The sequence below is a fragment of the Pseudomonas sp. rhizo25 genome, assembly GCF_031931935.1.
GTDB classification, from domain to species: Bacteria; Pseudomonadota; Gammaproteobacteria; order Pseudomonadales; family Pseudomonadaceae; genus Aquipseudomonas; species Aquipseudomonas synxantha.
This window is the reverse complement of sequence record NZ_JAUJXA010000001.1, coordinates 225,971-281,741: the sequence shown is the minus strand read 5'-3', so window position 1 is coordinate 281,741 and position 55,771 is coordinate 225,971. Positions and strand designations below refer to the sequence as shown.

Below are 55,771 nucleotides of genomic sequence, written 5' to 3'. Positions count from 1 at the left end.
AGGCTGGCAGTGCGCCCCGGATCGACTTCGATGCCCAAGGGGTGGGCGCCCACTCTATCTTCTATCCGCAAGCCGATGCTGCCTGTGAGTTCGGCCACCCCAGGGATGTCCTTGAAGGTATTGGTATGGGTATCGCCCACCAGCGCGACCCATTTACCTGGTTGGCGCTTGGAGGTCTGGATCCACTGGATCACCTCGGTGGCGTAATAGTTCATCATTCGCTGGCGCAGGGTTCCCGCGCTGTCGCGCATATCGCGTAGTACGTAGCTCACGGTACAGTCGATCGGCTGGATCTTGATCCCGGCGTCTCGGGCTTTGGTCACGACGTTTCTGAATGAGTAATAGTGGTTTCGGGGCAGTGGGTAGATCCCGTTCAGAAAGTTCGTCAGCTCCTCGGCCATGGGGGCGCTCTTGGACCGGTAAAATGCCTTCAACATTGGAATATGCACATCTGTCAGCAGGTGTTCGAAGTAAATGCGTTTGACACCTTGGCTGGCGAGTAGCTGCATGTTGTCGATCAGAAAGGCTTTGCTCGATTCGGCGCTGTGGCTTTCGCCGACCACTAGGCCGTCACTGGCACGTAGCAATTTTTCGATAATGCTTTGCTGTGATTCGTTCAAGCTCAAGCGGGGGAGTACCGGCTGCAGGGGAGAATAGGGCAGGTGGCTAAAGAAGATCGCCGAATCCTGGTTTAGTTGGCTCCTTTTCTCAAAGAACAGTTTGCGGACGTTACTGATCGATTGTGCATCTATGCCGAAGGGTTCGAAGTCTTCTGAAAATGAACTGGTGTCGGTGAGCATCTGCACCAGGGTCTCGCGCAGGGGCGCTGGCATTTGATAGGCGATGAAGAAACTCGACTGCTCGGAGCCGCCGAACAGTTTGTAAACCCGTTGCCAGGCGTTGCGAAATGCGCCGCCTCCGGTCAACCCGGCACGCCGCCACTGCTGGTCGGCGCTTTGAATAGCGTAGAGACCCGTAGATTGGATCTGCTCGGGGGCTTCTGGGTTATTCACGAAGAGTTCAAAAAAGCCCCAGTCATTCGGCTTTTTGTAGCTCAGGAAAGTCTGGCCCTGTAACTTGATGGTCTGCAAGCCACTGGGGGCTGCCGTAGCGACCAGCGGGCGAGTTTCAGCCTGGGCCGACGCGTGGCCCTGAATGACCCTGACACTGATCTGACCCTCCTCTGCACGCGTGGCCGGGCCAAGCACAGGTCGCAACGCCTCAAGATTGCTCACTCCTTTACTGATGCCGTGGATAACCACCGGGAGCGCGTTCAAGGCGCCGAACACAATGCGCTCAACGGCGTGGGGTTTGTCTTTAATCACGTCATCGGCACCGATAGCCATTCCAGTCAAACCCGATGTCACGAAGCAAAACTCCGCCAGCAGCGCCGTGCCCATGGTCAGCGCCACCGGGATCGCCAGCAGGCAGGCCTTTTCCAACGCGTCAAGGGTGTCGGCCTTGAGTGTGTCCAAGGGCGAGACAATGGTTTTTGCCGCCAGCTTTGCAATGCGAGCGCGGATCTGCTGTGCGATATACGCAAATGGATTGCTTCTGAGCGCCGGATACATCGGGTTATTGATGTATTGCTCGGGGTCCCAGTAACCGTTGTGCAACAAACTGTTGAAAAAGCCGGGAGGGCTGGAGGATTCCGGGTACATAGCCATGCCGATCAGTGCTTCCTCGACACCACTGTAGAGTAGGCCGGAGTCAATCGAGTCGGGTTCAAAGTGGTTGGTCAGGGCTTTGCGCTGGGTGGGGTCTTTGGCCAGTCTCACCAGCACATTGCGCATGTCCGCCGGGGTGTTGAAACCATGGATGGGCGAGGAGTTTCCCGGAATGTACAGCAGGGTGATCTGGCTCTGGTTGTCGGTAATCGTGAGGATGTCGGTGGCTTCGGATTGATGAATACGCAACATGCGCACGGACAGGTTTGCATCGGGTGAATAGGGCGCCTGGAAGTCTTCGAGGGTCAGGTTGCTGGCGTCCTTGTCGATGCCGATACCTGCCGCTCGGGCGGCCAATTGCCGTTCTGCTTGGGTAAGCGTGAATTCTTCGTACTGATGGAGGTAAGCCTTGGTGAAGGCGATGCGCATCAGGGTCGTGTAATTGTCCCGATGTTCGCCCCAGAACAGGGTGACGGCCTTGTCGTAGGTTTGTTCGAAGTTGCTTGAGTCAATGACCTTCCTGAGCACGGCAGGCGCCATCTCCAATTGGGTGGTCGGATCGTAGACCTGAGGCTCGCTTTGCCGGTAGAGCGCCTCATACCGTCTGGGCGGGATCCAGCCGGACGTAATGAACTCTTCGTTGAACATCTGCGGAATGCGGTTATCCATCAGGCGCGGTAATTCATCCACGATATTGAAATACGGCGCGGTGGTGGAAAAGCCCGTGGTGTTGATCATACCGCCAGGGGCATGGGGCGCGTTGCAGATCATGGCCTCGGTCAGGCTCATGGATTGGACGATCTGAGCGCTGTAGGCCGCGTTGGGGTTGTCGATGTTGTATTCAAGGGTGGTCAGGAGCGTGGTGTCCGGGTCCACTGGTTCCTGGCTGAATGGTTGCAGATGCTCGCAAAGCAATTGGGCGGCGATAGCGCTGGGCACCGGAAAGTCGGCCAGGACCTTACGGACAAAATGATTGATATGCTGGAGTTGTTCGGCGTTGGACGTCATGGGCTTGCCTGGTTTTGCGGTGGGAGCGGCTATTTACCGGTAGCCAGGCAATGCACGGGCGGTAGTTGTTTATGCTCGGTAGACCGGGTTGTCACCCAGGCCTTCTTTGAGAAAGTCCACCAGTTTCCTGACCTTCGGCGACAAATGCCGCTGCTGCGGATATAGCGCCCACACTGCGGTATTTGGCGGTTGGTGGGCTTCCAGCAACGACACCAACGTACCGTGTTGCAAATGTTCCAGTACGTAGTAATCAGGCAACTGGCATAACCCCACGCCTTGCAAAGCCGCGTCCAGTACCGCTTGCCCGCTGTTGCAGCGCCAATTGCCCTGAACGCGCTGGGAAAATTCCCGCCCGTCCTGGGCCAGTTGCCAGATATCCGAACTGCCAATCAGGCAATTATGTCGACTCAGTTCCGACAGACTATGTGGCCGACCATAGCGTTCAAGGTAGGAAGGCGAGGCACACAAGTACATGCGCCGCGGCGCCAGGCGGCTTGCAACCATGCGCGAGTCTTGCAGTCGCCCCAGGCGGATAGCCAGGTCGAGCCCTTCATGGACCAGGTCCAGCGGGCGATTGGTCAGCTCGATATCCACGCGCAATTGCGGATAGAGCGCCATGAACCGCGTGACCAAGGGCACGATAAAGCGTTCGCCGTACGCCACGGCACAGGTCATGCGCAACATGCCCTTGGGCTCGCTGGTGAGGTCGCCGACCGCGCGCAACGCTTCTTCGCGACCGTCCTGCAAGCGTTGGCAGTGCTGCAGGAAGGTCTGGCCGGCCTCGGTCAACGTCACCCTACGTGTGCTGCGGTACAGCAGTCGGGTTTGCAGGCGTTCTTCCAGGCGCGCGACTTGCCGGCTGATGTGGGAGGACGATACCCCCAGGCGCTCCGCTGCTGCCGTGAACTGGCTGCATTCGGCCACCGCAACGAACTCATCGATGCCTTCCCAGCGGTTCTCCAGCATTGTCATTGTCCCTGTACAGCAATAATGTTTTGCTTTTGCCTGGATTATTAATCAGCGGGTGATGTTTTACACTCCCTCTCTCAGTTTTTAACCCGATGGAGAAACCCGGATGATCAAGTCCCGTGCCGCCGTAGCCTTCGAAGCCAAGAAGCCCCTTGAGATTGTTGAAGTGGATGTCGCCATGCCCAAGGCCGGCGAAGTGCTGTTGCGGGTGGTGGCGTCCGGCGTGTGCCATACCGATGCCTATACGTTGTCGGGCGCAGACCCGGAAGGCATTTTCCCGTCGATCCTCGGCCATGAAGGCGGTGCAGTGGTGGAAGCCATCGGCGAAGGCGTGACCTCCGTCGCAGTCGGCGATCATGTGATCCCGCTGTACACCCCGGAATGCGGCAAGTGCAAATTCTGCCTGTCGGGCAAGACCAACCTGTGCCAGGCCATCCGTTCGACCCAAGGCAAAGGCCTGATGCCGGATGGCACCACGCGTTTCTCCTACAAGGGCCAGCCGATTTTCCACTACATGGGCACCTCGACCTTCTCTGAGTACACCGTACTGCCGGAAATCTCCGTGGCCAAGATTTCTAAAGAAGCACCACTGGAAAAAGTCTGCCTGCTCGGTTGCGGCGTCACCACCGGCATCGGCGCGGTGCTCAACACCGCCAAGGTCAAGCCGGGCGATACCGTGGCTATCTTCGGCCTCGGCGGTATCGGCCTGTCGGCTGTGATTGGTGCGGTCAAGGCCAAGGCCGGGCGCATCATCGCCATCGATATCAACCCGGCCAAGTTCGAAATCGCCAAGCAACTGGGCGCTACCGATTGCATCAACCCGAAAGACTACGACCGCCCGATCCAGGACGTGATTGTCGACCTGACTGACGGCGGCGTGGACTTTTCCTTCGAGTGCATCGGCAATGTGCAGCTGATGCGTGCGGCCCTCGAGTGCTGCCACAAGGGCTGGGGTGAATCGGTGATCATCGGTGTAGCCGGTGCTGGCCAGGAGATCGCCACACGTCCGTTCCAGCTGGTCACCGGGCGCGTCTGGCGCGGTTCGGCGTTCGGCGGCGTGCGTGGGCGTACCGAATTGCCAAGCTATGTGGAAATGGCCCAGACCGGAGAAATTCCGCTGGATACCTTTATCACCCACACCATGGGCCTGGAAGACATCAACAAAGCGTTTGACCTGATGCACGAAGGCAAGAGCATTCGTACCGTCATCCACTTCTGAGGTCGGCCATGAGTCTGGAAAACCTGTCATGCCAGAAGAGCTTCGGCGGCTGGCATAAACGCTACAAGCATCATTCCGACGTGCTCGGTTGCGACATGACCTTCGCCGTCTACCTGCCGCCGCAAGCGGAGCAGGGTGGCAAGTTGCCGGTGCTGTACTGGCTGTCCGGCTTGACCTGCACCGATGAAAACTTCATGCAGAAGGCCGGCGCCCAGCGCATGGCTGCCGAGCTGGGCCTGATCATCGTCGCACCGGATACCAGCCCTCGTGGTCCGGGTGTACCGGACGATCCGGACAACGCCTGGGACTTCGGCCTCGGGGCCGGTTTCTATCTGAATGCCACCCAGGAGCCCTGGGCCAAGCACTACCGGATGCATGACTACGTGGTGCAGGAATTGCCGGCACTGGTGGAGGCGCATTTCCCAGCATCGGAAAAACGTGGCATCAGCGGTCATTCCATGGGCGGGCACGGTGCGCTGGTGTGTGCGCTGCGTAACCCAGGGCGATACCAGTCGGTATCGGCGTTTTCGCCGATCACCAATCCGATGGACTGCCCGTGGGGCCAGAAAGCCTTTTCCCGTTACCTCGGCGAAGAGCGTTCTAAGTGGCGTGAATGGGACGCCTGTGTGCTGATCAGCGAAGCCTCGCAAAAGTTGGCGTTGCTGGTGGACCAGGGCGATCGTGACGATTTCCTCGAGGTTCAGCTCAAGCCGCAGGCCCTGGTGCAAGCGGCCAAGACAGCCAACCATCCGTTGGAATTGCGCCTGCAACCCGGCTACGACCACAGCTACTTCTTTATCGCCAGCTTCATCGAAGACCATTTGCGACATCATGCTCGCGCTTTGCTCGGTTAATGTGAGGCAAAAGTAGGTAGAATCACGCCCTGAATTAATTCGGGGCGTTTTTTTATGCGTATTGGCCACGGCTACGATGTGCACCGTTTCGCTGAAGGCGATTTCATCACCTTGGGCGGCGTGCGCATTGCACACCATCATGGGTTGCTGGCCCATTCCGACGGCGACGTTGTCTTGCATGCCTTGAGCGATGCATTGCTCGGCGCGGCGGCGTTGGGCGATATCGGCAAGCACTTTCCGGACACCGATCCCAGCTTCAAGGGCGCGGACAGCCGAGCATTGCTGCGCCATGTGGTCGGGTTGATCCACGCCAAGGGCTGGAAGGTCGGCAATGTCGATAACACCATCGTGGCCCAGGCACCGAAAATGGCCCCGCATATCGAGGCGATGCGCGCACTGATTGCCGCGGACCTGCAAATTGAATTGGATCAAGTCAACGTGAAAGCCACCACCACCGAAAAGCTCGGGTTTACCGGTCGCGAAGAGGGCATCGCGGTGCACTCCGTCGCCTTGTTGCTGCGCGCATGAACGACCTGCAACTGCTGGGCCCACGGGCCTACGGCGAGGCCTTGGGCAGCGCGGTACTGAAGGCGACGGCTGAAGACTTCCAGGTGGATGAGGTGCTGGACATCCCGCTGACCGGCGAGGGCGAGCACCTGTGGCTGTGGGTGGAAAAACGCGGCTTGAATACCGAAGAGGCCGCACGGCGTATTGCCAAGGCCGCCGGCGTGCCGTTGCGCACCGTCAGCTATGCCGGTCTCAAGGATCGTCAGGCCCTGACCCGCCAGTGGTTCAGCGTACAGTTGCCCGGCAAGGCCGATCCGGACCTGAGCGGCGCGGAAAACGACACCCTCAAGATCCTCAAAACCACCCGTCATAAGCGCAAGTTGCAGCGTGGCGCGCATTCGGCCAATGGCTTTACCTTGCGCCTGACCCAACTGGCCGGCGACACCGCCGCCATCGACGCACGTTTGCAGTTGATTGCCCAGCACGGCATACCCAATTATTTCGGTGCCCAGCGTTTCGGCCACAACGGCGGCAATGTGGTGGATGCCCGCGAATGGGCAGCGCGCAAGGCCCTGCCGGAGCAACGCAATGTGCGCTCGCGGCTGCTGTCCACCGCCCGTAGCTACTTGTTCAACAAAGTCTTGGCGGCGCGTGTCGCCGACGGCTCCTGGCAGCGTGCCCAGGTGGGTGACCTGCTGGCGTTTACCGACAGTCGCAGTTTTTTCCCGGCCGGGGAGGCTGAATGCAGCGACCCGCGCCTGGCGATCCTGGACCTGCATCCGACCGGTCCGCAATGGGGCGAAGGTGATTCGCCAGCGACAGGTCTTACACATGAACTGGAACAATCTGTCGCCGCCAGCGAAGCCGACCTGCGTGATTGGCTGGTGAATGCGGGCATGAGCCAGGAACGTCGCATTCTGCGACTGCCCATTGGCGGGTTGACGTGGCATTATCCCGGGCCTGACATTCTGCAATTGGAATTCGTCCTGCCGGCCGGATGCTTCGCCACTGTCTTGGTGCGCGAGCTTGTTGATCTGGTGCCGGTGGGGCAGACGGACAGCCCATGCGTATTCTGATATCAAACGATGACGGTGCCACCGCACCCGGTCTTGCCGCGCTCTATGCTGCGCTGCAAGATTATGCCGAGTGCGTGGTGGTTGCCCCCGACCAGGACAAGAGCGGCGCCAGCAGTTCGCTGACGCTCCACCGTCCGCTGCACCCGCAGGTCCTGGCCAATGGCTTTATCAGCGTGAACGGTACTCCCACCGACTGCGTGCACCTGGCGATCAACAGCTTGCTGGAGCATCAGCCGGACCTGGTGGTCTCGGGTATCAACCTGGGCGCCAACCTGGGCGATGACGTGCTGTATTCCGGCACCGTGGCGGCGGCCCTTGAGGGGCGTTTTCTCGGGCGCACCGCGTTCGCTTTTTCCTTTGCTTCGCGGCAGTTGGATAACCTGCCGACGGCGGCCTATTTCGCACGCAAGCTGGTGGAGGCCCATGGTTCCTTGGACCTGCCGCCGCGTACCGTGCTCAACGTCAATATCCCCAACTTGCCCCTCGACCATATCCGCGGTATCCAGCTGACGCGCCTGGGTCATCGTGCCCGTGCGAAGGCGCCCTTGAAGGTGGTCGATCCGCGCGGCAAGGAAGGCTATTGGATCGCCGCGGCCGGTGATGCCGAGGATGGGGGCGAGGGGACGGACTTTCATGCGGTGATGCAAGGTTATGTATCCATTACCCCGTTGCAGTTTGATCGCACCTTCAGTGATGCCTTCAGTGGTCTCGATGGCTGGCTGGAGGGACTGCGTTGATGGCTCGTGAACAAGACGACCTGCTGCGCCGTGGCATCGGCATGACTTCCCAGCGCACCCGGGAGCGATTGATCCAGCGTCTTTATGAAGAAGGCCTGTCCAACGCCCAGGTGCTGGAAGTCATCCGGCGTACGCCGCGGCATCTGTTTGTCGATGAGGCCTTGGCGCACCGCGCCTATGAAGATACGGCATTGCCCATCGGCCACAATCAGACCATTTCCCAGCCCTACATGGTTGCGCGCATGAGCGAGCTGTTGCTGGCGGCGGGTCCGCTGGACAAGGTGCTGGAGATCGGTACCGGTTCCGGCTACCAGACGGCCGTGCTGTCGCAACTGGTGGAACGGGTGTTTTCGGTGGAGCGCATCAAGGTGCTGCAGGACCGGGCCAAGGAGCGTCTTGTCGAGCTGAACCTGCGCAACGTGGTGTTCCGGTGGGGCGACGGTTGGGAAGGCTGGCCGGCGTTGGCGCCGTACAACGGTATTATCGTCACAGCAGTGGCCACTGATGTGCCGCAAGCCTTGCTGGATCAATTGGCACCCGGCGGGCGGCTGGTCATCCCAGTGGGCTCCGGCGAAGTGCAACAGTTGATGCTTATCATCCGTGAAGACGAAGGTTTTTCCCGGCATGTGCTGGGTGCCGTGCGCTTCGTGCCGTTGCTCAATGGTCCGCTGGCCTGATCATTTATTTGCAAGCAGTGAATTCTGTTGGCGGGTATGTGTCTTACGGCGGGGTCTATTGAATCAACATGCTTGGCGATCGGTATTAAACATGATGAATTTTTCGTTTCAGTCAGGTGCCAGTAAAAGGCCAATGCCCAGTTATACTTGCGTCATATTTCAAGCCTGATACAGGCGTTATGTTCAGCCACCACAAAGGGAGCGGCGGGTGAGTCTCACAGGTCCTGCGCAGCGAATGAGTAAAACAAGCTTTCAGCGACTGGTGCTTGGCCTTGTCTTGAGTTCCTTATTGGCGGCCTGTTCGAGCACGCCATCCGGCGGTGCGCGTGTCGTTGACCGCACCAACGCCGCACCGCAAAGACCGACGGTGACCACCGGCCAATACGTGGTGCGCAAAGGCGACACCCTGTTCTCGATTGCCTTCCGCTACGGCTGGGACTACAAGGCACTGGCCGCCCGTAACAACATTCCTGTGCCCTATACCATACATCCGGGGCAAACCATCCGTTTCGATGGTCGCAGCGGTTCGGCGTCTACGGCAGTTGTGACAAAGTCTGGTTCCTCGCCATCGTCTTCGAGCAAGACCACCGTCATCACCCGGCCGGCAGGCAGCGCTGCGCCTACGGTTACGAGCAAGTCGCCACCCGCGCCGTTGCCACCTGCAGGGCCTGCGCCGACAGGTTGGGGGTGGCCTTCAAACGGAGTGTTGATTGGAAAATTCTCTTCAAACGGTAGTTTGAATAAAGGCATTGATATCGCCGGGGATTTGGGACAGCCTGTTTTAGCTGCGTCTGATGGGACAGTTGTATACGCCGGGAGTGGTTTGCGGGGCTACGGCGAACTAGTCATCATCAAACACAGTGATACCTACGTCAGTGCCTACGGTCATAACCGCAGGCTGTTGGTTCGGGAGGGGCAGCAGGTCAAGGTCGGACAGACAATTGCCGAAATGGGTTCAACGGGTACAGACCGGGTGAAACTGCACTTTGAGATTCGCCGCCAAGGGAAACCTGTAGATCCGCTGCAATTCCTGCCCCGTCGTTGATAGGTTGCACAGCCTGTTCCTAGCGTAGAAGGAACAGGCTCCAGCGTTGCCAAGGATAAAGGCGTCGCTTGAGCTTGAGGTCGAACTCACCAAAGGACTATAACAATGGCTCTCAGTAAAGAAGCGCCGGAGTTTGACATCGACGATGAGGTTCTCCTTGAAATGGAGAGTTTCACCGATAAGGAATCGATGTCGAATGATGAAGGGTCTGCACCGCCTTCAGTTCGCACCAAATCCAGGAACTCCACTGCGTTAAAGCAACACAAGTACATTGATTACACGCGGGCGCTCGATGCTACCCAGCTGTACCTCAATGAAATCGGTTTTTCCCCTCTGCTGACCCCCGAAGAAGAAGTCCATTTTGCGCGTTTGTCGCAGAAGGGTGATCCGGCTGGGCGTAAACGCATGATTGAAAGCAACCTGCGCCTGGTGGTGAAAATCGCCCGACGCTATGTCAATCGTGGGCTGTCGCTACTGGACCTGATTGAGGAAGGCAACCTGGGCTTGATCCGGGCGGTGGAGAAGTTCGACCCTGAGCGGGGCTTCCGCTTTTCAACCTATGCCACTTGGTGGATTCGCCAGACCATCGAACGGGCGATCATGAATCAGACCCGTACGATCCGGTTGCCGATCCACGTGGTCAAGGAGCTCAACGTCTACCTGCGGGCGGCGCGTGAGCTGACGCAAAAACTCGATCATGAACCTTCACCCGAAGAGATCGCCAACCTGCTGGAAAAACCGGTAGGCGAGGTCAAGCGCATGCTGGGTCTCAATGAGCGCGTTTCTTCGGTTGATGTCTCGCTGGGGCCGGATTCGGATAAAACCCTGCTGGACACCCTGACAGATGATCGTCCGACGGATCCTTGCGAACTGTTGCAGGACGATGATCTTTCCCAAAGTATTGACCAGTGGCTGTCGGAGCTCACGGACAAGCAGCGTGAGGTGGTGATTCGCCGCTTCGGCCTGCGCGGCCATGAGAGCAGCACCCTGGAAGATGTGGGCCTGGAGATTGGCCTGACCCGTGAACGGGTGCGGCAGATCCAGGTGGAGGGCCTCAAGCGCTTGCGTGAGATCCTGGAGAAAAATGGCTTGTCGAGTGAGTCATTGTTCCAATAAAGATCCTGCTTGAGCGCTTGAATGTGGGAGGGGGCTTGCCCCCGATTGCAGTGGAACAGTCGCCAGATGCATCGACTGGGCTGCCGCAATCGGGAGCAAGCCCCCTCCCACATTTTTTTGTGCCAGGCATCAGGCTCGCACTAGTGCCAAATCCCAGGCATAAAAAAACCCCGCTTTTGAGGGCGGGGTTTTTTCGACTAAGTCAGTACAAGTTAGATAACTTGAACTTCTTCAGCTTGCATGCCTTTCTGACCGCGGGTAGCGATGAAAGAAACCTGTTGGCCTTCTTTCAGGCTTTTGAAGCCGTCGGATTGGATAGCTTTGAAGTGAACGAACAGGTCGTCACCGGATTGTGGAGTGATGAAGCCGAAGCCTTTTTCATCGTTGAACCACTTAACGGTACCAGTTTGGCGATTAGACATGGTGTATCTCCTTGGACAAAGTTAACTGCGACTCAGGAAAAGCCCTGGCCGAGACTGAGTGCAAAGAGCAGGAAAAATTCTTGGAGATGGTTGGATCGAAATTCAACATATCGTGTAGAGATTCTCAGTGACACAAGCAGCACAGTGGCGCCACCTTAACCCTTTTTCCGGAACGTGCCAATGGTATTTCCGAAGGTTTCTATATTTTCGTGACTGGCGGTGGTATTTACCGTCACCCTTGGCGGCGATCCGGGGCCCGGCCTCGCTGGCCGCGGCCTATAGACGGCAGTACATTCAGCAAGAAAACCCCTGCGGCCTTTGAACCCCAACGCCGGCCCCGGTAAGATGGCCCACAGTTTTTTCTACCTCGCTATTCAGGACACCGCCATGAGCATCAAATCGGACAAGTGGATTCGCCGCATGGCGCAGGAACACGGCATGATCGAGCCGTTCGTCGAGCGCCAGATTCGTGGCGAAGGCGACGAGCGGGTGATTTCGTACGGGGTTTCCAGCTATGGCTACGACGTGCGGTGCGCCGATGAATTCAAGGTGTTCACCAACATCAATTCGGCCATCGTCGACCCGAAGAACTTCGATGAAAAGAGCTTCGTCGACGTCAAGAGCGATGTGTGCATCATCCCGCCAAACTCCTTCGCCCTGGCGCGTACCGTGGAGTTCTTCCGTATTCCCCGTGACGTGCTGACCATCTGCCTCGGTAAAAGCACCTACGCGCGCTGCGGCATTATCGTCAACGTGACGCCGCTTGAGCCGGAATGGGAAGGTCATGTGACCCTGGAGTTCTCCAACACCACGACGTTGCCGGCGAAAATCTACGCCAACGAAGGTGTGGCGCAGATGCTGTTCCTGCAGTCTGACGAAGCTTGCGAAGTGTCCTACAAAGACCGCGCCGGCAAGTATCAGGGCCAGCGTGGCGTTACGCTTCCACGCGCTTGATCGAAAGCTCCTACCGGTAAAGGGAATTAGTCTGCGCAAAGTGACTCTATCTAGGTGTACTGCCTCGGCGCGTGCAAAACGCGCCGGGCCACGCTTGAGGAGTACCTTATGAAGATCGATCCGCGAATCAGCGCAGAACTTGCCCGGCTTGAACCCAACCAGATTGGCGTTCTGGCCTGGTCCCTGATGGCCAATCCCGCCCATGCAGGCGGCATTCCGGGCCAGCCCGAACCCGATTATCCACAGCCTACCGAACCCGGTGAGCCGACCCTGCCAGACGAGCCGCCACCGGCACCTGTCGCCTGATACCCGGATGGCCGGTCAGCACTTCACTGAATCGGCCAGACCGCCTGATCGCCGATCACAAAGATTCGGTGGTCATCGCCCTGCTCCACGGCATACCCGCCCGTAAATGCGCCAAATGCTGGCAGCAGGCTGACCCGTCTGCCGATCTGGAAGCACGGTAGGCGCAGACGCTGGCGGCCTTTGCCGCGCAGGCGATACACCGGGTGCACATGCCCCGCCAGCACGTGATGGGTGGGGTGGCTGTCCGGTTCATGTTGCAGGGCGAAAGGGCCCATCAACAGCGGCTCAGGGACCACCTCGATCCTCAAGTCCGTAGGCGGGTCGCCCGCACGTTTATCGTGATTGCCGCGAATTAGGGTCATGACCAGGGTCGGATTGCGTGCACGCCAGGCTCGGATCGCGCTGAGGGTGCCACTGGCGTGTGAGCCTGGACCATGGAGAAAGTCACCGAGAAAGATCAACTGCGAGCAAGGCAGGGCCGCTAACAGGTTGTCCAGCCGTTGCAGATTGGCGGTAGTGGTGCCCTGGGGCACAGGTTGCCCGAGGCTGCGGTAGGCCGATGCCTTGCCAAAATGCGCATCGGCAACCAGCAGGCACTGACGGGCTGGCCAGTACACGGCCTTTTCCGCCAACAACCACAGCTCTTCGCCTTCCAGTGTCAGTGCACAATGCATCACCCAATTCCTTTGTCTGCGACTTTTTCCAGGTCCTTGACCATCCGCGCAATGCGCTCCGAGAGTTTTTCCGAACTCATACTCTCGCGCATGCGTTCTACCAGCAGCGGGAAGGCCAGGGGCGTAGGCCGCTGGATCAGGTGCAGATCCAGCTTCAGCGCCGATAAATGGCTTAAGGTCTGCTCCAGCCGACGAATATCCAACTCATCGCGCAGCACTTCTTCCCCGGCCTGGGCCAGTAGCAGGTTCTGCGGGTCATATTGCTTGAACACTTCAAAGAACAAACCGCTGGACGCTTGCACCTGCCGCGTACTCTTCGGTGCGCCAGGATGGCCGGCAAATACCAGCCCGGCGATCCGCGCAATCTCGCGAAAGCGGCGCAAGGCCAGCTCGCCGGCATTGAGGCTGGCGGCCACGTCGTTGAGCAAGTGCTCGGGGCTCAGCAACGCTGCATTCAGCAACCTTGGCCAGTGCACCTCGGTAGCGCTCAATAGCTCCAGGCCATAATCATTCACGGCAATCGAAAAGGTCAGCGGCTGCTGTTGGCTGACGCGCCACGCCAGCAAGCTCGCCAACCCCAAGTGCACCTGGCGCCCGGCGAAGGGATAGAGAAATAGATGCCAGCCCTCCCGCGATTGCAGCCTTTCAGCCAGCAAATTCTCGCGTGTGGGCAGGCCGGACCAGCGCAGCTGGGTTTGCAGCAACGGTTGTACCGCCTGCATCTCCGGGCCGTCGAAGTGCCCCTGCGCCGCGGCGTCAAAACGCTCGATCACCGCCTGGGCCAGCTCGTTTGAAAGCGGCATGCGCCCGCCATTCCAGCGCGGCACGGCGGCTTTTTTGGCGTTACTGCGGCGCACATAGGCGGTCATGTTTTCCACCCGTACCAACTCCAGCAAGCGCCCGGCGAACAAGAAGCCATCCCCCGGCTTGAGCCGGGCAATAAAGCCCTCCTCGACACTGCCCAGGTGCTTGCCGCCGCCGCCTTTGCTCCAGAATTTCAGCTGGATACTGGCATCGCTGACGATGGTCCCCACGCTCATGCGATGGCGACGCGCCAGGCGTGCGTCCGGGACACGCCAGATGCCGTGCTCGTCGGGCTCTACACGGCGGTAATCCGGGTAAGCCGTCAGTGACAGGCCGCCATGGCGTACAAACCCCAAGGCCCAGGTCCAGTCAGCCTCGCTGAGATCGCGGTAGGCCCACGCGCCGCGCACTTCCGCCAGCAATGCATCCGGGGTAAATCCGCCGCCCAGGGCCATGCTGACCAGGTGTTGTACAAGCACATCCAGCGGTTTGTGCGGCGATTCCCGCGCTTCGATGCGCCGTTGGGCAATCACCTCCTGGGCCGCCGCGGCTTCCACCAGTTCCAGGCTGTGTGTCGGCACCAGTGTCACCCGTGATGGCCGCCCGGGCGCATGGCCGGAGCGCCCGGCGCGCTGCATCAGCCGCGCCACGCCTTTGGCGGAACCGATCTGCAGCACCCGTTCTACCGGCAGGAAGTCCACGCCCAAGTCCAGGCTTGAGGTGCACACCACCGCCTTGAGCTGGCCGTCTTTCAAGGCGCGCTCCACCCAGTCCCGGGTTTCCCGCGATAACGAGCCGTGGTGCAGGGCAATCAATCCCGCCCAGTCCGGGCGGGCGTCGAGTATCGCCTGATACCAGATCTCCGATTGTGCCCGGGTATTGGTAAACACCAGGCAACTGCTGCTGGCCTCCACCTCGGCGACCACTTGCGGCAACATCTTCAAGCCAATATGCCCGGCCCAGGGAAAACGCTCGGTGACGGGCGGCAGCAAGGTGTCGACCCTCAATTCCTTGGCCGTTTGCCCCTGTAGATTGACCCCGCCACCCTGTGGGACCAGCACCTCCAACGCGTGGGCCTGGTTGCCCAAGGTCGCCGAGATGCCCCACACCATCAGCTCAGGATGCCAGCGCCGCAAGCGTGCCAGGGCCAGTTGCAACTGCACGCCGCGCTTATTGCCGATCAGCTCGTGCCATTCATCCACGATCACCATGCGCAGGTGCGCCAGGCTCGTCTCACTGTCGGCCCGTGCGAGCATCAGCGTCAGGCTTTCCGGGGTGGTGACCAGAGCGGTGGGTTGGCGGCGGGTCTGGCGTGCGCGCTCGCTGCTGCTGGTGTCGCCGGTACGCAGGCCCACGCTCCAGGGAATTTGCAGGGCGTCCAAGGGTGCCTGCAGGGCACGTGCGGAATCGGCAGCCAAGGCACGCATCGGCGTGATCCACAGCACCGTCAGCGGTTCAGCGGGTGGCTTGCGCTTGCCGGTAGCGGGCGGGCGGGTGATGGCGAAACGGTTGAGGGCGGCGAACCACAAGGCATAGGTTTTACCTGCACCGGTACTGGCATGCAGCAGCCCTGACTGGCCAGCCTTGACCGCTGCCCATACGTGTTTCTGAAAGGCGAACGGTTTCCAGCCTTTGGCGGCGAACCATTGTTTGGCGAAATCGTGGGTTTTTGCCATTCGGCAACTGACGCTCTGGAGGGCTTAGTTCAAAGACCCTTAAGGCTGCGCTGACGTTCCAACTGTAGGAGCGGGCTTGCCCGCGAAAAAAGCTCAGGCGCCGCGTTTAACCTGGATGCCCGCGTTATCGTTGACGATTTTCGCGAGCAAGCTCGCTCCTACTTCAAATTGCCACTCAGAAACTGCTGCAGGCGCTCGCTTTTCGGATTGCCCAGCACATCCTCGGGGGTGCCTTGCTCTTCCACCAGGCCCTTGTGCAGGAACAGCACCTGGCTTGAGACCTTGAGCGCAAAGCTCATCTCGTGAGTCACCATGATCATGGTGCGGCCTTCCTCGGCCAGGCCCTGGATCACCTTCAACACTTCACCCACCAGTTCCGGGTCGAGGGCCGAGGTGGGTTCATCGAACAGCATCACCTCAGGCTCCATCGCCAGGGCGCGGGCGATGGCTACCCGCTGTTGCTGGCCGCCAGACAGGAACGCCGGGTACTGATCGGCTACACGTGCCGGCAGCCCGACCTTGTCCAGATAGCGGCGGGCGCGGTCTTCGGCGTCTTTCTTGCTGCACCCCAGCACGCGGCGCGGGGCCATGGTGATGTTTTCCAGCACGCTCATATGGCTCCACAGGTTGAAGTGCTGGAACACCATCGCCAATCGTGTGCGCAGGCGTTGCAGCTCGGCATCGTCGGCCACGCGCATGCCGTGGCGGTCGCTGACCATGCGGATCGTCTGGCCGTCCAGGGTCATGGCGCCATCGTTGGGGGTTTCCAGGAAGTTGATACAGCGCAGGAAGGTGCTCTTGCCCGAGCCACTGGCGCCGATCAGGCTGATCACATCACCGGTCCTGGCCTTGAGCGACACACCTTTGAGCACTTCATTGTCGCCATAGCTTTTATGCAGGCCTTCAACGGTCAGTTTGTACATGGGGCGTGCATCCTCAAGGCGAAAGTAGATAGCCGCTGCGGTAGGCCTGCGTGCCGGCGATATGGCTGATGACCATCCCGGCAGTGGCCATGCGCCGCAGCGAACGGGCGTAGAGCAGGCCGGCGTGCTGGCAATGCACGGGCGTTACGCGGTCGGTAATGGGGTCGATGATTTCGGCGATCAGTTGCCCGGCCTCTAGGTATTGACCCGGCAAGGCGCTGAACACCAGCAAGCCGCCCACCGGAGTCGTCACCGGTTCCACGCCCGCCAATGGAGTGGCCGGGTAGGCCAGGGCAGGCAGGGGGGCGACGTCGCCGGTGATGGCGCCGAAGTGGATCAGGTAATCGATGATGGCCTGGCAGTCCGACGCAGCGAGGCCATGAGTGACATCGCCTTGGCCGCGCAACTCGACGGTCACCGACAAGCTGCCCATGGGAATCGGGAAGCGCTCGCCGAAGCGTTGCTGCAACTGCCACCACACCAGAGTGAAACACTCATCAAAGGACTGCCCGCCAGAGTCGGTGGCCAGCAAGTTGGCCTGCGAGCCGAGGTAGCGCGCCAAGGGTTCCACTCGCGGCCAGCCCTGTGGCGTGGTGTACAGGTGCGCGACGGCTTCGAAGTCGCAATGCAGGTCGAGCACCAAGTCGGCATCACAGGCCAGGTGTTGCAGCACCAGGCGTTGGGATTGCAGCTGGGTCTGGGGCGTCTGCGCGGCCAGGGCGTTGGACAAGGCTGTGCGGATCAAGTGGATATTGTGTTGGGGATCATCGCCCAAGCGCTCTTCGATTTGGTCGCCGACCGCTTCGCTGAGGTCGACAAATAAACGATTGAAGTTCTGCCCGCTTTCCAGCTCGTAGCGGCCCAAGGGGATGTCCATCAACACTTGTTCGAGGCCCACCGGATTGGCGACAGGCACCAGCACGATTTCGCTGCGCAAGCGTCCGGCTGCCGCCAGCTCTGCCAGGCGCGCCTTGAGGTGCCAGGCCACCAGCATGCCCGGCAGTTCATCGGCATGCAGGGAGGACTGGATATAGACCTTGCCCGCGGCCTGTTCCGGGCCGAAGTGAAAACTGTGCAGTTGCCGCGCCGTGCCCGGCACCGGCGCGATCAGGTCATGTTGCTGATGTCGCATGCAGGCTCCTTAGTGGCTCGGCCCGAGGAAGGCCAGCCAGCGGCGCTCCGCCAGGCGGAACAGGCCGACCAGGGTAAAGGTCACCGCGAGGTAGATCAGCGCGGCGATGCCGAACGATTGAAAGGTCATGAAGGTGGCGGAGTTGGCGTCCCGTGCCACCTTGAGGATGTCCGGGATGGTCGCGGTAAACGCCACCGTGGTCGAGTGCAGCATCAGGATCACTTCATTGCTGTAGTAGGGCAACGCGCGGCGCAGTGCTGAGGGCATGATCACGTAGGCGTACAACTTCCAGCCGCTGAGGCCGTAGGCCTTGGCCGCCTCGACTTCGCCGTGGGCCATACTGCGGATCGCCCCGGCGAAAATCTCCGTGGTGTAGGCGCAGGTGTTGAGGGCGAAGGCCAGAATGGTGCAATTCATTGCATCGCGAAAGAACGCATCCAGCACCGGCTGAGCACGCACTGCCGCGATGCTGTAGATGCCGGTGTAGCAGATCAACAATTGGATATAGAGCGGCGTGCCGCGAAACAGGTAGGTGTAGAACTGCACCGGCCAACGCACCAGGCGCTTGCGCGAGACGCGGGCGATGGACAGCGGGATCGACACCAGGAAACCGATGACGAGGGCAGCACTGAGCAGCCACATCGTCATGGCCAGGCCGGTGATGTGCTGGCCGTCGCTGTAAAGGAAGGGGCGCCAGTATTCCTGCAACAGTTCGATCATCGCACTGCCTCCCGGGCGCCTGCGGAGTAGCGACGTTCAAGCCGACGCAAGACAAAATTGGAGGCGCTGGTGATCAACAGGTAGATCAGCGCGGCGAGTACCAGGAAATAGAACAGTTGATAGGTACTCTTGCCCGCGTCCTGGGCTGCTTTCACCAAGTCTGCCAGACCGATGATCGACACCAGCGCGGTGGCCTTGAGCATCACCATCCAGTTATTGCCAATGCCCGGCAGGGCAAAGCGCATCATCTGCGGGAAGGTCACGTAGCGAAACCGCTGACCGCGCTTGAGCCCGTAGGCGGTGGCGGCTTCCAGCTGGCCGCGGGGCACGGCGAGGATCGCGCCGCGAAATGTTTCGGTGAAATAGGCGCCGTAGATGAAACCCAGGGTAATCACTCCGGCGCTGAAGGGGTCGATCTCGATGTATTCCCATTCCATAAAGTCGGTCAGGCCAGTAAGCCAGGTTTGCAGGCTGTAAAAAATCAACAGCATCAGCACCAGGTCGGGCACCCCGCGAATCAATGTGGTGTAAAGCTGGGCGGGGATGCGCAGTAATGCCAGGCTGGACAGCTTGGCGCTGGCGCCGAGCAGGCCGAGCAAGACGCTGACGGCCAGGGACAGCACCGATAACTTGATGGTCATCCAGGTGCCTTGCAGCAACAGCGGGCCGAAACCCTTCAAGCTGAACGCGCTCAGCCCGAGGGTTTGCAACAGATCTTCGAACATAAATCAGGACCTATGGCGATAGAAAAGCGCCCCTCCCGAGGAAGGGCGCCCCAGGCATTATTTGCCGCTGTACAGGTTCAGATCGCCGAAGTGTTTTTTCTGAATGGTGGCGTAGGTGCCATCATCGTGTAACGCTTTGATACCTTTATCCAAAAGGGCCTTCAGCTCAGTGTTACCTTTTTTGATACCGATGGCGGTTTTCGAGGGCAGCAACGGGTCATCGATGGCTGCGCTGACTTCGTAGCCGGCGCCCGCTGGCGACTTGAGAAAACCCAATTCAGCTTGCAGCATGTCCTGCACGGAAGCATCGAGGCGCCCGGAGGTCAGGTCGGCGTAGACCTGATCCTGGTTGGCGTAGGCCTTGGTGGTCACCCCGGCTTTATCCAGCACGGCCTTGGCGTAGGCTTCCTGGATGGTGCCTTGCTCGTAGCCTACGGACTTGCCCTTGAGGGATTCAGGTGTCGAATACCCTGCGCCTTTTTTGAACACCAGCGAGGTGGGGCCGGAGAACAGCTCGTTGGAGAAGTCGATCGCCTTCTCGCGCACTGGCGTCACGGTCATGGAGGAAATCACGCCGTCGAACTTGTTAGCTTTCAGGCCCGGAATCATGCCGTCGAAGTCGCTTTCGACCCACTTGCATTTGACCTTCAGCTCCGCACAGATCGCATTGCCCAGGTCGATATCGAAGCCCACCAGGCTGCCGTCGGCGGCTTTGGATTCGAACGGTGCATAGGAGGGGTCGACACCAAAACGCAATTCCTTGTATTCCTTGGCGCTGGCAACACCAGCAGCCATGCACAGAGCCAGTGCAGAAAGGGTCAGCAATGCTTTTTTCATTAGGTAATCCCTGGAAACCAAGATAAGCGCTTTTGGCGCGTTTAGAACTGTTACTGAGCGGTGTCAGACGGATCACAAGTAGCAATTTCTGCACCATAGTTCCGGATGGGCTTTTTAAAAGGTGGGATAAGGCAAATCGGAGTGTAGGAGATGCCCGAAAATGAGCATCAGAAAATGGGTGCACTGTTTCAGGTCGTATGGAGATTCCAATGTGGGGCTTGCTCCCACAGGGATTTATGTCAAATCAGTAGGTCTTGTAGTGTGGCAAGGTTGTCAGCCTCTTCCACCGTCTTGTCCTGACGCCAGCGCAACATGCGCGGAAACCGCACCGCAATCCCGCTCTTGTGCCGCTTGGACAGGGCGATACCCTCAAAGCCCAGTTCAAACACCATGCTTGGCGTCACGCTGCTGACCGGGCCGAATTTTTCTACCGTGGTTTTACGCACGATGGCGTCCACCTTGCGCATTTCCTCGTCGGTCAACCCGGAGTACGCCTTGGCGAACGGCACCAGGGTGCGCTCGCTGCCCGGCGGGCCATCCCACACCGCGAAGGTGTAGTCGCTGTACAGGCTGGCGCGCCGGCCATGGCCGCGCTGGGCGTAGATCAATACGGCGTCGACGCTGAAGGGGTCGACTTTCCACTTCCACCACAGGCCCATGTCCTTGGTGCGGCCCACGCCATAGAGGCCTTGGCGATCCTTGAGCATCATGCCTTCGACACCAAGGCTGCGGGACGCTTCGCGCTGCTCGGCCAACGCTGCCCAGGTTGGCCCCTCGAGCAGCGGTGAGGGCAGCAATACGGGTTGGTTGCACTCAGCGATCACGCGTTCCAGCTGTGTACGACGCTCAGCCTGGATATGGTTGCGCCAGTCATCGCCCTGAAATTCCAGCAGGTCGTAGGCGAGCACTGCAACCGGAGCATCCTCCAGGACTTTTTTGCTCAGGGTCTTGCGGCCGATCCGCTGTTGCAGCAATGCAAAGGGTTGCACCGAGTCTTTCCACACCACGATTTCGCCATCGATCACCGTGCCGTCGGGCAGGCCACTCACCAGGCTGTGCAGCTCGGGGAAACGCTCAGTCACCAACTCTTCACCCCGGGACCAGATCCACAGACGCCCCTCACGCTTGACCAGTTGCGCGCGAATGCCATCAAACTTCCATTCCACCTGCCAATCGGCGGGCGAACCGAGCAGCGTGTCGAATTGCTCCACCGGTTGCGCCAACCCATGGGCCAGAAAAAACGGATACGGCTGCCCACCTCGTTGCGCATGCTCGTCGGACGATTCGGCAGCGATCAGCTTGAGATAGCCCGCAGGCGTCGGGCGATTCGATAAATCGGTGTAGCCCACCAACCGCTGGGCCACGCGCTTGCTATCGAGGTCGGCCATGGTGGCAAGCGCGCGGGTGACCAGCAGTTTGGACACGCCGACGCGAAAGCTGCCGGTGATCAGCTTGATACACACCATCAGGCTCGGCTGGTCCAACTGCGCCCAGAGGGCCGGCAGCCGTTCGGCCAGGTCCATGGGCGAAAGCCCGCGCAGGGGCAGCAATTTGTCTTCCAGCCACACGGCCAGGCCGTCCTCGGAGCTGTAGGTGGATTCGGGTAGGAGCAGGGAAATCGTCTCGGCCAAGTCACCCACTGACTGGTAGCTCTCCTCGAACAGCCAGGGTTCGATACCGGCCGCTTCGGTGGCCATGTCCCGTAGCAGGCGCGTGGGCACCAGTTGCCGCGGCCGTCCACCGGAGAGGAAGTACACCGCCCATGCAGCATCTGCTGGCGGCGCTTGCAGGAAGTAGGCTTGCAGCGCCGCGAGCTTGGCATTGCTGGAGGTGGTGGCGTCGAGGTTGGCGTACAACTCGGCGAAGGCTTTCATGCCGTAGCCTCTTCTTCGTCATCACCGTACTCGGTGGTGAAACCCTGAGCATCCAAGCCTTTTTCCCGCAGATGACGTACCAGCACGCCGACCGAGCCGTGGGTAACCATTACCCGTTCGGCACCGGTTTGTTCGATGGCCCATAACAGCCCGGGCCAATCGGCGTGGTCCGACAGCACAAAGCCACGGTCCACGCCACGCCGTCGACGGGTACCACGCAGACGCATCCAGCCACTGGCGAAGGCGTCGCTGTAGTCGCCGAAGCGGCGCATCCAAGTGCTGCCGCCGGCGGAGGGCGGGGCGATGATCAGTGCTTGGCGTAACAGCGGGTCGGTCTTCTTGAAATCGCCGGCGTACAGCGTCTCGGGAATGTAGACGCCGGCTTCACGGTAGACCCGATTCAAGGGCTCGACTGCGCCGTGGCTGAGGATCGGGCCGATACTGGCGTCGAGGCCATGGAGAATGCGCTGGGCCTTGCCGAAGGAATAACAGAACAACACGCTCGCCTTGCCGTTGGCGATATTGGCCCGCCACCAGTCGTTGATCCCCGCGAAAATCTGCGCCTGGGGCTGCCAGCGGTAGATCGGCAGGCCGAACGTAGATTCGGTGATAAAGGTATGGCAACGCACCGGTTCGAACGGCGCGCAGGTGCCATCGGGTTCGACTTTGTAGTCGCCGGACGCCACCCAGACTTCGCCCTGGTATTCCAGGCGGACCTGGGCCGAACCGAGCACATGCCCGGCAGGATGAAAGCTCAAGGTCACGCCGTGATGCTCCAAGCGTTCGCCGTAGGCCAGTGTTTGCAGGTTGATGTCCTGGCCCAGGCGCCAGCGCAGGATACCTTCGCCGGGCGCGGCGGCCAGATAATGCTGGTTGCCGGTGCGCGCGTGGTCGCCGTGGGCGTGGGTGATCACGGCGCGCTCCACCGGGCGCCAGGGGTCAATATAGAAATCACCGGCAGGGCAATAGAGGCCTTCGGGGCGGGCGATGACGAGGTCCATGGGGTTGCCGTGGGCGATGGGCTTGTTAGTTATGAGGAGGGGCTGGGTGTAGAAGTTCTATCTGAATGCATGGGATCCAAATGTGGGAGGGGGCTTGCTCCCGATAGCAGTACTTCAGTCAATGAATGTGTTGACTGTCACACCGCTATCGGGAGCAAGCCCCCTCCCACATTTGGATTCGGTTTCTGCTGGGGAAAACCGGGTTACTTGCCAGGCGTCAGGGTCAGCCTTGTCTTGCCATACACCTTTTCAAAGTTTTGCGGCTGCATCGGGAAGCTCAGGTATTGCGCCTTGAGCGATGGGTCGATGCCGTTGGCATAGTTCGGGCTCGCCGGGTTGCCTGACTGGCCGATGCCACCCTGGCCCAGCATTGGTTCCGCTATGCCGAAGTCGATGATCATGCGCAATGCCGGCACCTGGGTGGTGTTGAAATCCTGGCCCCAGCTGTATGGCGCCGGGTTCAGGGTGTTGTGGTCGCCACCGCTGGCAAGGGGGCCGCGGATAACCTGGCCGTTAGTGTTTTTCCAGCGGGTGCTGTGCAGCTTGCCCCACTGCCAGGCCTTGTGATCGGCGCCCAGTTGGCTGTCGCCGGTGCTGATGGCGGCGGCGAGGGTGCGGGCCAGGATCGCGGGTTTGTCTTCTTTTTGCTGTGTGCGCGTGTCGTCCCAGAATGGGCTGTCTTCACGCCCCAGCAAATGATCGGCGACGGCCGAGTAGGACAGGCTGGCATTGCTGACGAAGGCGCTCCAGCTGGCGCTGTTTTCAGGGCCGAGTTTGTCGAGGAAGATCTGTTTAGCACTTTCCTGCAGGAACAACTCGTAAATTGCTGCGTCAGCCGAAGTTGGCGCAAGACGGCCATCGAAGGCCAGCAGGCGGTCCAGTGCTTCGCGAGCCTTGGCGCGATCCGTCGCCGGGAGGGCGTCGATGGCCTGCTTGAGCGGCTGGGCCATGCCTGGCGCCTGGAACATGCCCTTGAGCTTGGCGGCGAAAGTGGTGGTCTGGTCGTATTGCATGGCGATCAGGCTGCGGCTGTCATGCTTGCCGGCATTGGCCAGTTGCGCCAGGCGCTCGCTACGTTCCGGTGCGTCCCAGGAGTTGGACAACTGCATGCCGTAGCCACGTGGCGCAGTACGCTGGTTGGCGGTGCCGATCCAGCCTTGGGCCGGGTCCTGGTCGTAGGGGTGCAGCATCGCATCGGCGTAGCCGTCCCAGTCAAAGCGCGTATCCCAGCCCGGCGACGGCAACAGGCCTTCGCCTTCGCGGCGGTTGGGGAAGCGGCCGGTGACCTGCCAGCCAATATTGCTGGCGTCGGCGAAAATCATGTTCAACGCGATGGCGCGGATCTCACGGGTGGCATCCGACGCCTTGCCAGCGTTTTGCGCACGGGACAGGTCGAAGAACGCATCCAGGCTCTTGTCGTCCTTGAAGTTGGCGGTTTGCAAGGCCAGGCCAAGCCCGCTGGTGAGCGCCTGGCTGCTGTTGAGCATTACGCCGTGGCGTGTTTCATACACCACTTCGCGAATCGAGCGCTGACCCTTGATGAAGAAGGTTTCGTTGCGCACGCCAGCCGGTAGCCATTTGCCGTTGTTCTCGTAGTACAACGCGCTGCCCTGGCGCTTGACCTTCTCCAGGAACAGGTCCTGGGTGTCGCCCTTGACCGCGCTCATGCTCCACGCAACCTTGCCGTTGAAGCCGGACAGCAGGGTCGGCAGGCCGGCGATCGAAGCCCCGACGGCCTGGTATTTCGGCGCACGAATCTGCACGTAGCTCCACGGTGACGGCGCTTGCGGCTGGGCGGCGATATCATTGGCCAATAGGCTCTTGCCGCTGCGGCTGCGTTGCGCACCGATGGCCCAGTTGCTTGACGTGGTGATCGCCAGCGCGTTGAGGCTGTTCAATTGCTGGCTGACTGTGTCCAGCGTGGCGAGGCCGGTGATCTGACCCAGATTCACGCCCTTGAGCTTGTCGGCTTCGGCCTGCGGGATCGCTTCGTCCGGCGCACTCGGAGTGAGCCAGGCGAGTTTGTCTATGCCGACTTTTTGCGCCAGCACCAGGGACGAAATTTCTTCCTGCAGGTTGCCTGACTGGCTGAAATTCAGCAGGCAGAACAGCAGCGCCGAATCTTCCGGCTTCCAGTATTCCGGTTTGTAGCCGCTCTGGGCCAGGTCCGCCGGCAGTTTGTCGCGATAGCGGAACAGGTAGGCATTGACGCCCCGGGCATACACCTCAAAGAAACGCTTGAGGCGCGGCGACGAGGCGCTGTACAGCTCGCCGGCGCTTTTCTTGAGGTTGACCGCACGCATGAAACGGTCGACATCCAGCACTTGCGGGCCGGACATTTCCGCCAGGCGACCCTGGGCCAACAGACGCAGGGTGACCATCTGGGTGATGCGATCGCTGGCGTGGACGTAACCGAGGCTGAACAGTGCGTCATGGAAGGTGTTGCTTTCGATCAGCGGCATGCCCTGGGCATTGCGGCGCACCGATACATTTTGTGCCAGGCCTTTGATCGGCTGTACGCCTGCAACGGGGGGAAGGGTGTCCTGGGTGCTCTGGAGCTGGCAACCGGCCAGGCCCAAGGCACTGGCCACTGCCGCGGCAACGCCGAACCGGGGAAGAAAATGTAAGAGGGCTGGCGAGGCCATGGCAAAGCTCCTGCGGGGGGTAGCGTCAGTAAAGGCGCTACGTTAGTGAGCGCGGCGAAACGACGCAAGCAGGAGTTGTGTAATTGCGTAAGCGCTCAAGCTGTGTGCAAATCAATGTGCGAGGGGGCTTGCTCCCGATTGCGGTGAATCAGTCAGCTCATCTGTAGCTGACACTGCGCAATCGGGAGCAAGCCCCCTCCCACATTTTGGTCTTCAGCGTGGCTTATGCGCCATGGCACTTCTTGAATTTCTTCGCGCTGCCGCACGGGCAAGGATCGTTACGACCCACATCCTTCAAGGCATTGCGCACGGGCTCCTGGTGAGCGTGGCCGCAGTTGGGGCCGTGGACATGGCCGTGGTCGTGATCATGGTGCTCATGATCGTGGTTGCAGTCAGGACCATGGACATGGGGTTGCTGAGTCATCGATGTTGCTCCGGAATAAAATCGCCGGGGATTATCTCGCCATTGTGCGCGACCTGCACGTCATTACCGATGAATAATCCGGTTTTCAGTTCGCCTTCCAGACGATAAGGCACGGGCTGGTCGGGATTTTTCAGCATCTGTACCACGTCACGCACCTGCGGCCAGAGGTTGGTGCGTACCGAAACCCGGAAGAACTTATGACTGCGCGGCGGTACGGTCAGCCATTCGTTGGACTCGCCCTCGGTCAGCAGCAGGTTGCCCAGGCTGATCTTATAGACCAGGCCACGCACCGTCAGGTCGGCGTCGTCGCGGTTGTCTACGCGAAAGTACAGCTTGAACTTCTGCTCCAGCAGCTTGGCCCGCACCACTTCGACCTTGACCAGGGACACGTGGGGCGGAGGCGAATCGTCTTCGAACCACGACGCGCAGCCGGTGAGGCCCAGGGTCAACGCCAGCATCAAGCTGTACATCCGAAGCATGGCGTTATCCCTTTCGAGTGATTAGAGGTAGCTGGAGCAACACTTCTTGAATTTCTGCCCACTGCCACACAAACATACATCATTACGTCCGATCGTCACGTCCACCGTCGGATCGATGAAGTACCAGCGCCCATCATTCTGTACGAAAGATGATTGCTCTCGGTGGCTGTGTTCGCCGCTGCTGTCATGCCAGCGCGCGGTAAAGGTGACGAAGGCGTGTTCCGGCTGGCCGCCGAACACTTCTGAGCTTTCCACCTCAAGGCCCAACCAGGTGCTCTGGGCACTCCAGGCGGCGATGGCGTCGCGGTCCAGCCCGGCCTGTTGCGCGGGCAGGGTAGTGGCCACCAGGTAATCGACCAGGCCCAGCACATAGGCGCTGTAGCGCGAGCGCATCAACGCGCTCGCGCAGGGTGCCGGGTGGCCGGCGTGATAGTGGCCGCAGCAGGCATCCAGCAGATTGCCGCTGCCGCACGGGCAAATGGATGTACTCATCGGGTTACCACCAATACTTTCCGAAGTTTTCCGGGTTGGCCCAGAAGCGGGCGTTGAGCCAGTCCGGCACCTGTTTATAGTCAAGCAGATCATAGGTAAACAGCGTCAGGACCTGCTCATCGCGCTGGAAGTACTCGCCGGCTTGCAAGGCCAGGGAGAAGAAATCGGTTTCCTTCCAGGCGCAGGCGCCCAGGTCGACCAGCACGGCAATGCGGCTGGCATTGAGGTTGCGAATGCCGCCGAGCAAGGTCAGACCCTGCGCTTTTGACAGGTGCTCCAGGCAGTCGACTACCAACGCCAGGTCAAAACGCTGCGCCGCCAGTTCCGGCGGTAACGGCCCTGGCGCTGCCCGGAAAACCTGGGTGTCAGGGTGGGCCTGCTCAAAGGCATCCAGCGCCGGGAATTGGCTGGCGCCCACTAGCAGCAAGCGCTTTGGCCCTTGAAGATCAAGCAAGGCAGCCAAGGCTTGCTGGGGCGTACGGGAAGAAATTCCAGCGGTCATTGCAAATCCTCACATCAAGACCGTAGAGACTAGCGCGGCTGAGCGCGTGGGCCTAGCGCGCGGCGGTCGATACCTACCTGGCAGTAACCGTCTCATCGGAAGTTTTTTGATCCTTCACTGGCAAATCGCCTGTAGAAGTCGTTACTGTGCATCCAAAGAAAAATTTGAAAACACTCAGGAGCCCCATGATGCGTAAGGTTTTTCTGCTGGCCCTGTTGGTCAGCCCCGTTGCCCTGGCCCAGAGCGTCAGTGTCGAAACCAACTCGTTGATGCGCCTGCCCAGCAGCACCAGCGTGCTGCAACTGGAGCGCCTGGAGGTGGCGGACTACGGCACTTTGCTGATTCCGTCCACTATCAGCCAGGTCACGGTGGAGGAGCTGCACCTGGGGCGCGACGCACGCATCGCCATTGTCCCCGGCAATACTGCGCTGCAAATGCAAGTGCGCCAGGCGCAACTGGAGCACGGTAGCCAGATCACTTCACGCGGGGCCCCTGGCACACATGAAAAACCGGCCAAGGCTGGGCGTGACCTGATCTTGCGGATCAACGACCTTAGCGCTGAAGAATTGTCTGTGGATGCCCGCGGCGGGGCCGGTGCCCAAGGGTATGCGGGGCTCGATGGTGCCAACGGCGAGGACCCGGGATGTACGTGGGGTTCGGCTGGGCGCGGGGCCAACGGTGATAACGGCGGCGACGGCCTGCCGGGCGCTTCGGGGGCGAGTGTAAGGCTGGAGTTGCCGCAAGACTTTCCTGGCGACAAAATAAAGGTCTGGGTTGATGGTGGCGCCGGCGGTTTGGCCGGTATAGCGGGCAAACCCGGGAAGGGTGGGCAGTCGAAGGGGTGCCTGGTGTACCGTGCTGACGGCGGCGACAAAGGCCGGTCCGGGTTGGAAGGGCAGCCGGGGCCGGCTGGGCCTGCGGGGTCTGTGACCATTCAGCGGCTCTGAGTCGCCTGGTCTGACGCTATCGGGGGCAAGTCCAATCGTCGCACCGCCCCTCCCACATTTTGGAATGCATTCCAAAGTGTGGGAGGGGGCTTGCCCCCGATGGTGGCCTCAGGGCCGCCTCAGAACATCGGTCGAGCCGAAGCAATTGCCACCACCACCAACCCCACGATCAAATTAATTCCCACCAACCTGCGAATCTGCCCCAGCGCAGCCGCGCCCGCTGGCCAATCTTCGGCCGCCACCGCCTTGCGCAGCTCCGGGAATTTCAACGCCTGGATGCGGATAAACAGCGCCGTCATCACCAGATACAAACCCATCATCACTTGCACATAGCGCGGTGCAGTCTCAAATCCGTTGAAGCGCAGGTGCAAAAGGCCTATGCCGCTGATCGGCAAAACCAGCACTGTCACCCACACCCATACGAAAAAACGTTGAAACACATTCGCCCACAGCTTGAGCCGGGCGGGGCCCTCAAGGGCCGCCATGGCGGCGGGGCGCAGGATCATCCAGGCGAAAAACATACCGCCGACCCAGATCAGGGCAGCCAGTACATGCAGGGTGTAAGCGAAGCTAAACGCGGTCATTGTGGTACTCCGTTCTGCGCGGGATTAATTAGCGGGGTATGATAGCGGCCGATCCGAACCACTGAAAATTTATCCAGCGTTTTTTGCGCCCGACTATCCATGATCAGCACTGAACTCAAAACCACGATCCAGGGCGCCTATACGCGTTTTCTCGAAGCCAAGAGCTTGAAACCACGCTACGGCCAACGCCTGATGATCGCCGAAGTGGCGAAAGTCCTCGGGGATATCGACACCGACGACGAAGGTCGCCGCGAGGGCGAGCCCGCGGTCGTGGCCGTCGAGGCCGGCACCGGTACCGGCAAGACCGTGGCCTACAGCCTTGCCGCGATCCCCACTGCCAAGGCCGCGGGCAAGCGCCTGGTGATCGCCACCGCCACCGTCGCCCTGCAAGAGCAGATTGTCTACAAAGACCTGCCCGACCTGATGCGCAACAGCGGCCTGAGCTTTACCTTCGCCCTGGCCAAGGGCCGGGGCCGCTACATGTGCCTGTCCAAGCTCGACGTCCTGCTGCAGGAAGGCCACGCGCAAACCGCGACCGCCTCATTGTTCGAAGAAGAAGGCTTCAAGATCGAGGTGGATGAGGCCAGCCAAAAACTGTTTACCAGCATGATCGAGAAACTGGCCGGCAATAAATGGGACGGCGACCGCGACAGCTGGCCCACCGCCCTGGAAGATGCCGACTGGGCGCGTCTGACCACAGACCACAGCCAGTGCACCAACCGCCATTGCCCCAACTTTGGCCAGTGCGCCTTCTACAAGGCCCGCGAAGGCATGGGCAAGGTTGACGTCATCGTCACCAACCACGACATGGTGCTGGCCGACCTGGCCCTGGGCGGCGGCGCCGTGTTGCCCGATCCGCGCGACACCCTTTACGTATTCGACGAAGGTCACCACCTGCCGGACAAGGCCATCGGCCACTTCGCCCATTACACGCGCCTGCGTTCCACCGCCGACTGGCTGGAAACCACCGCCAAGAACCTTACCAAGTTGCTGGCCCAGCATCCGCTGCCCGGTGACCTGGGCAAGCTGATCGAGCAGGTGCCGGAACTGGCGCGCGAGATCAAGACCCAGCAGCAGTTCATGTTCAGCGCCTGCGAACAGGTCGCAGATTTCAAGCCCGGTGAAGACGTCGAGGGCCGTGAGCGCCCGCGCCATCGCTTTGTCGGTGGGATGATTCCCGAGCACATGCGCGAAATGGGCATCGAGTTGAAGAAGGGCTTTTCACGCCTGACCGACCTGTTCACCCGCCTGACCGACTTGCTCAAGGAAGGCATGGATGGCGAGGTCAATATCGGCATCGCCAGCAACCAGGCCGAAGAATGGTACCCGTTGTTCGGCAGCCTGCTGTCCCGCTCCCAGGGCAACTGGGAGCTGTGGACCGCCTTCACCGTCGAAGACCCCGAAGACAACCCGCCGATGGCCCGTTGGCTGACCCTGTCGGAAAGCGGTGCGCTGTTTGATATCGAGGTCAACGCCAGCCCGATCCTTGCCGCCGAAATGCTGCGCCGCAACCTGTGGAACGTAGCTTACGGCTGCCTGGTGACGTCGGCCACGCTGACCGCCCTGGGCACCTTTGATCGCTTCCGCATGCGTGCCGGCCTGCCGAAAAAGGCCGTTACCGCCGTGGTGCCAAGCCCCTTTCATCACGCCGACGCCGGTGTGCTGCGGGTGCCGGACCTCAAGGCCGATCCTCGGGATGCGGCGGCGCACACCGCGGCGATCATTCGCGACCTGCCATCGTTGGTCGAAGGCTCCCGCGGCACCCTGGTGCTGTTCTCGTCGCGCAAACAGATGCAGGACGTGTTCGATGGCCTTGACCGCGACTGGCGCAAGCAGGTGTTTATCCAGGGCAACCTGTCCAAGCAGGAAACCCTGAACAAGCACAAGGCGCGGGTCGATGGCGGTGATTCCAGTGTGCTGTTTGGCCTGGCCAGCTTTGCCGAAGGCGTGGACTTGCCCGGCGCCTACTGCGAACACGTGGTAATCGCCAAGATCCCGTTCTCGGTGCCCGATGATCCGGTCGAGGCCGCACTGGCCGAATGGATCGAAGCACGGGGCGGCAACCCGTTCATGGAAATCTCGGTGCCGGATGCTTCACTGAAGCTGGTGCAGGCCTGCGGGCGCTTGCTGCGTACCGAGGAAGACCGGGGCACCATCACCTTGCTTGACCGCCGCCTGGTCACCCAGCGCTATGGCAAGGCTATCCTCAATGCCTTGCCGCCGTTCAGGCGCGAAATTTCTTAAGTCACCGTGGGCGAATTCGCCCACTGCGTGGTCTATCTCATCACTATCATCAGGCCATTCATCGGCCGTCTGGGAGAACCTTGTTCGTATGATTCGCACGCTGCCCGCCCTGTTTGCCTTGCTGTTCGCTGCGCCGTTGATGGCTGCACCTGCCGGGCAACAAACGCTGTTCAACTTCGTCAGGCCTGCCGATGTGGTCAAGGTGGCGACCCAGGACGCCAGCCTGCCGCAATACAACGCCGAACAAACGCCCGAAGGCGAGGTGCTGCGCCGCATCACCTTCAACCCGGCGGCCGAGCCGAGCCTGGTGCTCAGCCCGCAAACCGGCGTGTGGGACTGGTCGCAATCCAGCGCCATGAGCCTGCGTATCCAAAGCGCCATGAACTGGGCGCTGACTCTCTACATCAAGGTGCAGAGCGCCGACGGCAAGACCCTGGTCAGCCGCGTCGACCTGCCGGCCGGCCCGGCCCAGACCCTGCTGGTGCCGCTGCAAGCCAACTCGCCACTGAGCCAGGGCATGAAGGCCGGCCCGCCGATGCCTGTCACCGTGGAGGGCCAGCGGGTGTTGCTGGCCGGTAGTGCCGGGGAAATCGACCGCAGCCAAGTGGTCTCGGTGACCCTGTCGATGATCAAGCCCAACGCCGCCCAAAGCATCCTGCTGGAGCGCTTCGGCGTGCAGGACAGCGAACCGGTGTTGAAGGCCGCCTACAGCGAATTGGTCGACGCCTATGGTCAGTCGACCCGTGCGCGCTGGCCGGAAAAGGTCAGCAGCGATGACCAGCTCAAGGCTTTGGCCGCCAAGGAACAGCAGCAGCTCAAGACCTGGCTGGCCGAGCGAGACAAATCCGCCCTGGACGCATATGGCGGCTGGAATAAAGGCCCGGCATTCGACGCCAGTGGCTTTTTCCGCACCGAGAAGCGCGACGGCCGTTGGTACCTGGTGACCCCCGACGGACATCCGTTTTATTCCCTGGGCGTCAACACCGTGGCGCCGGACAACAGCCAGACCTATGTGGCGGGGCGTGAATGGATGTTCGCGGCGCTGCCCAAGGCCGGCGAACCTTTCGACAAGTATTACGGCAGCGGCGACAACCGCAGCGGCAACGGTGCCGGCGAAGGACGTGGCTTTGGCTCGGGCCGCTGGTACGATTTCTATGGCGCCAACCTGCAGCGCACTTATGGCGGTGAAGGTCTGGACCAGAAGCGCTGGGTCACCCACACCCTCGACCGTCTGCAAGCCTGGGGTTTCAACACCGTAGGCAACTGGAGCGATGCGGACCTGGCCACGGCCGACCGCGTACCGTACACCCTGCCGCTGTCGATTGTGGGTGACTACGCCAGCATCAGCACCGGCACTGACTGGTGGGGCGGCATGCCCGACCCGTTCGACCCACGCTTTGCCATGGCCACCGAACGCGCCGTGGCCATCGCCGCGCGCGATCACCGCGATGACCCGTGGTTGATCGGCTTTTTTGCCGACAACGAGCTGGCCTGGGCCGGCCCCGGCGACGATCCGAAAGCCCGCTACGCCTTGGCCTACGGTACCTTGCGCATGACCACCGATGTGCCGGCCAAGCGCGCTTTCCTCAAGCAACTGCGTGACAAATACCGCAACGAAGAAGGCCTGTCCAAAGCCTGGGGCATTCATTTGGCGGGCTGGGAGCTGATGGAAGACCCAGGCTTCGAGCCACCGATGCCCAACCCGGAGCACCCGGAAATCGAAGCCGACTTCAAGTATTTCCAGAAAACGTTCGCCGATGCCTACTTCAAGACCCTCTCTGACTCGCTGAAGTGGCACGCGCCCAACCAACTGTTGCTGGGCGGCCGTTTTGCAGTGAGCACCCCGGAAGCGGTGGCGTCGTGCGCGCAGTATTGCGACGTGTTGAGCTTCAACATGTACACCCTCAAACCCCAGGACGGTTACGACTTCGCCGCCCTGCGCGCATTGGACAAACCGGTACTGATCACCGAATTCAACTTTGGCTCCGCCGACCGTGGCCCGTTCTGGGGCGGCGTGACGCAACTGGCCCGCGAAGAAGACCGCGGCGCGGCTTACAGCGCCTTTCTCAAGCAGGCCATGGCCGAGCCGTCGATAGTTGGCGTGCACTGGTTCCAGTACCTCGACCAGCCGGTGACAGGGCGTCTGCTGGATGGCGAAAACGGCCACTTCGGCCTTGTCGGCATCACCGATGTGCCGTTCCAGGGCTTCGTCGACAGCGTCCGTAAAAGCAACCTTGCGGCAGTCGACCAATTGGGCAAGGCGGCCGAAAAAGCCAAGGCGGCCGGTGCCGTGCGTGAGCACGAAGGTGGCCGATCAGCCCAAGCAGGCAAAGGCGCGGGGCAGGGCGCCGGTCAGGCCGGTGGGCACTCTGGAAATGGTCATTGATTCATCGTTGACGGGTTCACAAAACCGACAATGACTGGAACAATGTCGACCATTTCCTACAGTATTTTCAAGGCGGCTTAGGTGCAGATTCAGGGTCATTACGAGCTCCAGTTCGAAGCGGTACGCGAAGCCTTCGCCGCACTGTTCGATGACCCCCAGGAACGTGGTGCCGGGTTGTGCATCCAGATCGGCGGGCAGACCGTCGTCGACCTGTGGGCCGGTACTGCCGACAAGGACGGGGCCGAAGCCTGGCATAGCGACACTATCGTCAACCTGTTCTCCTGCACCAAGACCTTCACGGCCGTTACTGCCCTGCAACTGGTGGCCGAAGGCAAGCTCAAGCTCGATGCGCCTGTGGCCGATTACTGGCCGGCATTTGCCGCGGCGGGCAAAGAAGCGATTACCCTGCGCCAGTTGCTCTGTCACCAGGCCGGGCTGCCGGCCATCCGCGAAATGCTGCCTACCGAAGCCCTCTACGACTGGCAGTTGATGGTCGACACCCTGGCGGCCGAGGCTCCCTGGTGGACACCGGGCGAGGGGCATGGCTATGAGGCGATCACTTACGGTTGGCTGGTCGGCGAATTGCTGCGCCGTGCCGATGGGCGCGAGCCGGGGGAGTCCATCGTGGCGCGGGTCGCACGGCCCTTGGGGCTGGATTTTCATGTGGGCCTTGCGGATGAAGAGTTTTATCGTGTTGCCCATATAGCCCGCAGTAAAGGCAATATGGGCGATGAAGCGGCACAACGGTTACTTCAAGTAATGATGCGCGAACCCGCAGCAATGACCACACGTGCATTTGCCAATCCACCGTCTATTCTGACCAGCACTAACAAGCCCGAATGGCGACGCATGCAGCAGCCCGCGGCTAATGGTCACGGTAATGCACGCAGCCTGGCCGGGTTTTATAGCGGGTTGTTGGACGGTAGTTTGCTGGAAAGCGACATGCTCGAACAATTGACTCGTGAACACAGTATCGGGCTGGACAAAACCTTATTGACCCAAACCCGCTTCGGCCTGGGCTGCATGTTGGATCAACCGCAGTTGCCCAATGCCACGTTTGGCCTGGGGCCACGCGCATTCGGGCATCCCGGGGCAGGCGGCTCAGTCGGGTTTGCCGACCCTGAACATGATGTCGCATTCGGTTTTGTGACTAATACCCTAGGGCCTTACGTACTTATGGACCCGCGTGCGCAGAAGTTGGTCGGAATATTGGCCGATTGTCTATAAACCCCTTGCTGTTTCACAATTTTTTGTTACAAAGGCAAGTATAAGAAAGATGCTGAACGACACGATGTAACTTGAATGTTCTTTAAGCGTCGGTTTAACGGGTCACGAGACCCCCTGGTTTTTTCTCATTTTGTGGATATCTCATGTTATCGAACAAGTCCTTGGCACTGGCGCTGTGCCTCACTATTACGGGTTGCGCACAAACTCCACAAAATGATGCCGAAGGTGGGCATTGGTGGTCATTCGGATCGGACAAGACTGCGACCAAGGACGCAGTGACCCAAACCGACGCCAAGCCCGATGCCAAGCCTGCTGCAGGCGCCAAGCCCGTTGAGCCCGTCGCCGCTGCTGCTGCACCGGCTCCGGCCACCAAGGCTGATACCGGTTACAGCTGGTGGCCGTTCTCCACCAAGAGTGCCGAAGAGAAGGCCGCCGATGCCAAGGCTGACCTGAAAGCCGACCTCAAGGCAGCCACCCCGACGTCGGACGCGGCGCCTGTGGTCGCCAAGACCGACACCGAGCCTCACTGGTGGTGGCCGTTCGAAAGCAAGCCAAAGCCCTTGGCCAAGGTCGACGTGACCAACGTGCAGATGCCTGACCCGAAAATCACTCAAGCCTGGCTGGATGACTACGAACCTCGCCTGCGTGAGGCCATCAAGGGCAGCACCCTGCAACTTGAGCGTCGCGACAACGTGCTGGTAGTGATTGCCCCTGTCGATGGTTCCTACAACCCGAAGCGCCCGGCGATGTTGCTGCCGGTGACCCTGGGCCCGTTTACCCGTGTGGCCAAGGCTGTAGAGGCTGATCCAAAGACCGCTGTACTGGTCTTGGGCCACGTCGACGCCACTGGCAGCGCACCGGCGAGCCAGGCGTTGAGCAAGGAGCGTGCGCAGTCGATTGCATCGATTTTCAGCCTCAGTGGGTTGAAGCAGGACCGCCTGATGCTGCGTGGCATGGGCGACCTTATGCCGCGTGCCGCCAACGACAGCAATCAGGGCCGTGCGCTGAATCGTCGCATGGAAATCATGTTCACTCAGCGTACAACGATGTTGGCACTGCTGAGCAAGTACAACTCGGGCAAGACGCCGCCTGTTGCTGAAATGGTTGCCGTGCAGGACGTTCCCGCCCCGGCACCTGCGGCAAAGGCAAAAGCGCCAGCCAAAAAGGCCCCGGCCAAGAAAGCTGCTGCCAAGCCCGCGGTTAAAAAAGCCGCAGCCAAACCGGCAGCGAAGAAACCCGCTGCGGCCAAAGCCAAAGCTGCTGCACCCGCTTCGAACGACCAGGCAAAAAACTGAGCCGTTGAACCACGAGGATAAAGCCGCATGACCCAGGCACTGGCCGATATGCGCCGTGACTACACACGGGACGGTTTGAGCGAGGCCCAGGCCCCGGATGAGCCGTTTGCGTTGTTCCACCAATGGTTCGGTGACGCGGTGAAAACCGAACAGCCACCGGTGGAGGCCAATGCCATGACCCTGGCGACGGTCGACCAGGACGGTCGCCCGCACTGTCGTATCCTGTTGCTCAAGGGCCTGGATGCACAGGGCTTTACCTTCTTCACTAACTATCAAAGCGCCAAGGGTGAACAGCTCGCGGCGCGTCCGTTCGCAGCCATGACCTTCTTCTGGCCGACCCTGGAGCGCCAGGTGCGCATTGAAGGGCGCGTGGTCAAGGTCACCCCTGAAGAGTCGGATGCTTATTACCAGGTACGTCCTTTGGGCAGCCGCCTGGGGGCTTGGGCTTCCCCGCAGAGCCAGGTCATTCGTGACCGCGAAGAACTGCAGGAACTGCTCAAGGCCACTGAACAGCGTTTCAGCGATACCCAGCCCGACTGCCCTGAGCATTGGGGTGGGTACCGTTTGCTGCCCGAGCGCATCGAGTTCTGGCAAGGCCGCGCCAGCCGCCTGCATGACCGCCTCAACTATCGCCTGCAAGGGGCTCAATGGTCCCGCGAGCGCCTGGCGCCCTGAGCGTCACCTTTCGTCATCCCGCCTGAATCAAAGCTATTGCGCTGGAGTCCCTGATCAAGAGACCTCGGCGCTTTCGGCTGCGCGGCTACACTGGTCAAACAGGTTATGGCATCGTTCGGCGCCATAACCTTGGTTACCGTTCGTCGAGTTTTCTGGTGCTGGCAGTCTGTACTCAGGCTGAATGAAAACAATTTTTTGCCTGGCTTGCCGTGACAGGCGCCAAGCCAGAGCGTTTAATGAATACCTGTCCTTTGGAGTTGATGCTATGCGTAAGTCCGTTTTACTAGTTGCCTGCTTTACCACCCTGTCGTTGCTCTTGGGTGGCTGCGCCTCGAGTCTGACCGGCGACTCGTACTCTCGCGATGAGGCGCGTCGTGTACAGACCGTGCGCATGGGCACCATCGAATCCCTGCGTCCGGTGAAAATCGAAGGTACCAAGACCCCAATCGGCGGCGCTGCAGGCGCAGTCATCGGCGGCGTTGGCGGCAGCGCCATCGGTGGCGGTCGTGGCAGCATTGTCACCGCCGTGATCGGTGCGGTCGCTGGCGGCCTGTTGGGCTCGGCCACCGAAGAAGGCCTGACCCGTACCCAGGGCGTGGAAATCACCGTTCGCGAAGACGACGGCAGCATGCGTGCCTACGTACAAGCCGTGCAGGAAAATGAAATCTTCCGCATCGGCGACCGCGTACGCATCATGACCGTTGACGGTACCAGCCGCGTTACCCGCTAAGCGCTAGCGAGCAGGCAAAGAAAAACCCCAGCCGGGTGACCGGTTGGGGTTTTTTTATGCTGTTTTCCCAGAGGGTCAGGCTTTCTTGCGGCTCGCCATTGCCGTCACCGCGTACCCGATAAAGGCCGCCAGGATCGACCCGGTCAGAATGCCCATGCGGTCTTCACCGGCAAACTCACTGGCGCCCGGCACAAACGCCAGTGAGCCGACAAACAGGCTCATGGTAAAGCCGATGCCGCACAGGATTGCCACCCCCAGCACCTGGCCCCAGTTGGCGCCGCTGGGCAGTGAGGCGATACCGGTCTTGATTGCCAGCCAGGTCAGGCCGAATACGCCGACGGTCTTGCCGATCAACAGGCCAGCGGCGATGCCCATGGGCACGTGGTGGGTGAAGCTGTCCAGGCTGACGCCGCTGAGGGAGACGCCAGCATTGGCGAATGCGAAGAGCGGCAGGATGGCATAGGCCACCCAGGGGTGCAGGGCGTGTTCCAGGGTCAGCAACGGTGAAGTCTCGGCATTTTTGGTACGCAGGGGAATGCAGAACGCCAGGGTCACGCCGGCCAGCGTGGCATGCACACCGCTCTTGAGTACGCACACCCACAGGATCAAGCCAACGATCAGGTACGGCCCAAGCTTGATCACGCCCAGGCGGTTCATCGCAATCAAGGCAATCAAGCAAGCCCCCGCGCCCGCCAGGGATGCGCCGGACAAGTCGGCGGAGTAAAACAACGCAATGACGATGATGGCACCGAGGTCGTCAATGATTGCCAGGGTCATCAGGAACAGCTTCAGCGACACCGGTACGCGCTTGCCCAGCAGGGCCAGCACGCCCAGGGCGAACGCAATATCCGTGGCCATGGGGATCGCCCAGCCTGCGAGAGCGGCGGGGTTGTCCTTGTTCAGCGCCCAGTAGATCAGGGCCGGCACCACCATGCCGCCGATGGCTGCTGCGCCGGGCAGTACCACTTGGGAGGGCTTGGACAGGTGGCCATCGAGGAGTTCGCGCTTGACCTCCAGGCCGATCAACAGGAAGAACAGGGCCATCAGGCCGTCATTGATCCACAGCAGCGCCGGCTTGGCGATGGTCAACGCTCCCACCTGTGTGACCACCGGGGTCTCGAGGAAGGCGTTGTACAGGTGCGACAACGGCGAGTTGTTGATGATCAGCGCCAAGGCGGCAGCGGCGATCAACAACAGGCCACTGGCGGCTTCCAGCTGGAAGAAACGGGTGAAAGTGCTACGCAGAGGCAAGGGATGCTCTCCATTCCAGGTTCAATAGGTGGGTACCCTAACCCGTACTGTTAGTTGTTAAAACAAAAGTTATATTCTTATTTGTTATAAGAGATTGGCGCGGTTACCGATGCCTTGAAGACTAGCAATTGTGTGTCCAATTGAGTCGCCACTGTATCTGTGTTGAGTGTAGGAAACATCCTAAGATCAAGTCTGAAAACCTTTAGAGAACCCACCATGAGCGACCACCGTACCTGGGCCCGCGAAGCCATTCGCATCATTGAAGCGGACTTCCAGCGGAGCGCTGACACCCACCTGATCCCGTTGCCATTACCGGGGTTGCCAGGCATCGAGCTGTACTTCAAGGACGAGTCCAGCCACCCCACCGGCAGCCTGAAACATCGCCTGGCCCGCTCACTGTTCCTGTACGCACTGTGCAATGGCTGGCTCAAGCCTGGCGCCCCGGTGGTTGAAGCGTCGAGTGGTTCCACGGCGATCTCCGAAGCCTACTTCGCCCGCCTGCTGGGCTTGCCGTTTATTGCGGTCATGCCTGCTTCCACGTCCCAGGAGAAAATCGCCCAGATCGCCTTTTATGGTGGCAAGAGTCATCTGGTCCAGGATCCGACGCAGATCTACGCGGAGTCCGAGCGCCTGGCAAAGGAGGGTGGTGGTCATTTCATGGACCAGTTCACCTATGCCGAACGTGCTACCGACTGGCGGGCGAACAACAACATCGCCGAGTCGATCTTCCAGCAGATGCGCTTTGAACAGCACCCGGAGCCCAGTTGGTTGATTTCCAGCCCCGGCACTGGCGGCACTACCGCGACCCTGGGCCGTTATGTGCGTTATCGCCAGCATTGCACCCGCGTGTTGTGTGCCGATGCAGAACGTTCGGTGTTTTTCGACTTCTACCAGAGCGGCGACGCCAGCCTGCGCCTGGAGTGTGGCTCACGTATCGAAGGGATTGGCCGGCCGCGAGTGGAAGCGTCGTTTCTGCCTGCGGTGATTGATGCGATGGTCAAGGTCCCGGATGCGTTGTCACTGGCGGCCATGCATTATCTGGCCGAGCGTCTGGGGCGACGGGTTGGCGGTTCCAGCGGGACCAACCTGATCGGCGCATTGATGGCCGCGCAACAGATGAAAGCGGCGGGGGAGTCGGGGTCGATCGTAGCGATCTTGTGTGATGGCGGCGAGCGTTATGCCACCACCTATTATGATCAGGCGTGGTTGGCGGGGCAGGGCTATGAGCTGGAGAGCTTGATTGCGGCGGTGGCGGCGAGTGTCGAGCGCGGTGAACCGTTGCCCAACACTATCCTGCGCGCCAATATCTGACCCACCGCAAATCAAAATGTGGGAGGGGCGGTGTGCTCAGGCCTCAATGCCGAGCATATCCCGCGCCAACGCCTCGGCAATCCGAATCCCGTCAACACCCGCCGATAGAATCCCGCCGGCATAACCCGCACCTTCCCCGGCCGGAAACAGACCTTTTACGTTCAGGCTCTGCATCGACTCATCGCGGGTAATGCGCAACGGTGACGAGGTGCGGGTCTCGATCCCCGTCAACACTGCATCGTGCAGCGAGTAACCCTTGATCTGCTTCTCGAACGCCGGCAAGGCTTCGCGGATGGCTTCGATGGCGAAGTCCGGCAAGGCCAGGGCCAGGTCGCCCAGGGATACGCCGGGCTTGTAGGAAGGTTCCACACTACCTAAGGCGGTGGACGGTTTGCCGGCGATAAAGTCGCCCACCAACTGCGCCGGTGCCTCGTAGTTGCTGCCGCCGAGGATGTAGGCGTGGGACTCCAGGCGCTCCTGCAACTCGATACCGGCCAACGGGCCACCTGGGTAATCCACTTCGGGGGTGATGCCGACCACAATGCCGGAGTTGGCGTTGCGCTCGTTGCGCGAGTACTGGCTCATGCCGTTGGTCACGACGCGATTGGGTTCCGAGGTCGCGGCCACCACAGTGCCGCCCGGGCACATGCAGAAGCTATAGACCGAACGGCCGTTCTTGGCGTGGTGCACCAGCTTGTAGTCGGCCGCGCCCAGTTTCGGGTGGCCGGCGTACTTGCCCAGGCGTGCGGCGTCGATCAGCGACTGCGGGTGTTCGATACGGAAACCCACCGAGAACGGCTTGGCCTCCATGTATACGCCGCGGCCATGGAGCATGCGGAAGGTGTCACGTGCGCTGTGGCCCAGGGCAAGAATCACGTGCCTTGAGAGAATCTGCTCGCCGCCGTCGACGACCACGCCGTTCAACTGCCCATCTTCGATCAACACGTCGGTGACCCGTTGCTCGAAGCGCACTTCACCGCCAAGGGCGATGATCTGCTCGCGCATGTTTTCCACCACGCCGGTCAGGCGGAAGGTGCCGATATGGGGCTTGCTGACGTAGAGGATCTCTTCCGGCGCGCCGGCCTTGACGAACTCGTGCAGCACCTTGCGGCCGTGGAATTTCGGGTCCTTGATCTGGCTGTAGAGCTTGCCGTCAGAGAAGGTGCCGGCGCCGCCTTCACCGAATTGCACGTTGGATTCGGGGTTGAGCACGCTTTTACGCCACAGGCCCCAGGTGTCCTTGGTGCGTTGGCGCACTTCCTTGCCGCGCTCGAGGATGATCGGCTTGAAGCCCATCTGTGCCAGCAGCAGCCCGGCGAAAATTCCGCAGGGGCCAAAACCGACCACGATCGGCCGCTCGACCAGGTCTGCCGGCGCCTGGCCCACCACCTTGTAGCTGACGTCGGGGGCCGGGTTGACGTTGCGGTCGTCGGCAAACTTGAGCAGCAGGGCGGCTTCGCCCTTCACGTTCAAGTCGATGGTGTAGATGAAGCACAGCTCCGACGACTTTTTACGGGCATCGTAGCTGCGTTTGAACAGGGTGAAATCGAGCAGGTCATCACTGGCGATGCCCAGGCGCTGCACGATGGCTGGCCGCAGGTCTTCTTCGGGATGGTCGATGGGCAGCTTGAGTTCGGTGATTCGTAACATGACAGGATCCGGTAGGCGGCGGGCGAGAAGGCCGGCTGTTTTGCAAACCGGCGATTATAAGCTCCAATGGCGACTTTCCGTCAGGTTAAAACAGCTCAGGGTCGAATCAGTCGTCCCGCGAGCCGCCAAAGGCTGCGCAACCACGCTGCACCTGGCCGTTTACCCGCAACTCGGCGCTCATGTGTTGCAGGCTGCCGCTCACACTGTCGACGCAGCGCTGGGGCGCCACCCACAGCTCGATGTGCTGGTTATTGGCTTCGGTCATCAGGTTGAAGCGGCCGTCGCCCAGTTGTTCTTCGACGTACGGCACTGCCAAAGGTGGTTGGCCCTCACGTTCCAGCACCATGCCCTTGGCCGTGACGTTCATCGCCCAGGCCGGTTTATGGCCGTTGGCGCGCAGGATCATGCGCTTGAAGTCCGGGTCGGTACAGGCGGAGGTCGAGCGTTCGACGCGGTACAGCTGTTGCAGCTCCACTTCGCCCTGGGTACCGGTGGCAACCCCGGAAAACTTGCCGCGCAGGTCGGCAAACAGTGCGCCTTGCTGGCCGGCCAGGGAGGCCGCTTCCTGCAGGATGCTGGTGCCGCCGGTATCCTTGACCACGTAGTTACGCTGGTCGCCGCACGGCTGGAACAACAGCTTGCCGTCCACCGCGGTCAATTCACCCTGCATACGGGTCAGCCCGACGGTAGAGGGCTTGGCCGGCTCGCTTTCGAACAGCTGGCAAGCGGCGAACAAGGGAAGCAAGGCACACAGGGCGAGGGTACGGGCGGCACGCATATTGGGTCTCCAAACAAGTGCCGCCACGTTACGCAGGCTGGCGCCGCATCACAAGCCCGCTCGCCGGCTTCAGGTGTTTCTGACAGACATCAAATTCAGCCTACGATAAAGGTCTGACCGGTTTGTAGGCCCTCGACGCTTTTTGCGTAAGCCAGTGCCACATCGGCAGCTGGAGCTGGTTTGTAGCCACGGAAATACGGTGCATAGCTGCCCATGGCTTCCAGTAGAACGGTCGGGCTCACAGCATTGATACGCAGGCCACGTGGCAATTCAATGGCCGCCGCTTTGACGAATGCGTCCAGTGCACCGTTGACCAACGCTGCCGAGGCGCCGGTGCGGATCGGATCACGGTTCAGTATGCCGCTGGTGAAGGTGAACGAAGCACCGTCGTTGGCATATTCCCGACCGATCAGCAGCAGGTTGACCTGGCCCATCAGCTTGTCACGCAGGCCCAGTTCAAAGTCGCTTTCGCTCATCTCGCCCAAGGCTACGAAATTGACGTTGCCCGCTGCGCAGACCAGTGCGTCGAACGGGCCGGTTTGTTCAAACAATTTACGAATCGAAGCGCTGTCGCTGATGTCCACCTGGAAATCGCCGCTGGTGCGACCGATGCTGATCACTTCGTGACGCTGGCTCAGCTGCGCCTTCACCGCCGAACCGACTGTGCCGCTGGCACCAATCAATAGGATTTTCATCGTGCTGTTCCTCCAGAGATAGTGAAGGTTCAGTCTAGTGTGGCTTTTTCAGCGGATAAACGCGCTAATAGGCAACCTTTGGTTTTCAAATGGAAACAATCCATGAGCGAAATGGATGATCTGGCGGCCTTCGCGGTGCTGATTGAAGCTGGCAGCTTTACCCTGGCCGCCGAGCAACTGGGTTGCAGTAAGGGGCAGCTGTCCAAGCGCATCAGCCAGTTGGAAGCACAGTTTGCCGTGGTGCTGTTGCACCGTACGACACGCAAACTGAGCCTCACCGCCGCCGGCGCGGCGTTGCTGCCTCAGGCACAAGCGCTGGTGGTGCAGGTGGAGCGCGCGCGCCAGGCATTGGCGCGGCTCAAAGATGATTTGACCGGCCCTGTGCGCATGACCGTTCCGGTCTCGTTGGGTGAGACCTTCTTTGATGGCTTATTACTGGAGTTCTCCAAACAATACCCGCAGGTCCAGGTCGAACTGGAGCTTAATAACAGTTACCGCGACTTGGCCCGGGATGGTTTTGACTTGGGCGTACGCTCGGGTGCCATCGAACATGAACGCCTGGTGGCCAAGCCTCTGCTGGCGTGGCGCGAGATGACCTGCGCCAGCCCGGCCTATCTGGAACAGCATGGCGAACCACTGACCCCGGCGGACCTGGCGACACACATCTGTTTGCTCAACAGTCACTACAGCGGACGCGAGGAATGGTTGTATCACCAGCAAAACGAATTGCTGCGGGTTCGGGTAAGCGGCACGTTTGCCTCCAACCACTACAACCTGCTGAAAAAAGCCGCGCTGGTGGGCGCCGGTATCGCGCGGCTGCCGTCCTACGTATTACCGAAGGAACTGGCCGAAGGCCGGTTACGCTGGCTCCTGCGCGACTATCAGACGCGCAGCATGCCGATGTACCTGGTGCACCCCTACCAGGGTGGCCTGCCGCGGCGTACCCAGGTATTGGCCGATTACCTGGTGGACTGGTTCAGGCGCAGCGGTGAGGCGTTGGATCGGCTTTAACGCAAGCGACGGGCAATCCAGTGGTCGATGGACAGGCTGCCCGGCCCCTTGGCGAGCAACAGCAACAGCAGCGCAATCCAGGTGCCGTGGGTCGGATAGGCATCAGGGTAGACGAACAACTGGATGGTCAAGGTCATGCCGATCAGGGCCAGGGCCGAGAAGCGCGTAGCCAATCCCAGCAGGATCAGCACCGGGAAAAAATGCTCGGCAAAGGTCGCCATATGCGCGGCCACTTCCGGCGCCAGCAACGGCACGTGGTACTCGCTGCGAAATAACCACAACGCCGACGCAGCAAGCTTGGGCTCGCCCCATTGGAATGTGCCGCTGACCAGATCGATGGCAAAGCCTTCGACTTTGGTTTGCCCGGATTTCCAGAACACTGCTGCAATGGAGAAGCGCGCAATAAACGCGATCAGGCTGTAGGGGATGTTTTCGAACAGGGCGACGGCCCGTTTCACCAGGCAGGGAGCGGGCGCGTTCATGGCGATACCTTTCTTTCCAGATGCAAATGAGTGATGGCGTCGTGGCTGATCAGCAGCTTGAGACATTGGTGCAGGTCGAATTCGGCCGAGGCTTCAAGCGCATTGGCAACGGCCGCCTCCAGCCCGGCGCCTTGCTTGAGGCGGTTGATAAAGATGACTGAGCCACTGTCGATGGCAAATACCTTGACCGCCAACCCTTGGCGCAAGACCAGAGCGCCCTGGGCATGCCAGGGGTTCAACGTGGCGATAGCGTCCTCGGTCTGGTGCGCGGCCCATACCGCGACGATTGCGTAGGGGGAGTTCAGCGTGGCGAGCGATGGGTGCAGTTGCACACGCAGGTGTCCGAGTTGCTCTGCGCCTTGCAGTTGTTGAAGAACGCTGGGCTGGTCCAACGCCTGGCGATCCGCCGCGTGATAGGCGCGAACCCGCAGGCGTTCCAATCGCGCTATATCTGCCAGGTAAGGCACGCTCGAAGCCGGCTCAAACCCTTGGATAAAGTCAGCCAAAGAGCTGCCGTATTCGCTGATCAACGGGGTAGTGGGCGGATAAGCCTGGACGTACAGGCCGGCCATGGCATGGAAAAACTCATCGCCTACCAATCGCCGCACCACCGGATAAGCGGCCGCCAGCCCATCGTTCAACGAGCTGTGAACGTTATTGCGATACACCGCGAAGCGGCTTGCCGGGTCGGCACCATTGCTGCTGAACACACCCTCGGGACAGACTGCGTCGGGCGCCAGCAAAGCCTGGGCAAATTCGTGTTGAATACTCATCTGGCCACCTGCGACAAATACCATTGGGCTTGCCGGGCCTCGGCCTGCAGCACGCTGAATGCCGGCACGTGATTATCCCGTTCGATCAAGGTGGCTACCGGGCCGGTCCGTGTCAGTACCTGTTCGTACAATTGCCACACGGCGTTATCGATAGGCGCGCCGTGGTCATCGATCAGCAGGCGGTCGCCCAGGCTGTCGGTGTCTTCGGCAAAGCCGGCCAGATGAATCTCACCGACTGCGCGCAATGGCAGGGCATTGATATAGGCAAGTGGGTCGCGCTGATGATTGATGCAGGAGACATAGACGTTGTTGATATCAAGTAGCAGGCCGCAACCGGTACGGCGGATGATCTCGCCGATGAAGTCGGTTTCGTCCAGGGTGGAGCGCTGGAACTGCAGGTAGGTCGAGGGGTTCTCCAACAGCATCGGCCGCTTGAGTGTGCTTTGTACCTGATCGACGTGGTCGCATACCCGGCTCAGGGTGCTGGCGTCGTAGGCCAGGGGCAGCAAGTCGTTGAGAAACACCGGGCCGTGGCTGGACCAGGCCAGATGTTCGGAAAAAGACTGGGGTTGATAGCGTTCGATCAGCGTGACCAGGCGTGCCAGGTGCTCATGGTCCAGTGGACCTTCGCCGCCGATGGACAGGCCCACGCCGTGCAGTGACAGTGGGTACTGCGCGCGGATCAAGCCCAGGTAGTGATGAAACGGGCCGCCGGCCACCATGTAGTTTTCGGCGTGCACTTCGAAAAAACCGATGTCGGGGCAGGTCTCGAGCACCTGGGTAAAATGCTCGGTCTTCAGCCCCAGCCCGGCCCGCAAGGGCAGGCCAGGCGCCTGAGCCAGTGAGATCGTGTAGTCGGGTGTTGGCGTCATCATCAGTACTCAGGCTTGCGGGGGGATCAGGACTTGGCGGTGAAGGCGGCTTCCTGGCCGAAACCGGTCGGCGAGGTGGTGCTTGGGGTCTGGGTGCAGGTGCCGGCGGGCACCAGTTTCCACGCGTTGGCCTGGTCTTTGGTTTTGGAGGTGCCAGCGCAGGAAGTGCCAGCGCCCGCGGCGCAATCGTTCTTGCCGGCTTCAGCCACGCCGAAGCATTTCTGCATCTCGTCGGCCGCATGAGCGGTGGTGGTCAGGGCGGACAGGCTCAGGGCCGAGCCCAGGGCCAGGATGAGGGAGGCGGCAGACAGTTTGGTGGTCATGGGTATAACTCCAGCAGTGGGTTGAATTAGCGGGCTTGATTGCCTGCTTGCACCACTAGAGAGAGGGGGGGTGAGTTCGTTACAAAGAGTTCGAAAATAATTCGAGAATCTTTCGGTTCACACAAAAAATGTGGGAGGGGGCTTGCCCCGATAGCGGTGGTTCAGTCACAAGATGCGGTGACTATCAGCCTGCCATCGGGGGCAAGCCCCCTCCCACATTTAGATCCGGTTTACTCAGTTACCGGGTCTTAGCCGCCGAGGTACGCCTCCCGCACCTTCGGGTCCGTCAGCAGTTGCTCGCCAGTCCCCTGCATGACCACCCGACCGTTTTCCAGCACATAGGCACGGTCAGCAATTTTCAGCGCCTGGTTGGCGTTCTGCTCCACCAGGAACACCGTTACACCATCCTTGCGCAGCTGTTCGATGATGTCGAAGATCTGCTGGATGATGATCGGTGCCAGTCCCAGGGACGGTTCGTCCAACAGAAGCAGCTTGGGCTTGCTCATCAGCGCCCGGCCGATGGCGAGCATTTGCTGCTCGCCGCCGGACATGGTGCCGCCGCGCTGGCTGAAGCGTTCCTTGAGGCGCGGGAACAGGTGCAGCACCTTGTCCATTTGCTCCTGGTAGTCGCCCTTGTCGGTGAAGAACCCACCCATGGCCAGGTTCTCTTCCACGGTCAGGCGCGAGAACACCCGACGACCCTCCGGTACCACGGCAATGCTCTTGCGCATGATCTCGGCGGAGTGCTTGCCCACCAGTTCCTCACCCATGTAACGGATGCTGCCGCCGTGGGCCTGGGGCGAACCGCACAGGGTCATCAGCAGGGTCGATTTGCCGGCGCCGTTGGCGCCGATCAGGGTGACGATCTCACCCTGGCGCACTTCGACATTGACGTCGTGCAGGGCCTGGATCTTGCCGTAGAACGTGGAAACGTTTTCGAACTGCAGCATTTTACGCTTCCCCCAGATAGGCTTTGATCACTTCAGGATTGTCGCGGATCTGCTCCGGCGTGCCGTCGGCCAGCGGCGTGCCCTGGTTGATCACCACAATATGGTCGGAAATGCTCATGACCAGTTTCATGTCGTGTTCAATCAACAGCACCGTGGCGTCGTTCTCCTCACGCAGCACGCTGATCAGCGCCTTGAGGTCTTCGGTTTCCTTGGGGTTCAGGCCGGCGGCGGGTTCGTCGAGCATGAGGATCCGCGGGCGCGTCATCATGCAACGAGCGATTTCCAGGCGACGCTGCTGACCATAGGCCAGGGTGCCGGCCGGGCGGTTGGCAAATTCCGTCAGGTTGACCTTGTCCAGCCAGTACGCCGCGTACTCCATGGCCTCGCGCTCGCTCTTGCGGAACGCCGGGGTCTTGAACAGGCCTGCGAAGAAGTTGGTGTTCAAATGGCGGTGCTGGGCGATCAACAGGTTCTCGACTGCGGTCATGTCCTTGAACAACCGCACGTTCTGGAAGGTACGCACCACGCCCTTGCGAGCGATCTCGTGACCCGCCAGGCCCTGGATCGGTTGGCCGTCCAGCAGGATGCTGCCGCCGCTCGGCTTGTAGAAGCCGGTGAGGCAGTTGAACACTGTGGTCTTGCCGGCGCCGTTGGGGCCGATCAGTGCTACAACCTGTTTCTCTTTCACGGTCAGGGCTACACCGTTGACCGCCAGCAAGCCGCCGAAGCGCATGCTCAAGTTTTCTACTTTCAGGATCTCGCGGCTCATTTGCGCAGCTCCATATGTGGACGTTGCATGGGCAGCAGGCCCTGAGGGCGCCAGATCATCATCAGCACCATCAAGGCGCCGAACATCAACATGCGGTATTCGCTGAACTCACGCATCATTTCCGGCAGCAGGATCATCACGATCGCCGCCAGGATCACGCCCAGTTGCGAGCCCATGCCACCGAGCACCACGATGGCGAGAATGATCGCCGACTCGATAAACGTGAACGACTCCGGGGTCACCAGGCCCTGGCGCGCGGCGAAGAAGCTGCCGGCGAAACCGGCGAACGCGGCGCCTAGGGTGAACGCGGAAAGCTTGATGATGGTCGGGTTCAGGCCCAGGGCACGACAGGCGATTTCATCTTCGCGCAACGCTTCCCAGGCGCGGCCGATGGGCATGCGCAGCAAGCGGTTGATCACGAACAGTGCCGCCAGCGCCAGCAACAGCGCCACCAGGTACAGGAACACCACTTTGCTGACCGGGTTGTAGGCAATCCCGAAGTATTCGTGGAAGGTCTGCATGCCTTCGGCTGCGGTACGGTCGAACGACAGCCCGAAGAACGTCGGCTTGGGGATGCTGCTGATGCCGTTGGGGCCACCGGTGATGTCGGTGAGGTTACGCAGGAACAGACGGATGATTTCACCAAAGCCCAGGGTCACGATCGCCAGGTAGTCACCGCGCAGGCGCAGCACCGGGAAGCCCAGCAGGAAGCCGAACGTCGCCGCCGCCATACCGGCCAGTGGCAGGCAGATCCAGAAGCTCCAGCCCAGGTAGTGCGAGAGCAGCGCGTAGGTATAGGCACCCACGGCGTAGAAGCCCACATAACCAAGGTCAAGCAGGCCGGCCAGGCCCACCACGATGTTCAGGCCCAGGCCCAGCAGCACGTAGATCAGGATCAGCGTGGCAATGTCGACCGCACCGCGGGAACCGAAGAACGGCCAGATCAGCGCAGCGATAATCAGGCCGATGATGATGTAGCGCTGGGTACGCGGCAGGGTCAGGAATTGGCTGACCTTGGGCGACACCAGCGGGCCACGATTGCCCTTGAACAAGGCACCGACCTGCTGGGTGAACAGCACGCGCAGGAACATCAGCACCGAGCACAGGGCGATGACGGCCAAGGTCACGGGACCGGTGCCATGCACTTCCAGGTTGATGCCGACAATGCTCAGCTTGAGGCCGAGTACCGGAAAGGCCACGGCCCATACCAGCAAGGCGCTGAAAAACGCCGATTTAAGATATCTGCTCATACTTTCTCAACCTCCGGACGGCCCAGGATGCCGGTCGGACGGAACAACAGCACCAGAACCAACAGGCCGAACGCCACGACGTCCTTGTACTGGTCACCGAAGATATCGGCGCCAAAGGCTTCGGCCACACCCAGCACCAGCCCGCCGAGCATCGCGCCCGGAATGCTGCCGATGCCGCCCAATACCGCTGCGGTAAAGGCCTTCAGGCCCACCAGGAAACCGGCGTTGGGGTTGATCACGCCGTATTGCATGCTCAGCAACACGGCCGCCACGGCCGCCAGTGCGGCACCAATGACGAAGGTCAAGGCGATGATGTTGTTGGTGTTGATGCCCAGCAGGTTGGCCATCTTGATGTCTTCGGCGCAGGCCCGGCAGGCGCGCCCCAGACGGGAGCGGGAGATGAACAGGGTCAGGCCCAGCATGGCCACCAGGGTGACGACGAAGACCAGGATCTGCATGTACGAAATCAGCACTTCTTGTGCGCCACCTGGGCCGAAGGAGATGCTCCCCGGGATCAGGTTGGGAATGGACTTGTCCTTGGAGTCCTGGGACAGCAATACGGTGTTCTGCAGGAAAATCGACATGCCGATGGCGGAAATCAGCGGGATCAAACGGTTGCTGCCACGCAAGGGACGATAGGCAACCCGTTCGATACTGTAGCCATAGGCACTGGTCACGATGATCGACGCCAGGAACGCAGCGGTCATCAACAGCGGCAGGGAGTGAATCCCCATCATGGCCAGCCCGGCGAGGGCGATGAAGGCCACGTAGGAACCAATCATGTACACCTCGCCATGGGCGAAGTTGATCATTCCAATGATGCCGTAAACCATTGTGTAGCCAATGGCTATCAAGGCATAGGTGCTGCCAATGGTCAGGCCATTAACCAGCTGTTGGAAAAAATGATAGATCTCAGGCATTACAGCGCTCCTAAAAACCCGATACGCATTTCACTGGTGGAGTCATTTCCGGCTGGGTGCCCTGTTCTGTGAGCAGGTTGCACAAAGCGTTTGCCAGCGAACCGCTGGTGACGGTTTTAAGATTTTCAGGTGAGCCAGCGCCCGGATCGCGGGTGACATGGCCCATAAACCTCGTAAAACAAAGCCCACTGCTTGCACAGTGGGCTTGTTGACCAGTAACGCCTGGCTTACTGAGGGGAAACTTCGGTTTTTGGTTTACCGAAGTGCCATTCGTAGACCACGAATTTGAAGTCTTTCAGGTCGCCCTTGGCGTCAAAGCTCAGATCGCCGGTAGGGGTCTTGAAGGTGCCCGCGTGGATGGCCTCGGCCACCTTGGCGGTGTCTTCGCTCTTGGCCGCCTTGATGCCGCCAGCGATGACTTCAATGGCCGAGTAGGCCGGGAACACGAACGGACCGGTTGGGTCCTGCTTGTTCTTGGCGAACTCTTCGACGATGGCTTTGTTGGCAGGGTCGGTGTCGAAGGACTTCGGCAGGGTCACCAGCAGGCCTTCGGAAGCGCCCTGGGCGATTTGCGAGATGGAGTCGTTGCCGACGCCTTCAGGGCCCATGAACTTGGCGTTCAGGCCTTTTTCCTTGGCTTGGCGCAGAATCAGGCCAAGCTCAGGGTGGTAGCCGCCGTAGTAGACGAAGTCGACATTGGCTTGCTTGAGTTTCTGGATGATCGAGGAGAAGTCCTTGTCACCGGCGTTCAGGCCTTCGAAGACGGCAACCTTGGTGCCTTTCTCTTCAAGGGTTTTCTTCACGGCGCTGGCGATGCCTTCACCGTATTGCTGTTTGTCGTGCAGCACGGCAACGATCTTCGGCTTCACGTGGTCGGCGATGTAGTTGCCGGCCGCTGGGCCTTGCGCGCTGTCGAGGCCGATGGTGCGGAAGATCAGCTTGTAGCCACGGGAGGTGATTTCCGGGCTGGTGGCGGCTGGGGTAATCATGATGACGCCTTCGTCTTCATAAATGTCCGACGCTGGCTGAGTGGAGCTGGAGCAGAGGTGACCGACTACGAACTTGACGCCGTCGTTGACCACTTTGTTGGCGACGGCCACGGCTTGTTTCGGATCGCAGGCGTCGTCGTATTCCTTGGCTTCAAGCATTTTGCCATCGACGCCGCCCTTGGCGTTGATGTCGGCGATTGCCTGCTTGGCACCCATGAATTGCATGTCACCGTATTGCGTCACCGGACCGGTCTTGGGACCGGCGATGCCGATCTTGATGGTGTCGGCTGCGAACGAATGGCCGGCAACCCCAGCCAGGACCATAGCGGCAAACAGTTTGGAAATCTGCTTAGTAGCCTTATTCATAGTGCTCCACTCTTACTGTTGTATTTTTTATAGTTCTAGCGGCCTTGTGAGCTGCAGAACCGGATCAGATATCGCGGATATCCCCCCGGCATTGCCCTGGCAACTGTACCGGTACAGTGTAGAGCGCCGGTTGATCGCTTGAAAAGCTGGCAGCTGGGGGCATACCACTGCTATGTCGCTTAAATGAAAGAAAAAGACAGAATTGCGGCGGGTTCTTATCAGCCTTCAAGGCATTCCTTGGCTTTCCTGGCACTTTCAATCGCTACCTCATTTGCTACTGGGTTTTTCTACCTGGGTTACGAGGCTATGATTGCGCCGATTTTTTATTCAGGTGAACTCCCATGACGCAAGAACCTAGCACCCTCTATGCCAAGCTGCTCGGTGAAACCGCCGAAATTTCCTGGAAGGAGCTCGAGCCGTTCTTTGCCAAGGGTGCCCTATTGTGGGTCGACGCCGGCCTGGATCTGATCGAAGCGGCCGAGGGAATGGCCGAAGACAACCGTGACAAAGTCGCCGCCTGGCTGGCCGCGGGGAGCCTTGGCGAAGTGTCTGCAACGCGGGCATTGGACTTGGTGGAGCGTGATCCGAGCCTGTGGGCGGTGGTGGTGTCGCCTTGGATTCTGATCCAGGAAAGGGCAGCTTAAGAATTGCCTGCACGAAAAAGGTGCGTCTTTTTAACCCCTGCAAGTGTGTAGCGGAGTAACCGCCTAGCCGGTGATGGCACCTTGCCGTAGAGAAAGGTCACAGCCGAGGGTGACGTAAACGTCACGGGAACAGTTGATACCGAGGGGAAAGCGGGGATGAATTGTTTCCGGGTGTGCCAGGGCGCTGGAGTTCAGCGACTGGACTGTCCATTCGAACGCTCGATCTCAGCGAATTGGCCTGACGATAGAAGGCGGGCCGATGCGCGCCGGCGCAGGGTCGTTCGGCGGTGGGGTGTCCGTGGCGCCTTCCACGCTGAATGGGTAAAGCGGGTTGCGCAGCGCAATGCCTTGGATCAAGCCGATGATCTCGTTGAAGGGCACCGCCGGGCTGAGCAGGTAGCCCTGGATATAGTCGCAGCCATGTCTGAGTAGCAGCTCGAATTGCTCCTGGGTTTCCACGCCTTCTGTGACCACCTGCAAGTGCAGGGTGTGGGCCATGCCGATAATCGCCTGGACGATTTCGCTGTCGGCTCTGGACCTTGGTATGTCCTGGATAAACGAGCGGTCGATTTTCAAGGTGTTGAGCGGCAAGCGCTTGAGGTAGGCCAGGGATGAATAGCCAGTGCCGAAATCGTCGATCGCCAGGGAGACGCCCAACGCACGGATTTGCCGCAACAGCGCCAGGGTGCTGCTGATATTTCCCATCAGTGCATTTTCGGTGACTTCCAGTTCCAGACGGTTGGCAGCCACAGCGGCAAAGCGCAGGGCGGCTTCGATTTCATCGGCCAACTCGTCCCGGGCCAGGTTCAGCGCCGAGCAGTTCACCGCCATGGTCAGTTCGGTGTAGCCTCGGTCAGACAGCAGGCTCAGATCATGACAGGCCTGGCGCAGTACCCAGTGATCAAGCTCCGCGATCAGCCCGTTATTCTCGGCGATGCCGATAAAGCGGTCCGGTGCCAGTAGCCCGTGCTGCGGATGCTGCCAGCGCACCAGGGCTTCCAGGCGCGTGACCTTGGCGAGCTTCATGTCGAAGATCGGTTGATAGAACAGCACCAACCCACTGCGTGCGCGCAGGGCAGCGCGCAGCTCTTCTTCCAACTGCAGTTCGAGGAACGCGCGGGTTTTCAGGTTGGAGCTGAAGAAGTGCAGGCTGTTGCGCCCTGCATCCTTGGATTGATAAAGCGCCAGGTCGGCGGTTTTCAACAGTTCTTCGCAGGTCTGGCCGTCGTCGGGGAACAGGCTGATGCCGATGCTGGTGGTCATCACCATGCGTCGGCCGGCCAGTTCGATGGGTTCTTTCATTTTCTGCATGATGCGCAGGGCCATATGCCGTGCTTCGTCGCGGTGATGAATATTGATCAGGATGCAGAACTCATCGCCACCAAATCGTGCGACGACATCCTCATGGCTGCGTACCGAGCTTTTGATATACCCGGCCAATACGGTGAGCAACTGGTCGCCAGCATCGTGCCCAAGGCTGTCATTAATGCGCTTGAAGTGATCTATATCGAGGAAGATCACCGCCATCATCCCTTTGTTTCGCGTTTTTTCTACGACTTTTTCCGCGAAAATCTGATTGAACCCGCGGCGGTTGAGCAGATTGGTCAATGCATCGAAGTGGGCCACCTGTTGCAGCGAGGCGCGAGCCTGGTCCAGTTCGCTGAGCAGCGCGTTGACCCGGCGCAGGTCATGCTCCTTGTGTTGCAGTTTTTTATCCGCCAGGGCTGCGCTGATACTGCTGCCGATCACCAGCAAAGTAATCACCGCCACCGACAGGCCCAGTTGAATCGGGTTGTTATCTACCGGCAGCGACAGGTCCGCATCATTGAGTACCAGCATTTGCATGGCGGCCATGCCTGTGAAATGCATGCTCAGGATTCCGGCGCCCAGCACCAGGCTGGCGGCGTATTTGAGCAATTGATGAAAGACCCCGGCACCGTTACGCAGGTAACTGGACAGCAGCAACGCCGCCAGGCTGGCACCGATGGCAATCGCCACCGACGCCATGAACAGTCGCGATTCAACGTACACCTGGGCCTGGGAGCGCATGGCCGCCATGCCCACGTAGTGCATCAGTGCGATGCCCAGGCCCATCCACACTGAGGCCAGCAGGTATTGGTGGGGCCGCACGTGGGCATGACTGAGGGTTTGCATGGCCAATAGCGCAGCGATCAGGGCGATCAGCAGGGAAGCGAAGGTCGTGAGAAGTTCGTAGTGAATGGCGACAGGGGCCTGGAAGGCCAGCATGCTGATGAAGTGGGTCGACCAGATCCCGCCCGCCAGGCAACCCGCTCCCAGCCAGCACCAATGACGGCGGGCGGTGGGGTTTTCGACATGGCCGACGCGTTCGGCCATGTCTAGCGTACCGAAACCCGCTGCGCAGGCGACCAGGTAGGCGAGCAGCACCAGAAAGGGGTTATGACTGCAATTGAGTAATAAATGCCCGCTGTCTGGAAGGTCGGTAAAAAAATGCTGACCCAGCCATTCCATAGCTTATCCCATCTTGGAGCCACGTCACTGCCAGAGGCGATGACCTATGAAGTCGAGTATAGAAGCCTCGTGGCATTTGCCATGAATAATGGCACTTTGATTTCAATGATTTTGGCATGCGACACATAGCGTTTGGTGCTAAGCACTGATGGGCAATTCCAGTTCGAAGTGTTGCTCCTCAAGGGGGGGCAGGCCGAACGCGGCGCGCGCCGCATCGCAGTCGACATTTTGCACCCCCTGGCTCCAGGAAGAATCGAACTCGCGGCATACGCTGGAACGCTGTTCATAGATCGAGCAACTGGTTGCCTGCCCAACCTCACCTTCAAGGCTGCAACACCGCGCGGGCTTCTGGTCGGTACCGATCATCGCCACTCGGCTGGGGTTGATCTGCACCACCAGGTCATCGGGCACCGTACCCCCGGATGAGGCGCACTCACCCCAAAAGAAAGACACACGAAAGTGTGAACAGCAGGCACCGCAATTCAGACACGGACTGGCTTCGGACATGGGCGTCATCAATAAGAAGGTAAGAGGAGGGTGCTACGGAAGGCTCGCCATTCTATCCGTGCCAAGGCCATTGGGAAGGGGGGCAAGCACTTATATTTTTGTGGGTGAAATCCCGCGTTATCGGGTGAAATCATGCCCTATCAGCTTTACGAATCATTACAGACAACCGCTGCCAGCCTGATTATGT

General features: G+C 60.3%; 53 protein-coding genes (1 of these 53 only partly in view). 20 read left to right on the top strand and 33 right to left on the bottom strand.

The genetic code is table 11. From position 1 onward, the window contains the following. On the bottom strand, window positions 1-2,675 hold the 5' portion of the coding sequence (locus QZR30_RS01355) for a membrane-targeted effector domain-containing toxin (protein WP_274358090.1). It extends 349 nt beyond the left edge of the window; only the first 2,675 of its 3,024 coding nucleotides appear in the window; the start codon lies at window positions 2,673-2,675; the stop codon falls past the left edge of the window. 69 nt (window positions 2,676-2,744) lie between these two features. Further along, window positions 2,745-3,641, bottom strand: a complete 897-nt coding sequence (locus tag QZR30_RS01350) for a LysR substrate-binding domain-containing protein (protein WP_056847430.1) — start codon at window positions 3,639-3,641, stop codon at window positions 2,745-2,747. A gap of 109 nt (window positions 3,642-3,750) precedes the next feature. Here QZR30_RS01350 and QZR30_RS01345 point away from each other — a divergent pair, with 109 nt between their 5' ends. The 8 genes from QZR30_RS01345 to rpoS all read left to right on the top strand — a co-directional run bounded on the left by QZR30_RS01345 (window position 3,751) and on the right by rpoS (window position 10,875). Continuing rightward, window positions 3,751-4,863 carry an S-(hydroxymethyl)glutathione dehydrogenase/class III alcohol dehydrogenase gene (locus tag QZR30_RS01345; protein ID WP_043049632.1) on the top strand — a complete coding sequence of 371 codons (1,113 nt, stop codon included), beginning with the start codon at window positions 3,751-3,753 and terminating at the stop codon, window positions 4,861-4,863. Between the two features lie 8 nt (window positions 4,864-4,871). Continuing rightward, window positions 4,872-5,717, top strand: coding sequence for an S-formylglutathione hydrolase (fghA, locus tag QZR30_RS01340; protein ID WP_056847429.1), 846 nt, complete (start codon window positions 4,872-4,874; stop codon window positions 5,715-5,717). 54 nt (window positions 5,718-5,771) lie between these two features. Continuing rightward, window positions 5,772-6,245, top strand: a complete 474-nt coding sequence (gene ispF, locus QZR30_RS01335; protein WP_046071301.1) for a 2-C-methyl-D-erythritol 2,4-cyclodiphosphate synthase — start codon at window positions 5,772-5,774, stop codon at window positions 6,243-6,245. After that, entirely contained in the window at window positions 6,242-7,300 is a 1,059-nt protein-coding gene (truD, locus tag QZR30_RS01330; protein WP_046071302.1) for a tRNA pseudouridine(13) synthase TruD, read from the top strand. The genes ispF and truD overlap by 4 nt, the downstream gene beginning before the upstream one ends. Next, window positions 7,288-8,037, top strand: coding sequence for a 5'/3'-nucleotidase SurE (surE, locus tag QZR30_RS01325; protein ID WP_046071303.1), 750 nt, complete (start codon window positions 7,288-7,290; stop codon window positions 8,035-8,037). Before truD ends, surE begins: the two co-directional genes overlap by 13 nt. 41 nt (window positions 8,038-8,078) lie before the next feature. Beyond that, window positions 8,079-8,714 (top strand): protein-L-isoaspartate(D-aspartate) O-methyltransferase, encoded by a 636-nt coding sequence (locus tag QZR30_RS01320; RefSeq protein ID WP_169850588.1) that lies wholly within the window; start codon window positions 8,079-8,081, stop codon window positions 8,712-8,714. 208 nt (window positions 8,715-8,922) lie between these two features. Beyond that, entirely contained in the window at window positions 8,923-9,759 is an 837-nt protein-coding gene (locus QZR30_RS01315; protein ID WP_056847428.1) for a peptidoglycan DD-metalloendopeptidase family protein, read from the top strand. 105 nt (window positions 9,760-9,864) lie between these two features. Further along, window positions 9,865-10,875, top strand: a complete 1,011-nt coding sequence (gene rpoS, locus QZR30_RS01310; RefSeq protein ID WP_046071305.1) for an RNA polymerase sigma factor RpoS — start codon at window positions 9,865-9,867, stop codon at window positions 10,873-10,875. Window positions 10,876-11,087: 212 nt separating this feature from the next. Here the strand turns inward: rpoS and QZR30_RS01305 are convergent, their stop codons facing one another. Further along, window positions 11,088-11,297 (bottom strand): cold-shock protein, encoded by a 210-nt coding sequence (locus QZR30_RS01305; protein WP_002554837.1) that lies wholly within the window; start codon window positions 11,295-11,297, stop codon window positions 11,088-11,090. A 387-nt stretch (window positions 11,298-11,684) separates the two neighbouring features. On the opposite strand from QZR30_RS01305, the gene dcd reads away from it, so the two are divergent. Together dcd and QZR30_RS01295 are read left to right on the top strand one after the other, a co-directional pair. Further along, window positions 11,685-12,251: a dCTP deaminase gene (gene dcd, locus QZR30_RS01300; protein ID WP_003189215.1), complete on the top strand. Its 567-nt coding sequence runs from the start codon at window positions 11,685-11,687 to the stop codon at window positions 12,249-12,251. A 108-nt stretch (window positions 12,252-12,359) separates the two neighbouring features. Next, window positions 12,360-12,557, top strand: a complete 198-nt coding sequence (locus QZR30_RS01295) for a hypothetical protein (RefSeq protein ID WP_005785769.1) — start codon at window positions 12,360-12,362, stop codon at window positions 12,555-12,557. Window positions 12,558-12,580: 23 nt separating this feature from the next. On the opposite strand, the gene pdeM is transcribed toward QZR30_RS01295, so the two are convergent. The 14 genes from pdeM to QZR30_RS01225 form a co-directional block, all read right to left on the bottom strand. Continuing rightward, entirely contained in the window at window positions 12,581-13,231 is a 651-nt protein-coding gene (gene pdeM / locus QZR30_RS01290; RefSeq protein WP_059398136.1) for a ligase-associated DNA damage response endonuclease PdeM, read from the bottom strand. Further along, complete coding sequence (locus tag QZR30_RS01285) at window positions 13,231-15,711, bottom strand: ligase-associated DNA damage response DEXH box helicase (protein WP_311902864.1); 2,481 nt, start codon at window positions 15,709-15,711, stop codon at window positions 13,231-13,233. Before QZR30_RS01285 ends, pdeM begins: the two co-directional genes overlap by 1 nt. Before the next feature lie 158 nt (window positions 15,712-15,869). Continuing rightward, window positions 15,870-16,634: an ABC transporter ATP-binding protein gene (locus QZR30_RS01280; RefSeq protein WP_311902863.1), complete on the bottom strand. Its 765-nt coding sequence runs from the start codon at window positions 16,632-16,634 to the stop codon at window positions 15,870-15,872. A gap of 13 nt (window positions 16,635-16,647) precedes the next feature. Continuing rightward, window positions 16,648-17,766, bottom strand: coding sequence for a succinylglutamate desuccinylase/aspartoacylase family protein (locus QZR30_RS01275; protein WP_046071309.1), 1,119 nt, complete (start codon window positions 17,764-17,766; stop codon window positions 16,648-16,650). A 9-nt stretch (window positions 17,767-17,775) separates the two neighbouring features. Further along, window positions 17,776-18,486, bottom strand: coding sequence for an ABC transporter permease (locus QZR30_RS01270; RefSeq protein ID WP_046071310.1), 711 nt, complete (start codon window positions 18,484-18,486; stop codon window positions 17,776-17,778). After that, window positions 18,483-19,211 carry an ABC transporter permease gene (locus QZR30_RS01265; protein WP_046071311.1) on the bottom strand — a complete coding sequence of 243 codons (729 nt, stop codon included), beginning with the start codon at window positions 19,209-19,211 and terminating at the stop codon, window positions 18,483-18,485. Before QZR30_RS01265 ends, QZR30_RS01270 begins: the two co-directional genes overlap by 4 nt. A 57-nt stretch (window positions 19,212-19,268) precedes the next feature. Then, window positions 19,269-20,048, bottom strand: coding sequence for a transporter substrate-binding domain-containing protein (locus QZR30_RS01260; RefSeq protein ID WP_046071312.1), 780 nt, complete (start codon window positions 20,046-20,048; stop codon window positions 19,269-19,271). A 239-nt stretch (window positions 20,049-20,287) separates the two neighbouring features. Then, the gene (locus QZR30_RS01255; RefSeq protein ID WP_056847424.1) at window positions 20,288-21,922 is read right to left on the bottom strand and encodes an ATP-dependent DNA ligase; all 1,635 of its coding nucleotides are present in this window, start codon (window positions 21,920-21,922) and stop codon (window positions 20,288-20,290) included. Beyond that, complete coding sequence (locus QZR30_RS01250) at window positions 21,919-22,923, bottom strand: ligase-associated DNA damage response exonuclease (protein WP_046071314.1); 1,005 nt, start codon at window positions 22,921-22,923, stop codon at window positions 21,919-21,921. Before QZR30_RS01250 ends, QZR30_RS01255 begins: the two co-directional genes overlap by 4 nt. Window positions 22,924-23,126: 203 nt before the next feature. Continuing rightward, on the bottom strand, window positions 23,127-25,568 hold the full coding sequence (locus QZR30_RS01245) for a penicillin acylase family protein (protein ID WP_068966527.1): 2,442 nt from the start codon (window positions 25,566-25,568) through the stop codon (window positions 23,127-23,129). A 223-nt stretch (window positions 25,569-25,791) separates the two neighbouring features. Beyond that, window positions 25,792-25,992, bottom strand: coding sequence for an SEC-C metal-binding domain-containing protein (locus QZR30_RS01240; RefSeq protein ID WP_046071316.1), 201 nt, complete (start codon window positions 25,990-25,992; stop codon window positions 25,792-25,794). Further along, window positions 25,989-26,471 (bottom strand): LEA type 2 family protein, encoded by a 483-nt coding sequence (locus tag QZR30_RS01235; RefSeq protein ID WP_046071317.1) that lies wholly within the window; start codon window positions 26,469-26,471, stop codon window positions 25,989-25,991. The genes QZR30_RS01240 and QZR30_RS01235 overlap by 4 nt, the downstream gene beginning before the upstream one ends. A gap of 21 nt (window positions 26,472-26,492) precedes the next feature. After that, window positions 26,493-26,963: a YchJ family protein gene (locus QZR30_RS01230; RefSeq protein ID WP_046071318.1), complete on the bottom strand. Its 471-nt coding sequence runs from the start codon at window positions 26,961-26,963 to the stop codon at window positions 26,493-26,495. A 4-nt stretch (window positions 26,964-26,967) separates the two neighbouring features. Continuing rightward, complete coding sequence (locus QZR30_RS01225) at window positions 26,968-27,465, bottom strand: DUF6231 family protein (protein WP_046071319.1); 498 nt, start codon at window positions 27,463-27,465, stop codon at window positions 26,968-26,970. A gap of 188 nt (window positions 27,466-27,653) precedes the next feature. Here QZR30_RS01225 and QZR30_RS01220 point away from each other — a divergent pair, with 188 nt between their 5' ends. Then, window positions 27,654-28,412, top strand: coding sequence for a hypothetical protein (locus QZR30_RS01220; RefSeq protein ID WP_046071320.1), 759 nt, complete (start codon window positions 27,654-27,656; stop codon window positions 28,410-28,412). Between the two features lie 119 nt (window positions 28,413-28,531). Here the strand turns inward: QZR30_RS01220 and QZR30_RS01215 are convergent, their stop codons facing one another. Next, complete coding sequence (locus QZR30_RS01215) at window positions 28,532-28,996, bottom strand: CopD family protein (RefSeq protein WP_043051578.1); 465 nt, start codon at window positions 28,994-28,996, stop codon at window positions 28,532-28,534. Window positions 28,997-29,095: 99 nt separating this feature from the next. Here QZR30_RS01215 and dinG point away from each other — a divergent pair, with 99 nt between their 5' ends. The 6 genes from dinG to QZR30_RS01185 all read left to right on the top strand — a co-directional run bounded on the left by dinG (window position 29,096) and on the right by QZR30_RS01185 (window position 37,553). Continuing rightward, on the top strand, window positions 29,096-31,240 hold the full coding sequence (gene dinG, locus QZR30_RS01210; RefSeq protein ID WP_059398138.1) for an ATP-dependent DNA helicase DinG: 2,145 nt from the start codon (window positions 29,096-29,098) through the stop codon (window positions 31,238-31,240). An 88-nt stretch (window positions 31,241-31,328) separates the two neighbouring features. Further along, window positions 31,329-33,626, top strand: a complete 2,298-nt coding sequence (locus tag QZR30_RS01205) for a beta-galactosidase (RefSeq protein WP_311902860.1) — start codon at window positions 31,329-31,331, stop codon at window positions 33,624-33,626. A gap of 81 nt (window positions 33,627-33,707) precedes the next feature. Next, window positions 33,708-34,853: an EstA family serine hydrolase gene (locus tag QZR30_RS01200; protein WP_046071322.1), complete on the top strand. Its 1,146-nt coding sequence runs from the start codon at window positions 33,708-33,710 to the stop codon at window positions 34,851-34,853. A gap of 143 nt (window positions 34,854-34,996) precedes the next feature. After that, the gene (locus QZR30_RS01195; RefSeq protein ID WP_046071323.1) at window positions 34,997-36,148 is read left to right on the top strand and encodes an OmpA family protein; all 1,152 of its coding nucleotides are present in this window, start codon (window positions 34,997-34,999) and stop codon (window positions 36,146-36,148) included. Window positions 36,149-36,175: 27 nt separating this feature from the next. Then, complete coding sequence (gene pdxH / locus QZR30_RS01190) at window positions 36,176-36,823, top strand: pyridoxamine 5'-phosphate oxidase (protein ID WP_043051583.1); 648 nt, start codon at window positions 36,176-36,178, stop codon at window positions 36,821-36,823. A 265-nt stretch (window positions 36,824-37,088) separates the two neighbouring features. Continuing rightward, on the top strand, window positions 37,089-37,553 hold the full coding sequence (locus tag QZR30_RS01185; protein ID WP_003189251.1) for a glycine zipper 2TM domain-containing protein: 465 nt from the start codon (window positions 37,089-37,091) through the stop codon (window positions 37,551-37,553). A 75-nt stretch (window positions 37,554-37,628) separates the two neighbouring features. Here QZR30_RS01185 and nhaA read toward each other — a convergent pair whose 3' ends face one another. Further along, window positions 37,629-38,804 carry a Na+/H+ antiporter NhaA gene (nhaA, locus tag QZR30_RS01180; protein WP_046071325.1) on the bottom strand — a complete coding sequence of 392 codons (1,176 nt, stop codon included), beginning with the start codon at window positions 38,802-38,804 and terminating at the stop codon, window positions 37,629-37,631. Between the two features lie 216 nt (window positions 38,805-39,020). On the opposite strand from nhaA, the gene QZR30_RS01175 reads away from it, so the two are divergent. Continuing rightward, the gene (locus QZR30_RS01175) at window positions 39,021-40,115 is read left to right on the top strand and encodes a PLP-dependent cysteine synthase family protein (protein WP_046071326.1); all 1,095 of its coding nucleotides are present in this window, start codon (window positions 39,021-39,023) and stop codon (window positions 40,113-40,115) included. Window positions 40,116-40,151: 36 nt separating this feature from the next. On the opposite strand, the gene QZR30_RS01170 is transcribed toward QZR30_RS01175, so the two are convergent. The 3 genes from QZR30_RS01170 to QZR30_RS01160 all read right to left on the bottom strand — a co-directional run bounded on the left by QZR30_RS01170 (window position 40,152) and on the right by QZR30_RS01160 (window position 43,271). Next, on the bottom strand, window positions 40,152-41,765 hold the full coding sequence (locus QZR30_RS01170) for an NAD(P)/FAD-dependent oxidoreductase (protein ID WP_046071327.1): 1,614 nt from the start codon (window positions 41,763-41,765) through the stop codon (window positions 40,152-40,154). A gap of 106 nt (window positions 41,766-41,871) precedes the next feature. Next, the gene (locus tag QZR30_RS01165; RefSeq protein WP_056847414.1) at window positions 41,872-42,543 is read right to left on the bottom strand and encodes a COG3650 family protein; all 672 of its coding nucleotides are present in this window, start codon (window positions 42,541-42,543) and stop codon (window positions 41,872-41,874) included. A gap of 95 nt (window positions 42,544-42,638) precedes the next feature. Next, window positions 42,639-43,271, bottom strand: coding sequence for a short chain dehydrogenase (locus QZR30_RS01160; protein ID WP_269085144.1), 633 nt, complete (start codon window positions 43,269-43,271; stop codon window positions 42,639-42,641). Between the two features lie 69 nt (window positions 43,272-43,340). On the opposite strand from QZR30_RS01160, the gene QZR30_RS01155 reads away from it, so the two are divergent. Continuing rightward, window positions 43,341-44,249 carry a LysR family transcriptional regulator gene (locus QZR30_RS01155; protein WP_311902859.1) on the top strand — a complete coding sequence of 303 codons (909 nt, stop codon included), beginning with the start codon at window positions 43,341-43,343 and terminating at the stop codon, window positions 44,247-44,249. On the opposite strand, the gene QZR30_RS01150 is transcribed toward QZR30_RS01155, so the two are convergent. From QZR30_RS01150 to QZR30_RS01110, 9 genes are all read right to left on the bottom strand, one after another. Further along, complete coding sequence (locus QZR30_RS01150) at window positions 44,246-44,731, bottom strand: DoxX family protein (RefSeq protein ID WP_311902858.1); 486 nt, start codon at window positions 44,729-44,731, stop codon at window positions 44,246-44,248. The two genes, QZR30_RS01155 and QZR30_RS01150, sit on opposite strands and share 4 nt — an antisense overlap. Further along, window positions 44,728-45,504 (bottom strand): HvfC/BufC N-terminal domain-containing protein, encoded by a 777-nt coding sequence (locus tag QZR30_RS01145; RefSeq protein WP_046071332.1) that lies wholly within the window; start codon window positions 45,502-45,504, stop codon window positions 44,728-44,730. Before QZR30_RS01145 ends, QZR30_RS01150 begins: the two co-directional genes overlap by 4 nt. Continuing rightward, the gene (gene bufB / locus QZR30_RS01140) at window positions 45,501-46,379 is read right to left on the bottom strand and encodes an MNIO family bufferin maturase (protein WP_068966543.1); all 879 of its coding nucleotides are present in this window, start codon (window positions 46,377-46,379) and stop codon (window positions 45,501-45,503) included. Before bufB ends, QZR30_RS01145 begins: the two co-directional genes overlap by 4 nt. Window positions 46,380-46,402: 23 nt before the next feature. Then, complete coding sequence (locus QZR30_RS01135) at window positions 46,403-46,699, bottom strand: BufA1 family periplasmic bufferin-type metallophore (protein ID WP_046071334.1); 297 nt, start codon at window positions 46,697-46,699, stop codon at window positions 46,403-46,405. Window positions 46,700-46,947: 248 nt separating this feature from the next. After that, window positions 46,948-47,649, bottom strand: coding sequence for an ABC transporter ATP-binding protein (locus QZR30_RS01130; RefSeq protein WP_046071335.1), 702 nt, complete (start codon window positions 47,647-47,649; stop codon window positions 46,948-46,950). A 1-nt stretch (window position 47,650) separates the two neighbouring features. Continuing rightward, complete coding sequence (livG, locus tag QZR30_RS01125) at window positions 47,651-48,418, bottom strand: high-affinity branched-chain amino acid ABC transporter ATP-binding protein LivG (protein WP_046071336.1); 768 nt, start codon at window positions 48,416-48,418, stop codon at window positions 47,651-47,653. Continuing rightward, window positions 48,415-49,668 (bottom strand): high-affinity branched-chain amino acid ABC transporter permease LivM, encoded by a 1,254-nt coding sequence (locus tag QZR30_RS01120; RefSeq protein ID WP_046071337.1) that lies wholly within the window; start codon window positions 49,666-49,668, stop codon window positions 48,415-48,417. The genes livG and QZR30_RS01120 overlap by 4 nt, the downstream gene beginning before the upstream one ends. Next, complete coding sequence (gene livH, locus QZR30_RS01115) at window positions 49,665-50,588, bottom strand: high-affinity branched-chain amino acid ABC transporter permease LivH (RefSeq protein WP_003193535.1); 924 nt, start codon at window positions 50,586-50,588, stop codon at window positions 49,665-49,667. Before livH ends, QZR30_RS01120 begins: the two co-directional genes overlap by 4 nt. A gap of 227 nt (window positions 50,589-50,815) precedes the next feature. After that, a complete protein-coding gene (locus QZR30_RS01110; RefSeq protein ID WP_046071338.1) occupies window positions 50,816-51,943 on the bottom strand; it encodes a branched-chain amino acid ABC transporter substrate-binding protein in 1,128 nt (375 codons plus the stop codon). 341 nt (window positions 51,944-52,284) lie between these two features. Here QZR30_RS01110 and QZR30_RS01105 point away from each other — a divergent pair, with 341 nt between their 5' ends. Beyond that, window positions 52,285-52,587 carry a DUF2288 domain-containing protein gene (locus QZR30_RS01105; RefSeq protein WP_017530446.1) on the top strand — a complete coding sequence of 101 codons (303 nt, stop codon included), beginning with the start codon at window positions 52,285-52,287 and terminating at the stop codon, window positions 52,585-52,587. Between the two features lie 225 nt (window positions 52,588-52,812). Here QZR30_RS01105 and QZR30_RS01100 read toward each other — a convergent pair whose 3' ends face one another. After that, a complete protein-coding gene (locus QZR30_RS01100; protein WP_311902857.1) occupies window positions 52,813-55,077 on the bottom strand; it encodes a putative bifunctional diguanylate cyclase/phosphodiesterase in 2,265 nt (754 codons plus the stop codon). A 138-nt stretch (window positions 55,078-55,215) separates the two neighbouring features. After that, complete coding sequence (locus tag QZR30_RS01095) at window positions 55,216-55,584, bottom strand: YkgJ family cysteine cluster protein (protein ID WP_046071340.1); 369 nt, start codon at window positions 55,582-55,584, stop codon at window positions 55,216-55,218. Window positions 55,585-55,771: the final 187 nt, after the last annotated feature.

What these genes read in the sequence shown, in the direction of transcription:
- QZR30_RS01350 (WP_056847430.1), bottom strand. Translation starts at nt 3,641, where the DNA reads ATGCTGGAGAACCGCTGGGAAGGCATCGATGAGTTCGTTGCGGTGGCC.
- QZR30_RS01345 (WP_043049632.1), top strand. Translation starts at nt 3,751, where the DNA reads ATGATCAAGTCCCGTGCCGCCGTAGCCTTCGAAGCCAAGAAGCCCCTT.
- fghA (WP_056847429.1), top strand. Translation starts at nt 4,872, where the DNA reads ATGAGTCTGGAAAACCTGTCATGCCAGAAGAGCTTCGGCGGCTGGCAT.
- ispF (WP_046071301.1), top strand. Translation starts at nt 5,772, where the DNA reads ATGCGTATTGGCCACGGCTACGATGTGCACCGTTTCGCTGAAGGCGAT.
- truD (WP_046071302.1), top strand. Translation starts at nt 6,242, where the DNA reads ATGAACGACCTGCAACTGCTGGGCCCACGGGCCTACGGCGAGGCCTTG.
- surE (WP_046071303.1), top strand. Translation starts at nt 7,288, where the DNA reads ATGCGTATTCTGATATCAAACGATGACGGTGCCACCGCACCCGGTCTT.
- QZR30_RS01320 (WP_169850588.1), top strand. Translation starts at nt 8,079, where the DNA reads ATGACTTCCCAGCGCACCCGGGAGCGATTGATCCAGCGTCTTTATGAA.
- rpoS (WP_046071305.1), top strand. Translation starts at nt 9,865, where the DNA reads ATGGCTCTCAGTAAAGAAGCGCCGGAGTTTGACATCGACGATGAGGTT.
- QZR30_RS01305 (WP_002554837.1), bottom strand. Translation starts at nt 11,297, where the DNA reads ATGTCTAATCGCCAAACTGGTACCGTTAAGTGGTTCAACGATGAAAAA.
- dcd (WP_003189215.1), top strand. Translation starts at nt 11,685, where the DNA reads ATGAGCATCAAATCGGACAAGTGGATTCGCCGCATGGCGCAGGAACAC.
- QZR30_RS01295 (WP_005785769.1), top strand. Translation starts at nt 12,360, where the DNA reads ATGAAGATCGATCCGCGAATCAGCGCAGAACTTGCCCGGCTTGAACCC.
- pdeM (WP_059398136.1), bottom strand. Translation starts at nt 13,231, where the DNA reads ATGCATTGTGCACTGACACTGGAAGGCGAAGAGCTGTGGTTGTTGGCG.
- QZR30_RS01285 (WP_311902864.1), bottom strand. Translation starts at nt 15,711, where the DNA reads ATGGCAAAAACCCACGATTTCGCCAAACAATGGTTCGCCGCCAAAGGC.
- QZR30_RS01280 (WP_311902863.1), bottom strand. Translation starts at nt 16,634, where the DNA reads ATGTACAAACTGACCGTTGAAGGCCTGCATAAAAGCTATGGCGACAAT.
- QZR30_RS01275 (WP_046071309.1), bottom strand. Translation starts at nt 17,766, where the DNA reads ATGCGACATCAGCAACATGACCTGATCGCGCCGGTGCCGGGCACGGCG.
- QZR30_RS01270 (WP_046071310.1), bottom strand. Translation starts at nt 18,486, where the DNA reads ATGATCGAACTGTTGCAGGAATACTGGCGCCCCTTCCTTTACAGCGAC.
- QZR30_RS01265 (WP_046071311.1), bottom strand. Translation starts at nt 19,211, where the DNA reads ATGTTCGAAGATCTGTTGCAAACCCTCGGGCTGAGCGCGTTCAGCTTG.
- QZR30_RS01260 (WP_046071312.1), bottom strand. Translation starts at nt 20,048, where the DNA reads ATGAAAAAAGCATTGCTGACCCTTTCTGCACTGGCTCTGTGCATGGCT.
- QZR30_RS01255 (WP_056847424.1), bottom strand. Translation starts at nt 21,922, where the DNA reads ATGAAAGCCTTCGCCGAGTTGTACGCCAACCTCGACGCCACCACCTCC.
- QZR30_RS01250 (WP_046071314.1), bottom strand. Translation starts at nt 22,923, where the DNA reads ATGGACCTCGTCATCGCCCGCCCCGAAGGCCTCTATTGCCCTGCCGGT.
- QZR30_RS01245 (WP_068966527.1), bottom strand. Translation starts at nt 25,568, where the DNA reads ATGGCCTCGCCAGCCCTCTTACATTTTCTTCCCCGGTTCGGCGTTGCC.
- QZR30_RS01240 (WP_046071316.1), bottom strand. Translation starts at nt 25,992, where the DNA reads ATGACTCAGCAACCCCATGTCCATGGTCCTGACTGCAACCACGATCAT.
- QZR30_RS01235 (WP_046071317.1), bottom strand. Translation starts at nt 26,471, where the DNA reads ATGCTTCGGATGTACAGCTTGATGCTGGCGTTGACCCTGGGCCTCACC.
- QZR30_RS01230 (WP_046071318.1), bottom strand. Translation starts at nt 26,963, where the DNA reads ATGAGTACATCCATTTGCCCGTGCGGCAGCGGCAATCTGCTGGATGCC.
- QZR30_RS01225 (WP_046071319.1), bottom strand. Translation starts at nt 27,465, where the DNA reads ATGACCGCTGGAATTTCTTCCCGTACGCCCCAGCAAGCCTTGGCTGCC.
- QZR30_RS01220 (WP_046071320.1), top strand. Translation starts at nt 27,654, where the DNA reads ATGCGTAAGGTTTTTCTGCTGGCCCTGTTGGTCAGCCCCGTTGCCCTG.
- QZR30_RS01215 (WP_043051578.1), bottom strand. Translation starts at nt 28,996, where the DNA reads ATGACCGCGTTTAGCTTCGCTTACACCCTGCATGTACTGGCTGCCCTG.
- dinG (WP_059398138.1), top strand. Translation starts at nt 29,096, where the DNA reads ATGATCAGCACTGAACTCAAAACCACGATCCAGGGCGCCTATACGCGT.
- QZR30_RS01205 (WP_311902860.1), top strand. Translation starts at nt 31,329, where the DNA reads ATGATTCGCACGCTGCCCGCCCTGTTTGCCTTGCTGTTCGCTGCGCCG.
- QZR30_RS01195 (WP_046071323.1), top strand. Translation starts at nt 34,997, where the DNA reads ATGTTATCGAACAAGTCCTTGGCACTGGCGCTGTGCCTCACTATTACG.
- pdxH (WP_043051583.1), top strand. Translation starts at nt 36,176, where the DNA reads ATGACCCAGGCACTGGCCGATATGCGCCGTGACTACACACGGGACGGT.
- QZR30_RS01185 (WP_003189251.1), top strand. Translation starts at nt 37,089, where the DNA reads ATGCGTAAGTCCGTTTTACTAGTTGCCTGCTTTACCACCCTGTCGTTG.
- QZR30_RS01175 (WP_046071326.1), top strand. Translation starts at nt 39,021, where the DNA reads ATGAGCGACCACCGTACCTGGGCCCGCGAAGCCATTCGCATCATTGAA.
- QZR30_RS01170 (WP_046071327.1), bottom strand. Translation starts at nt 41,765, where the DNA reads ATGTTACGAATCACCGAACTCAAGCTGCCCATCGACCATCCCGAAGAA.
- QZR30_RS01165 (WP_056847414.1), bottom strand. Translation starts at nt 42,543, where the DNA reads ATGCGTGCCGCCCGTACCCTCGCCCTGTGTGCCTTGCTTCCCTTGTTC.
- QZR30_RS01155 (WP_311902859.1), top strand. Translation starts at nt 43,341, where the DNA reads ATGAGCGAAATGGATGATCTGGCGGCCTTCGCGGTGCTGATTGAAGCT.
- QZR30_RS01150 (WP_311902858.1), bottom strand. Translation starts at nt 44,731, where the DNA reads ATGAACGCGCCCGCTCCCTGCCTGGTGAAACGGGCCGTCGCCCTGTTC.
- QZR30_RS01145 (WP_046071332.1), bottom strand. Translation starts at nt 45,504, where the DNA reads ATGAGTATTCAACACGAATTTGCCCAGGCTTTGCTGGCGCCCGACGCA.
- bufB (WP_068966543.1), bottom strand. Translation starts at nt 46,379, where the DNA reads ATGATGACGCCAACACCCGACTACACGATCTCACTGGCTCAGGCGCCT.
- QZR30_RS01135 (WP_046071334.1), bottom strand. Translation starts at nt 46,699, where the DNA reads ATGACCACCAAACTGTCTGCCGCCTCCCTCATCCTGGCCCTGGGCTCG.
- QZR30_RS01130 (WP_046071335.1), bottom strand. Translation starts at nt 47,649, where the DNA reads ATGCTGCAGTTCGAAAACGTTTCCACGTTCTACGGCAAGATCCAGGCC.
- livG (WP_046071336.1), bottom strand. Translation starts at nt 48,418, where the DNA reads ATGAGCCGCGAGATCCTGAAAGTAGAAAACTTGAGCATGCGCTTCGGC.
- QZR30_RS01120 (WP_046071337.1), bottom strand. Translation starts at nt 49,668, where the DNA reads ATGAGCAGATATCTTAAATCGGCGTTTTTCAGCGCCTTGCTGGTATGG.
- livH (WP_003193535.1), bottom strand. Translation starts at nt 50,588, where the DNA reads ATGCCTGAGATCTATCATTTTTTCCAACAGCTGGTTAATGGCCTGACC.
- QZR30_RS01110 (WP_046071338.1), bottom strand. Translation starts at nt 51,943, where the DNA reads ATGAATAAGGCTACTAAGCAGATTTCCAAACTGTTTGCCGCTATGGTC.
- QZR30_RS01105 (WP_017530446.1), top strand. Translation starts at nt 52,285, where the DNA reads ATGACGCAAGAACCTAGCACCCTCTATGCCAAGCTGCTCGGTGAAACC.
- QZR30_RS01100 (WP_311902857.1), bottom strand. Translation starts at nt 55,077, where the DNA reads ATGGAATGGCTGGGTCAGCATTTTTTTACCGACCTTCCAGACAGCGGG.
- QZR30_RS01095 (WP_046071340.1), bottom strand. Translation starts at nt 55,584, where the DNA reads ATGTCCGAAGCCAGTCCGTGTCTGAATTGCGGTGCCTGCTGTTCACAC.